Source organism: Kribbella sp. DT2, assembly GCF_049844575.1.
In the GTDB taxonomy this organism is placed as follows: domain Bacteria; phylum Actinomycetota; class Actinomycetes; order Propionibacteriales; family Kribbellaceae; genus Kribbella.
In genome coordinates this window covers 1-57,126 of the sequence record NZ_JBNCLH010000007.1, presented here as the reverse complement: position 1 = coordinate 57,126, position 57,126 = coordinate 1, and the positions used below count along the sequence as shown (strand labels likewise).

General features: G+C 68.8%; 49 protein-coding genes (1 of these 49 only partly in view). 23 read left to right on the top strand and 26 right to left on the bottom strand.

From position 1 onward, the window contains the following. Positions 1-447, bottom strand: the 5' portion of a protein-coding gene (locus ACLQ2O_RS27810; RefSeq protein ID WP_425836665.1) for a GNAT family N-acetyltransferase. Its footprint begins 21 nt before the window's first position; the window shows 447 of its 468 coding nt (coding positions 1-447); the start codon lies at positions 445-447; the stop codon falls past the left edge of the window. A 70-nt stretch (positions 448-517) separates the two neighbouring features. Between ACLQ2O_RS27810 and ACLQ2O_RS27805 the strand changes: the two genes are divergently transcribed. Then, on the top strand, positions 518-1,342 hold the full coding sequence (locus tag ACLQ2O_RS27805) for a DUF3097 domain-containing protein (protein WP_425836662.1): 825 nt from the start codon (positions 518-520) through the stop codon (positions 1,340-1,342). Here ACLQ2O_RS27805 and ACLQ2O_RS27800 read toward each other — a convergent pair. Then, positions 1,317-3,902 (bottom strand): DUF3376 domain-containing protein, encoded by a 2,586-nt coding sequence (locus ACLQ2O_RS27800; protein WP_425836660.1) that lies wholly within the window; start codon positions 3,900-3,902, stop codon positions 1,317-1,319. The two genes, ACLQ2O_RS27805 and ACLQ2O_RS27800, sit on opposite strands and share 26 nt — an antisense overlap. 119 nt (positions 3,903-4,021) lie before the next feature. After that, the gene (locus tag ACLQ2O_RS27795) at positions 4,022-5,041 is read right to left on the bottom strand and encodes a LacI family DNA-binding transcriptional regulator (RefSeq protein WP_425836657.1); all 1,020 of its coding nucleotides are present in this window, start codon (positions 5,039-5,041) and stop codon (positions 4,022-4,024) included. Positions 5,042-5,278: 237 nt separating this feature from the next. Between ACLQ2O_RS27795 and ACLQ2O_RS27790 the strand changes: the two genes are divergently transcribed. Next, the gene (locus tag ACLQ2O_RS27790) at positions 5,279-6,781 is read left to right on the top strand and encodes a SulP family inorganic anion transporter (RefSeq protein ID WP_425836655.1); all 1,503 of its coding nucleotides are present in this window, start codon (positions 5,279-5,281) and stop codon (positions 6,779-6,781) included. 3 nt (positions 6,782-6,784) lie between these two features. On the opposite strand, the gene ACLQ2O_RS27785 is transcribed toward ACLQ2O_RS27790, so the two are convergent. Continuing rightward, complete coding sequence (locus tag ACLQ2O_RS27785; protein WP_425836653.1) at positions 6,785-8,119, bottom strand: ABC transporter substrate-binding protein; 1,335 nt, start codon at positions 8,117-8,119, stop codon at positions 6,785-6,787. A gap of 237 nt (positions 8,120-8,356) precedes the next feature. Beyond that, positions 8,357-9,559, bottom strand: a complete 1,203-nt coding sequence (gene hemW, locus ACLQ2O_RS27780; protein ID WP_425836651.1) for a radical SAM family heme chaperone HemW — start codon at positions 9,557-9,559, stop codon at positions 8,357-8,359. A gap of 84 nt (positions 9,560-9,643) precedes the next feature. Between hemW and ACLQ2O_RS27775 the strand changes: the two genes are divergently transcribed. Further along, on the top strand, positions 9,644-11,653 hold the full coding sequence (locus ACLQ2O_RS27775; protein ID WP_425836648.1) for an MDR family MFS transporter: 2,010 nt from the start codon (positions 9,644-9,646) through the stop codon (positions 11,651-11,653). Between the two features lie 44 nt (positions 11,654-11,697). Here the strand turns inward: ACLQ2O_RS27775 and ACLQ2O_RS27770 are convergent, their stop codons facing one another. Further along, the gene (locus tag ACLQ2O_RS27770) at positions 11,698-13,800 is read right to left on the bottom strand and encodes a transglycosylase domain-containing protein (protein WP_425836646.1); all 2,103 of its coding nucleotides are present in this window, start codon (positions 13,798-13,800) and stop codon (positions 11,698-11,700) included. Between the two features lie 149 nt (positions 13,801-13,949). Between ACLQ2O_RS27770 and ACLQ2O_RS27765 the strand changes: the two genes are divergently transcribed. Continuing rightward, positions 13,950-14,771, top strand: coding sequence for a PHP domain-containing protein (locus ACLQ2O_RS27765; RefSeq protein WP_425836643.1), 822 nt, complete (start codon positions 13,950-13,952; stop codon positions 14,769-14,771). 52 nt (positions 14,772-14,823) lie between these two features. Continuing rightward, a complete protein-coding gene (locus ACLQ2O_RS27760; protein ID WP_425836640.1) occupies positions 14,824-15,381 on the top strand; it encodes a dihydrofolate reductase family protein in 558 nt (185 codons plus the stop codon). 71 nt (positions 15,382-15,452) lie between these two features. Here ACLQ2O_RS27760 and ACLQ2O_RS27755 read toward each other — a convergent pair whose 3' ends face one another. After that, entirely contained in the window at positions 15,453-17,288 is a 1,836-nt protein-coding gene (locus ACLQ2O_RS27755; RefSeq protein WP_425836637.1) for an AMP-dependent synthetase/ligase, read from the bottom strand. Positions 17,289-17,406: 118 nt separating this feature from the next. Beyond that, positions 17,407-17,664 (bottom strand): helix-turn-helix domain-containing protein, encoded by a 258-nt coding sequence (locus tag ACLQ2O_RS27750; RefSeq protein WP_425836634.1) that lies wholly within the window; start codon positions 17,662-17,664, stop codon positions 17,407-17,409. Between the two features lie 142 nt (positions 17,665-17,806). Between ACLQ2O_RS27750 and ACLQ2O_RS27745 the strand changes: the two genes are divergently transcribed. Beyond that, positions 17,807-18,016 carry a hypothetical protein gene (locus ACLQ2O_RS27745; RefSeq protein ID WP_425836631.1) on the top strand — a complete coding sequence of 70 codons (210 nt, stop codon included), beginning with the start codon at positions 17,807-17,809 and terminating at the stop codon, positions 18,014-18,016. A 92-nt stretch (positions 18,017-18,108) separates the two neighbouring features. On the opposite strand, the gene ACLQ2O_RS27740 is transcribed toward ACLQ2O_RS27745, so the two are convergent. Continuing rightward, positions 18,109-19,134 carry an aspartate-semialdehyde dehydrogenase gene (locus ACLQ2O_RS27740; protein ID WP_425836628.1) on the bottom strand — a complete coding sequence of 342 codons (1,026 nt, stop codon included), beginning with the start codon at positions 19,132-19,134 and terminating at the stop codon, positions 18,109-18,111. A 132-nt stretch (positions 19,135-19,266) separates the two neighbouring features. Here ACLQ2O_RS27740 and add point away from each other — a divergent pair, with 132 nt between their 5' ends. Then, positions 19,267-20,214, top strand: a complete 948-nt coding sequence (add, locus tag ACLQ2O_RS27735; protein WP_425836625.1) for an adenosine deaminase — start codon at positions 19,267-19,269, stop codon at positions 20,212-20,214. Positions 20,215-20,329: 115 nt separating this feature from the next. Here add and ACLQ2O_RS27730 read toward each other — a convergent pair whose 3' ends face one another. Both ACLQ2O_RS27730 and ACLQ2O_RS27725 read right to left on the bottom strand, forming a co-directional pair. Next, on the bottom strand, positions 20,330-20,515 hold the full coding sequence (locus ACLQ2O_RS27730; RefSeq protein WP_145808799.1) for a tautomerase family protein: 186 nt from the start codon (positions 20,513-20,515) through the stop codon (positions 20,330-20,332). A gap of 49 nt (positions 20,516-20,564) precedes the next feature. After that, positions 20,565-22,085: a sodium:solute symporter family protein gene (locus ACLQ2O_RS27725; RefSeq protein WP_425836622.1), complete on the bottom strand. Its 1,521-nt coding sequence runs from the start codon at positions 22,083-22,085 to the stop codon at positions 20,565-20,567. Positions 22,086-22,188: 103 nt separating this feature from the next. Between ACLQ2O_RS27725 and kduI the strand changes: the two genes are divergently transcribed. From kduI to ACLQ2O_RS27710, 3 genes are read left to right on the top strand one after another with little or no spacing between them, the layout of a single operon-like run. Beyond that, positions 22,189-23,019, top strand: coding sequence for a 5-dehydro-4-deoxy-D-glucuronate isomerase (gene kduI / locus ACLQ2O_RS27720; protein WP_425836619.1), 831 nt, complete (start codon positions 22,189-22,191; stop codon positions 23,017-23,019). Next, positions 23,016-23,771 (top strand): SDR family oxidoreductase, encoded by a 756-nt coding sequence (locus ACLQ2O_RS27715; protein WP_425836616.1) that lies wholly within the window; start codon positions 23,016-23,018, stop codon positions 23,769-23,771. The genes kduI and ACLQ2O_RS27715 overlap by 4 nt, the downstream gene beginning before the upstream one ends. Positions 23,772-23,814: 43 nt before the next feature. Beyond that, positions 23,815-24,579: an IclR family transcriptional regulator gene (locus tag ACLQ2O_RS27710; protein ID WP_425836614.1), complete on the top strand. Its 765-nt coding sequence runs from the start codon at positions 23,815-23,817 to the stop codon at positions 24,577-24,579. Here the strand turns inward: ACLQ2O_RS27710 and ACLQ2O_RS27705 are convergent. The 5 genes from ACLQ2O_RS27705 to lepA all read right to left on the bottom strand — a co-directional run bounded on the left by ACLQ2O_RS27705 (position 24,576) and on the right by lepA (position 30,848). After that, positions 24,576-26,066, bottom strand: coding sequence for a carboxylesterase/lipase family protein (locus ACLQ2O_RS27705; protein ID WP_425836611.1), 1,491 nt, complete (start codon positions 26,064-26,066; stop codon positions 24,576-24,578). The genes ACLQ2O_RS27710 and ACLQ2O_RS27705 overlap by 4 nt on opposite strands. Before the next feature lie 30 nt (positions 26,067-26,096). Next, positions 26,097-27,314: an MFS transporter gene (locus ACLQ2O_RS27700; protein WP_425836608.1), complete on the bottom strand. Its 1,218-nt coding sequence runs from the start codon at positions 27,312-27,314 to the stop codon at positions 26,097-26,099. Positions 27,315-27,319: 5 nt separating this feature from the next. Then, positions 27,320-27,982 (bottom strand): MOSC domain-containing protein, encoded by a 663-nt coding sequence (locus ACLQ2O_RS27695; protein ID WP_425836605.1) that lies wholly within the window; start codon positions 27,980-27,982, stop codon positions 27,320-27,322. A 64-nt stretch (positions 27,983-28,046) separates the two neighbouring features. Then, on the bottom strand, positions 28,047-28,961 hold the full coding sequence (locus tag ACLQ2O_RS27690; RefSeq protein ID WP_425836603.1) for an aminoglycoside phosphotransferase family protein: 915 nt from the start codon (positions 28,959-28,961) through the stop codon (positions 28,047-28,049). Continuing rightward, positions 28,962-30,848, bottom strand: a complete 1,887-nt coding sequence (gene lepA / locus ACLQ2O_RS27685) for a translation elongation factor 4 (RefSeq protein ID WP_425836600.1) — start codon at positions 30,846-30,848, stop codon at positions 28,962-28,964. It abuts the gene before it with no gap. A gap of 148 nt (positions 30,849-30,996) precedes the next feature. Between lepA and ACLQ2O_RS27680 the strand changes: the two genes are divergently transcribed. From ACLQ2O_RS27680 to ACLQ2O_RS27660, 5 genes are all read left to right on the top strand, one after another. Next, positions 30,997-31,533 carry an RNA polymerase sigma factor gene (locus ACLQ2O_RS27680; protein WP_425836597.1) on the top strand — a complete coding sequence of 179 codons (537 nt, stop codon included), beginning with the start codon at positions 30,997-30,999 and terminating at the stop codon, positions 31,531-31,533. Continuing rightward, positions 31,530-32,747: a hypothetical protein gene (locus tag ACLQ2O_RS27675; RefSeq protein WP_425836594.1), complete on the top strand. Its 1,218-nt coding sequence runs from the start codon at positions 31,530-31,532 to the stop codon at positions 32,745-32,747. The genes ACLQ2O_RS27680 and ACLQ2O_RS27675 overlap by 4 nt, the downstream gene beginning before the upstream one ends. A gap of 81 nt (positions 32,748-32,828) precedes the next feature. Beyond that, complete coding sequence (locus tag ACLQ2O_RS27670) at positions 32,829-33,728, top strand: phosphotransferase family protein (RefSeq protein ID WP_425836591.1); 900 nt, start codon at positions 32,829-32,831, stop codon at positions 33,726-33,728. Between the two features lie 52 nt (positions 33,729-33,780). After that, entirely contained in the window at positions 33,781-34,317 is a 537-nt protein-coding gene (locus tag ACLQ2O_RS27665) for an RNA polymerase sigma factor (RefSeq protein ID WP_425836588.1), read from the top strand. Further along, the gene (locus ACLQ2O_RS27660) at positions 34,314-35,447 is read left to right on the top strand and encodes a hypothetical protein (RefSeq protein WP_425836585.1); all 1,134 of its coding nucleotides are present in this window, start codon (positions 34,314-34,316) and stop codon (positions 35,445-35,447) included. The genes ACLQ2O_RS27665 and ACLQ2O_RS27660 overlap by 4 nt, the downstream gene beginning before the upstream one ends. Here the strand turns inward: ACLQ2O_RS27660 and ACLQ2O_RS27655 are convergent. Continuing rightward, positions 35,444-38,392: a S8 family serine peptidase gene (locus tag ACLQ2O_RS27655; protein ID WP_425836582.1), complete on the bottom strand. Its 2,949-nt coding sequence runs from the start codon at positions 38,390-38,392 to the stop codon at positions 35,444-35,446. The two genes, ACLQ2O_RS27660 and ACLQ2O_RS27655, sit on opposite strands and share 4 nt — an antisense overlap. Positions 38,393-38,650: 258 nt before the next feature. Here ACLQ2O_RS27655 and ACLQ2O_RS27650 point away from each other — a divergent pair, with 258 nt between their 5' ends. Next, on the top strand, positions 38,651-39,109 hold the full coding sequence (locus ACLQ2O_RS27650; RefSeq protein WP_425836579.1) for an SRPBCC family protein: 459 nt from the start codon (positions 38,651-38,653) through the stop codon (positions 39,107-39,109). A 159-nt stretch (positions 39,110-39,268) separates the two neighbouring features. Further along, complete coding sequence (gene rpsT, locus ACLQ2O_RS27645) at positions 39,269-39,529, top strand: 30S ribosomal protein S20 (protein WP_184793535.1); 261 nt, start codon at positions 39,269-39,271, stop codon at positions 39,527-39,529. Between the two features lie 284 nt (positions 39,530-39,813). On the opposite strand, the gene ACLQ2O_RS27640 is transcribed toward rpsT, so the two are convergent. From ACLQ2O_RS27640 to ACLQ2O_RS27615, 6 genes are all read right to left on the bottom strand, one after another. Continuing rightward, complete coding sequence (locus ACLQ2O_RS27640; protein ID WP_425836575.1) at positions 39,814-40,353, bottom strand: GNAT family N-acetyltransferase; 540 nt, start codon at positions 40,351-40,353, stop codon at positions 39,814-39,816. Between the two features lie 1,184 nt (positions 40,354-41,537). Beyond that, a complete protein-coding gene (gene holA / locus ACLQ2O_RS27635; RefSeq protein WP_425836573.1) occupies positions 41,538-42,521 on the bottom strand; it encodes a DNA polymerase III subunit delta in 984 nt (327 codons plus the stop codon). A 529-nt stretch (positions 42,522-43,050) separates the two neighbouring features. After that, on the bottom strand, positions 43,051-43,680 hold the full coding sequence (locus ACLQ2O_RS27630) for a MepB family protein (protein WP_425836570.1): 630 nt from the start codon (positions 43,678-43,680) through the stop codon (positions 43,051-43,053). Between the two features lie 334 nt (positions 43,681-44,014). After that, complete coding sequence (locus tag ACLQ2O_RS27625; RefSeq protein ID WP_425836568.1) at positions 44,015-45,619, bottom strand: ComEC/Rec2 family competence protein; 1,605 nt, start codon at positions 45,617-45,619, stop codon at positions 44,015-44,017. 221 nt (positions 45,620-45,840) lie between these two features. Beyond that, on the bottom strand, positions 45,841-46,404 hold the full coding sequence (locus ACLQ2O_RS27620) for an ImmA/IrrE family metallo-endopeptidase (RefSeq protein WP_425836565.1): 564 nt from the start codon (positions 46,402-46,404) through the stop codon (positions 45,841-45,843). Between the two features lie 3 nt (positions 46,405-46,407). Beyond that, complete coding sequence (locus ACLQ2O_RS27615; RefSeq protein WP_425836562.1) at positions 46,408-46,776, bottom strand: hypothetical protein; 369 nt, start codon at positions 46,774-46,776, stop codon at positions 46,408-46,410. Between the two features lie 98 nt (positions 46,777-46,874). Here ACLQ2O_RS27615 and ACLQ2O_RS27610 point away from each other — a divergent pair, with 98 nt between their 5' ends. The 4 genes from ACLQ2O_RS27610 to ACLQ2O_RS27595 all read left to right on the top strand — a co-directional run bounded on the left by ACLQ2O_RS27610 (position 46,875) and on the right by ACLQ2O_RS27595 (position 51,330). Next, positions 46,875-47,000, top strand: a complete 126-nt coding sequence (locus ACLQ2O_RS27610; RefSeq protein ID WP_425836560.1) for a hypothetical protein — start codon at positions 46,875-46,877, stop codon at positions 46,998-47,000. A gap of 90 nt (positions 47,001-47,090) precedes the next feature. After that, entirely contained in the window at positions 47,091-48,098 is a 1,008-nt protein-coding gene (locus tag ACLQ2O_RS27605) for an SMODS domain-containing nucleotidyltransferase (protein WP_425836557.1), read from the top strand. Further along, on the top strand, positions 48,095-49,561 hold the full coding sequence (locus ACLQ2O_RS27600) for a HesA/MoeB/ThiF family protein (RefSeq protein WP_425836554.1): 1,467 nt from the start codon (positions 48,095-48,097) through the stop codon (positions 49,559-49,561). Before ACLQ2O_RS27605 ends, ACLQ2O_RS27600 begins: the two co-directional genes overlap by 4 nt. Next, positions 49,558-51,330 carry an SAVED domain-containing protein gene (locus ACLQ2O_RS27595; protein ID WP_425836552.1) on the top strand — a complete coding sequence of 591 codons (1,773 nt, stop codon included), beginning with the start codon at positions 49,558-49,560 and terminating at the stop codon, positions 51,328-51,330. Before ACLQ2O_RS27600 ends, ACLQ2O_RS27595 begins: the two co-directional genes overlap by 4 nt. A gap of 185 nt (positions 51,331-51,515) precedes the next feature. Here the strand turns inward: ACLQ2O_RS27595 and ACLQ2O_RS27590 are convergent, their stop codons facing one another. Beyond that, the gene (locus tag ACLQ2O_RS27590) at positions 51,516-53,696 is read right to left on the bottom strand and encodes a ComEC/Rec2 family competence protein (RefSeq protein ID WP_425836549.1); all 2,181 of its coding nucleotides are present in this window, start codon (positions 53,694-53,696) and stop codon (positions 51,516-51,518) included. A 500-nt stretch (positions 53,697-54,196) separates the two neighbouring features. Between ACLQ2O_RS27590 and ACLQ2O_RS27585 the strand changes: the two genes are divergently transcribed. Continuing rightward, positions 54,197-55,141, top strand: a complete 945-nt coding sequence (locus ACLQ2O_RS27585) for a methylenetetrahydrofolate reductase (RefSeq protein WP_425836546.1) — start codon at positions 54,197-54,199, stop codon at positions 55,139-55,141. 34 nt (positions 55,142-55,175) lie between these two features. On the opposite strand, the gene ACLQ2O_RS27580 is transcribed toward ACLQ2O_RS27585, so the two are convergent. Together ACLQ2O_RS27580 and ACLQ2O_RS27575 are read right to left on the bottom strand one after the other, a co-directional pair. Then, complete coding sequence (locus tag ACLQ2O_RS27580; RefSeq protein ID WP_425836544.1) at positions 55,176-55,619, bottom strand: hypothetical protein; 444 nt, start codon at positions 55,617-55,619, stop codon at positions 55,176-55,178. Between the two features lie 64 nt (positions 55,620-55,683). Then, the gene (locus ACLQ2O_RS27575) at positions 55,684-56,220 is read right to left on the bottom strand and encodes a hypothetical protein (protein ID WP_425836541.1); all 537 of its coding nucleotides are present in this window, start codon (positions 56,218-56,220) and stop codon (positions 55,684-55,686) included. Positions 56,221-56,860: 640 nt separating this feature from the next. On the opposite strand from ACLQ2O_RS27575, the gene ACLQ2O_RS27570 reads away from it, so the two are divergent. After that, positions 56,861-57,126: hypothetical protein (locus ACLQ2O_RS27570; RefSeq protein WP_425836539.1), on the top strand; the 266-nt coding region annotated here is incomplete at its 3' end.

The following is a 57,126-nucleotide window of genomic DNA, read 5'->3' as shown; positions in this document are numbered from 1 at the left end:
CCGAAGCCGGAGTTTCGGCGGCGCGGCCGAGACCAGCGTGAACCCGACGCGCTCGTACAAGCTTCGCGCGCGGGGGTTGTGCTCCAGTACGTCGAGCTCGACGGCGGTGGCGCCAACGGAACGAGCACGGTCGACGACGTCGGCGATGAGCGCCGTACCGATGCCGCGGCCGCGAGTGCTCGCGGCGAGCTCGATGCGGGACAGGTAGACGACGCCGTCCGCGGGAGGACGCACCTCGAGCATCCCGGCCGGTTCACCGTCGACCAGGACGATCTCGACCTGGTCGGGCCGGAACCAGTCACGGTGGAACTCGCGTTGCACCGCGTCGTCCCACGGGCCCCAGGTCGCCTCGATGGCGGTACCGAGCGACTCGCGGTGCAGGGCGTAGAGGAACTCACCGTCGGCCGCGGTCGCCGGGCGGAGTTGGTAGGCGGTGAGCGAAGCCATACAACCGATCCTGCCATCCCACGGTGTGTGGCTGACGGGTGAGGGACCGTTCTGCGCCTACGGTTTGAGGGTGGCTGACAGGTATGGGAACGACGTGCTGTCCGGTGACTGGCGCAAGCCCAAGAACGGGCGGACCGTGGACATCGAGCTCGAAAAGGGCATGGTCGTCGAGGAGCCGACGTCCGGGTTCGTCGGCGCGGTCGTGCGGTGGGAGCACGGCGTCGTCGACCTGGAGGACCGGTTCGGCAAGATCCGGACCTACCCGATGGGGCCGGGGTTCTGGGTGGACGGCAAGCCGGTGAGTCTGGTCGCGCCGAAGAAGGCGGGGCCGGCGAAGAAGACCAAGACCGCGTCGGGGTCGGTCGCCGTGGACGGCGTCCGGGCCCGGGTCGCGCGGGCGAGCCGGATCTACGTCGAAGGCCGGCACGACGCCGAGCTGGTCGAGCGGGTCTGGGGTGACGACCTGAGGATCGAAGGCGTCGTCGTCGAGTACCTGGAAGGCATCGACGACCTGCCCGCGATCGTCAACCGGTACCAGCCCGGCCCGGGCCGGCGGCTCGGCGTCCTGGTCGACCACCTGGTCGAGGGCTCGAAGGAGTCGAAGATCGCCGCGCAGGTGAACAACCGGCACGTGCTGGTCGTCGGGCACCCGTTCATCGACATCTGGGAGGCGGTCAAGCCGTCGTCGGTCGGGATCGCGGAGTGGCCGAAGATCCCGTACGGCGAGGACTGGAAGAAGGGCGTGCTGAAGACCTTCGGCTGGCCGGCCACCGACCAGGCCGACGTCGCCGCGGCCTGGAAGCACATCCTGTCCAAGGTGAAGAGCTTCGCCGACCTGGACCCGGCCCTGCTCGGCCGGGTCGAGGAGCTCATCGATTTCGTGACGATGGACTGATCTCCGGAAGGCGCGCGGCGATCCATCGCCGGATCTGCCGGCGCGCCCTGCGGACGGAGAAGGACACCACGAACAGCACCGCCGCCAGCGCCAGCACCACCCCGGCGAGCAGCGCGGCAACGATCCGTACGCCGGGCGCCGCGACCACCGCGGCGACGACGAGCAGCAGAACCGCGACCCCGGCCGCGGCGATCGGCAGCCACGGCTCGAACACCAGCGGACGCCGTACCTGTTGAAGCTCCGGCTTGCGGACCAGCCGGCTCCACAACGTCTCCCGGGCCGGCCGCGTGAACCACCGGACAGCGCGCAGCAACCACGACCGCGGCTCGTTCTTGCGCGCCGCCGAAGCCTTCACCCACTCCCCGACCCGCGGACTCAGACCACCCGACACCTCGACCAGCCGATCGGCCAGCCCGCGCGTCGTCGCCTTGCCGGCCTTGGATCCGTTCAGCTCGTCGCGCATCGTCGTCAGCGCACCGAGCCCGGCGTCGACCGGGAAGTCCTCGGCCAGCTTGCGCACCTGAGCGGCCAGCTTGTCGACCGTCCACTCCTCCGCCGCGAGCACCTGCCGCTGCGTCTCCCGGATCCAGTCCGGCTCGGCGCCGAGCATCGATCCGAGGTGGGCGACGCAGTGCAGCCGACCCATCAGCCAGTCCCAGCGCCGCCACTCGGCCGCACCGAACGCGCCGAAGTGACCGACCTGCGTCCCGTACAGGATCCTGTCCTTCAGGTCGTTCGCGATCGAGCCCTCGGGCAGTTCGTCGAGCAGCGTCAGCGGGATGTCCGGCCCGAGCCGCAGGAACTGGAACGGCGCACTGCGCTGCTGCGGCGTCCGCGCCGACGTGCAGCGCGACACGATCTCGACCTCCAGCGCCGTCTCCACCATCGCCGGCCCGACGACCGCGACCAGCGCGGCGAACTCGTCGCCGAGCGCGCGCTGGATCTGCAGCGACTCGAAGATGTCGTTCAGCCCGACCGCGACCGCCTCGGCCCCACCCGCCGGCCGCAGGTCGAGGTCCGCCACCGCCAGCTCGGCCGCAAGCGCGTCCCGGACCGCCAGCACCTTCAGCAGTGCGTCGCTCGATGCCTTGAGCCACTTCTCCAGTACGTCGCGATCACCCGTCGCGTCGGTGTCGATCTGGGTCCGCAGCGACCGCAGTACCAGCCGTACGACGCGCTCGGCCGCGCCCGTCCCCCAAGGCCAGCAGTGATTCCCGTCGGCGTCCTCACGCAGCAGCGCCGTCGATCCGTCCGGGCCGGGGACCCACGGGTGGTCGGTCGCGAGGATCTCGTCGACCTCCGACTCCGACAACGCCGTCGCCGCGTCGAGCACCGTCGACCGGTCCGGCGAGGCGATCGTGACGGCCTCCCAGACTCCGCCCGCGGCTCGCCCGCGCGAGTACGCCGGCTGCAGCAGCGCGGCCGCCTTGTGCAACGCGCCCCGGTCCTCCGGGTGGCGCGCGGTCCGGTCGTACAGCCGCTGGGTGTCGGACCACGACGCGTCCGCCTCGAGCAGCAGCCGTTCGAGCTGCTCGACGTCGGACCGGAAGTCCACCTCGCGCGGGAACTGCACCGCGGACAGCGCGGCCACCTGCCAGCCCGGTTCAGTTGCCTCAGGCAACCGAGTCGCGGCCAGCCCGATCCCGGCCGACGGTACGACGTACAGGACGTACCGGCTCGCCTTGCCGGTCACCGGCCGGCGGGCGACGACGTCGAGCACCGGCCCGAACGGCGCGTTGTCGAGCACGCCACCGTCCACCAGCCACGCGCCGGAGCCGGTGTGCGCACCGGGCTGCAGCCGGGGCGGGTTGGTGGCCATGTTCGGCGTCTCCAGCACCGGCCCGAAGGCGACCGGGAAGGACGCCGACGCCCGCGCGGCCCGGGCCAGCAGCTTGGTGTCGCGCAACCCGTTCACCGGATCCAGCGAGAACGTCCGCGTCGCCCCGTCGTACAGGGCGCGCTGCTCGCTGGTGAAGCAGAACAGGTACCGATGATCCGGTACGACGAACCGCTGCCCCGCCGCGTCCTTCGCCTCGAACTGCTGCACCCCGAGCCCGGACGCCGTCACGAACAGGGTCACCGGCTCGGCCGCCGCGGACTGTCCACCACCGGCGACGCCCTTGAGCAGCTGTGTGAGCTCGGTCAGGAAGTAGTCGCCGTCGAGCACCGACGTGGACGGTTTGCCGACGGCGGGGACGAGCTTGCCGACCTCCAGCGATCCCAGACCGACCCACTTCTGCCGCAGCCACGGCCCGTTGTCGTCGCCGGGGTCGAGCGTCGACCCGTGCGAGACCGCGGTCGCGAGCAACGAGCCGTTCAGGCCGCCCGCGCTGGTCCCGGCGATCACGTCGACGACGACCTTGCGTTCCTCGCCGTCGCGGCGGCACAGGTCGCGCCAGCGTTGCGCCAGCAGGTCGTCGTACGGCTGTGAGGGCGGTGCGTCGCCGCCTGCCGACGCGCGGCGGATCAGGTCGAGCTCGTGCGTGACGCCGCCCATCCAGACCGCCAGGCTGACGCCACCGTTGAGCACCAGCGCGATCCGGATCTCGTGGTCGGACATGGTCTCCCCCCTCGTGCACTACGAGGGATACCACGGCGGGAACTACAGAAACAGAGTTCGGCAGCGGAGAGTGAACAAAGCCGGTCCGAACTGTTGCCGACCCGCCAGAACGACCCGCCTCAGGCCGAGCCGCGGACCACGAGTTCGGTGCCGTAGATCTCGGGGCCGGTCAGGTCGGCGCCGCCGATCTTGGCGAACAGGAGCTCGGTCAGGCGGGAGCCCAGCTTCTCGACCGGCTGGCGGACCGTGGTGAGCTGGGGCGTGGTCGTGGTCGCGACCACCGAGTCGTCGAACCCGACCACCGACACGTCGTCCGGGACGCGGAGCCCGCGCTGGGACAGGACGCGCAGGGTCGCGGTCGCCATCAGGTCGTTGGCGACGAAGATGCCGTCGAGGTCCGGGTACTTGTCGAGCAGCTCGACGGTCGCCTGCTCGCCGCCCTCGGCGGTGAAGTCGCCGTACACGACGGCCTCGGCGAAGCCCGCCTCCTTGGCGACCTCCTGGTACCCGGTCAGCCGGTCCAGGCCGGCGGTCATGTCGAGCGGGCCGGCGATGATGCCGATCTGCTTGCGGCCCTTGGACAGCAGGTACTCGACCGCCGTACGGGCTCCGGCGACGTTGTCGACGTCCACGCTGGCGACCGGTACGTCGACGCCGAGCGGGCGCGCGCTGAACACGATCGGCAGTGGCAACTGGGCCAGCTCCTGCAGCACGTTGTCGCGGCCGTGGTGGCTGACGATGATCGCGCCGTCGACGTGGCCGCCGCGCAGGTACCGCAGGAGGCGCTGGTCGTCGCCCTCGGCCGGCTCGATCAGCAGCACCAGCTGCGACGACGTCGGCGCCAGGGTCCGGCTCACGCCGCGCAGGATGCCGGCGAAGAAGGGGTCGGAGAACACCCGGCTGTCCGGTTCGGGCATCACCAGCGCCACGGAGTCGGTACGCCGGGTGACCAGCGCGCGGGCGGCCCGGTTCGGCACGTAGCCGAGCTGGCCGATCGCCCGCTCCACCGCCGCGACCGTGTCGGGCAGCACCTTCGGCGACCCGTTCACCACCCGGGACACGGTGGCGCGGGACACGCCCGCCAGCGCGGCGACCTGCTCCAACGTCGGAGTCCCACCGGCCTGAGGATCGAATGCCACTGGGACCTCCTTGACGCGATCTGACCTTCACACGGTAATGCCTTTCGGGCCACCGGGTCGGGAATATCCGCGCCCTGGCCGTTTCCCGGTCGTGGCATCGATTTCCAGCTCCGGTACAGTCGCCCTTCGGTACGGCGGCGACCCGTCCGCCACCGATCCGGCTCCCCTCGGCCCCGGCCGCGCGCAACGACGCACGCCCTCCCCGGCCCGACGGCGCCCGCGTTCCAGGAGACCCCGATGACTTCGCTGACGTCCGAGTCAGCTCTGCCCGTCACGTCCGTCCGGGCCGCCCTGCGGTCGCCCCGGCTGCTGAAGACGGAGGTGCTGTCCGGCCTGGTCGTCGCGCTGGCGCTGATCCCGGAGGCGATCAGCTTCTCGATCATCGCCGGCGTCGACCCGCGGGTCGGGCTGTTCGCCTCGGTCACGATGGCGATCTCGATCGCGTTCCTCGGCGGCCGGCCGGCGATGATCTCGGCCGCGACCGGCGCCGTCGCGCTGGTGATCGCGCCGGTGATGCGGGACCACGGCTTCGACTACCTGATCGCGACCGTGCTGCTGGCCGGCGTGCTCCAGGTGGTCCTCGGGCTGCTCGGGGTCGCGCGGCTGATGCGGTTCATCCCGCGGTCGGTGATGGTCGGCTTCGTGAACTCGCTGGCGATCCTGATCTTCCTGGCCCAGCTGCCGCACCTGGTCGGCGTACCGTGGCTGGTCTACCCGCTGGTGGCGATCGGTGTCGCGGTGATGGTGTTCCTGCCGCGGCTGACGACGGCGGTGCCGGCGCCGTTGGTGGCGATCCTGCTGGTCACGGCGATCGTGATGCTCGCGCACTCGGGGGTGCCGACGGTCGGCGACGAGGGCGACCTACCCGACAGCCTGCCGTCGCTGTTCTGGCCGAACGTGCCGTTCTCGCTGGAGACGCTGCGCATCATCGCGCCGTACGCGCTCGGGATGGCGCTGGTCGGGCTGCTCGAGTCGCTGATGACCGCGAAGCTGGTCGACGACGTCACCGACACCCCGTCGGCGAAGACCCGCGAGGCCTGGGGGCAGGGCGTGTCGAACGTGATCACCGGGCTGTTCGGCGGGATGGGCGGCTGCGCGATGATCGGGCAGACGATGATCAACGTGAAGGGCGGCGGCGCCCGGACCCGGCTGTCGACGTTCCTGGCCGGCGCGTTCCTGCTGGTGCTGCTGGTCGGGCTCGGCGACCTGGTCGGGCTGATCCCGATGGCGGCGCTGGTCGCGGTGATGGTGATGGTCTCGGTCGGCACCTTCGACTGGCACAGCATCCGGCCGCGGACCCTGCGCCGGATGCCGCGCAGCGAGACGACCGTGATGGTGGCGACCGTGATCGTCGTCGTCGCGACGCACAACCTGGCGATCGGCGTCGTGGTCGGCGTCCTGGTCGCGATGGTGCTGTTCGCCCGGCGGGTCGCGCACTTCACGCAGGTCGTGGAGGTGCCGACCCCCGAGCCCGATACCAAGGTGTACGCCGTCACCGGCGCGCTGTTCTTTGCCTCCAGCAACGACCTGGTGCACCAGTTCGACTACCGCGGCGATCCCGGCACGGTGATCATCGACCTGACCGACTCGCACGTCTGGGACGCCTCGACGGTCGCGACGCTGGACGCGATCACGACCAAGTACGCCCGGTACGGCAAGACCGTGCGGATCGTCGGCCTGAACGCGGCGAGCGCGGAACGGCACAGCCGCCTGGCCGGCACCTTGGGTGCCGGCCACTGACAACTAGTTGCCGGCCCGGGTGCTGGCGGCCTTGTCGGCTTCTCTCAGCGCCTGCTTCCACGCGGCGGACGGCTTCTGCTTGCCCTGATCGACGCGCTCGAGCGCCTGGGAGAACACCTGGTTGATCTCACCGTCGCGCGGGCCCTTGTGCTGCTTGAGGATCACGCTGTTCGCCCGGTTGATGAAGATCTGCCCGACCGGAGCGTTGTTGAAGTACGCGTTGACCTGCGACTTCACCTGCTCGGCGTCGTAGGCGTCGACCGTCGACGGGAACGACCCGACCTTCTTGAACACCTTGATCTGCTGCTCCGGCGCGGTCAGCCAGGCGGCCAGCTTCGCGGCCTCCTGCGGCTGCGTCGACTGGGTCGGCACGGTCAGGTACGAGCCGCCCCAGTTCCCACCCCCGCCGGGGAACACGTCGGCCACATCCCACTTGCCCTTGCCGAACGACCCCGCGTTGTCGGAGATCACCCCGAGCAGCCATCCCGGGCAGGCCATTGTGGCGAACGCGTCGGTCCGGAACGCCTTGGTCCACGCGTCGCTCCAGGTCGGCAGCTTCGCCGACAACCCGTCCTCGCTGCCCGCGACGATCTGGCTCCACGTCCGGTGCAGCAGTTCGTTGTCCTCGCCCAGGTAGCGGTCCTGGTTGGAGTAGTAGGCCTCGATCAGTTGGTTGCGCATGGCATCCCAGGTCAGGGCCGCCGAGTCGTACCAGGCCGAGCTCGGCATCTTCGCCTTGAACTTGCGCCCGTAGGAGAAGTACGACGACCAGTCGGGGAACAGCTTCGCGACCTCGGCCCGGTCAGTCGGCAGCCCGGCCTTGGCGAACAGGTCGCGCCGGTAGCAGATCGCCTCCGGCCCGATGTCGGTGCCGTACCCGATGATCTTGCCGCCCGGCGCGGTCGCCCCCGCGACCTTCCAGTCCAGCCAGCGCTTCGACAGGTCGCCGGCGCCGAAGTCGCGCAGGTCGACGAACTTGTCCGCCTTGGCCAGGTACTTGTAGATCCAGCTGACCTCCATCGCCTCGATGTCGGCCATCCCGGACCCGGAGGCCAGGTTGGCCTCCAGGTTCTTGATGTGCTCGTCGACGGTCTCGGCGTGGCGTTCGGTGATCTTGACGTTCGGGTGCGCGGCCTCGTACTCGCGGTACAGGTCGCCGTACCCGAACTCGTTGAAGGTCGCGATGGTCAGCTCGACGCGGGCGCCGTCGTCGGCGCTGTCGCGGGACGCGGTGCCGGGCTGATCGTTGTTCCCGCCGCAGGCGCCGACCAGCAGGGTGAGGCTGCAGGCGAGCACGGCGGCAGTACTGCGGGGGCGGAGGCGGGCCTTGGGCCGCATGTGAGTTGCTCCCTGTGATTCGGACGGGTTGAGAGCGCTCCCCTTTCGGAAAGTTTCCTGAGTTTCGAGCGTTTCAACCGGATGTGTCAAGGACCACACCGTCACGCTGAGATACCGGAACACCTTGGTCAGTACATACCTGACCGATTGGTCACCGTCAGCACCACGCCGATGACCGTGTGCTCCGTAACCTGGGAGTTTGGTGACTTGTCCGGACTTTTGGACCAGGATCCGGGCTCAGGGCAACAGGTCGCGGACCACCGCGTCGGCCAGCAGGCGACCACGCCGCGTGAGCACCAGACGATCGTCGACGCTGTCGACCAGGCCGTCCAGACCTGGCAGCGCGGCGCGTCCCTCGGCGTCCAGCACGCCGACCGGAAGGCCGGCCCGGAGCCGGATCTCGAGCAGGACGCGTTCGACCCGGCGGGTCTCGTCGTCGAGGATCTCCCGCGCGTACGCCGGGCTCTCGCCGGCCGCGATCCGTTCGGCGTACGCGCTCGGGTGCTTGACGTTCCACCAGCGGACGCCGCCGGCGTGGCTGTGCGCACCCGGGCCGATGCCCCACCAGGTGTCGCCGCGCCAGTAGAGCTCGTTGTGCCGGCAGCGGGCGCCGTCGGCCTTCGCCCAGTTCGACACCTCGTACCAGTTGAGCCCGGCGGCGGTGAGCAGGTCGTCGGCCAGCACGTACTTGTCGGCCAGGTCGTCGTCGTCCGGCATCGGGAGTTCACCGCGGCGGACCCGGCGGGCGAGCTGGGTGCCGTCCTCGACGATCAGGGCGTAGGCGCTGACGTGGTCGGGCTCCGCGGACAGGGCCGACTCCAGCGACGTACGCCAGTCGTCGAGCGTCTCGCCCGGCGTACCGTAGATCAGGTCGAGATTGACGTGCCGGAAACCGGCGGCGGTCGCTTCCTTCACGGCGTCCAGGGCCCGGCCCGGCGTGTGCCGGCGGTCGAGGATCCGCAGCACGTGCGAGGCGGCGCTCTGCATGCCGAAGCTGACCCGGGTGAACCCGGCCTCGAGCAGCTCCTCGAGGTACCGCTGGTCGACGGACTCGGGGTTGGCCTCGGTGGTCACCTCGGCGTCCGGCGCGAGACCGAACTCGTCCCGGACGGCCTTCAGCATCGCGCCGAGATCCTTGGCCGGCAGCAGCGTCGGCGTACCGCCGCCGAAGAACACGGTGTCGACCGGTTTGCCGTGCGGCAGCACCCGGCGCGCGAGCCGGACCTCCTGCACCGCGGTCTCGGCGTACGACGCCTGCGAAGCACCGCCGCCGAGCTCCTTGGCGGTGTAGGTGTTGAAGTCGCAGTAGCCGCAGCGGGAGGCGCAGAACGGGACGTGCAGGTAGAACCCGAACGGCCTGGTTGCGGACTCGGCGACGGCGGCATCCGGCAGCGACCCGTCCCGGGGCGCGACCTCTCCCTCAGGCAGTGTCGACGGCACACCCCCATGCTACGGACCCGGTTTGCAACTCGTTTGCGGCGGTTCTGTGGTCGCTGTGAGTGGGCGGGTCGCTACATTCAGCTCATGGACACCGAGGCACAGCCGGTCGGACGCGGCACCCGGAACGCGGTCGTGGTCGCGATCATGCTCGGAATGCTGCTCGCGGCGCTGGACCAGACGATCGTGGCGACCGCGCTGCCGACCATCACCAGCGACCTGGGCGGCGCGAACCACCTGTCCTGGGTGGTCACGACGTACCTGCTCGCCCAGACCATCATGACCGCGCTGGTCGGCAAGTTCGGTGACCTGTACGGGCGCAAACGGATGTTCCTGATCAGCGTCGTGCTGTTCCTGGCCGGCTCGTGCCTGTGCGGCCTGGCCGACTCGATGCAGTGGCTGATCGGCGCGCGGGCGCTGCAGGGTCTCGGCGCCGGCGGCCTGCTGGTCACCTCGACCGCGGTGATCGCGGACGTCGTACCGCTGAGCGAACGCGGCAAGTACCAGGGCGCCATCGGCTCGGTCTTCGGCGTCTCGACGGTCGCCGGCCCGCTGCTCGGCGGGCTGTTCGTCGACCAGCTCAGCTGGCGCTGGGCGTTCTACGTGAACATTCCGCTCGGCATCGTCGTCCTGATCGTCGCCTCCTTCACGCTGCCGTCGGTGAAGGCCGCGGTCCGGCCGAAGATCGACTACCTCGGCATCCTGCTGATCGGGCTCGCCGCGACCGGGCTGACCCTGGTCACGACCTGGGGCGGCAACGAGTACGACTGGACGTCGCCGGTGATCCTGGCGATGGCGGTCGGCGCGGTGATCGCGCTGGTGCTGTTCGTCCTGGTCGAGCAGCGGGCGGCCGAGCCGTTGCTGCCGATGCGACTGTTCCGGTCCGGGGTGTTCACGGTCTGCTCGATCCTGAGCTTCATCATCGGGTTCGCGATGCTCGGCGGGGTCACCTTCCTGCCGACGTACCTGCAGTACGTGCACGGCGCCTCCGCGACCGACTCCGGCCTGCAGATGCTCCCGCTGATGGCGGGCCTGCTGATCGCGTCGATCGGCGTCGGGCAGGTGATCAGCAAGAGCGGACGGTACCGGCCGTTCCCGATCATCGGGACGCTGCTGATCGCGGGCGGCCTCTACCTGTTGTCCCTGATGGCCAACGACACGTCGTACTGGACGACGGCCGGGTTCATGCTCGTCCTCGGGCTGGGCGTCGGCCTGTGCATGCCGGTGCCCGTGGTCGTCGTGCAGAGCACCGTCGACTACAAGGACCTCGGCGTCGCGACCTCCGGCGTCAGTTTCCTGCGCACGATGGGCAGCTCCTTCGGCGTCGCCGTCTTCGGCTCGATCTACGCCTCCGAAGTGCCCGAGAAGCTCGCCGGTGCCGTGCCCGCGGGGATCGACCCGCGGCTGGCCACGACCGTCGAGGGCGTTCGCTCCCTGCCCGCGGCGGCGCGTGAGCCCGTCACCGCCGCGTACGCCGACGCGCTGCACGTCGTCTTCCTGACCGCCGTACCGGTCGCCCTGCTCGGGTTCGTGGTCGCGTTGTTCCTGAAGCAGGTCCCCCTGCGCGACACCGCCCGGATGGCGGCCGGCGGCAACTCGGGCGTCGGCGAGAGCTTCGCCGCTCCGTCGTCGTTCGACTCCGAGCACGAGCTGCAGAAGCTCGTCGCGCTGATCGTGCAGAACCACAAGCGCAGCCCGGCCCCCGAGGTGCTCGCGGAGTCCGGCATTCCGCTGAACATCGCGCAGGCCTGGATGATCATGCGCGTCTTCCGCGGCGGCGCCGAGCACGGCTCCGCCACCCTCGTCGAGATCGCGGGCGACCTGAAGGTCCCACCGGCCGTCTTCGAACCCCTCGCCGCCCAGCTCGTCGCCGACGGCTACCTGTCGGAGGTCCTCGGCCACTACCGCTTCACGCAACCCGGCCTGGAGATGTTCCAGCGCTTCATCGGCGCCTACCGCCGCTGGCTGCTGGCCCGCCTGGACGACTGGGAGACCACCGAGGACTTCTCCCTGGCCATCGACAAGATCGCCGAACAGATGCTCGACCGGGGCCACTCGCTCACCACGGGGAAGCACGCGGCGCTGACCAACGTGTGATCCGGCCAGGTGCGGGCGACGGCGACTCGACCGCCGGCGCTCCCCTAGCGGGTTCGCTCGTTGCCTCGGCCGCGGTTGTCGTCGTCGTTGTCCGCGGGCTTCTTCTCGTTCGGCTTCTTCTGGTCGCTGCCGACGACCTTGGCGGTCGGGGGTGTGAAGCGGCGCAGCGGCAGACCGGGGAGGGCTTTCTGCATCGCGGTCTTCCACAGCGGGCCGGCGGTGCCGGAGCCGGTGGGGTCGGCGATGTCGCGGCCGTCGAGGGTGTGGCCGTACATCAGGTTCGTGTACGGCAGGTTCGCGTCCGCGACCACCGAGGCGGCGGCGAGGTTCGGGGCGTAGCCGGCGTACCAGACCGCACGGTTGTCCTGGATCGTTCCGGTCTTGCCGGCCAGGTCCCAGTTGCCGAAGTTGAGCCGGCCGCCGGTGCCGCCGGGTTCCATCACGGCGCTGAGCACCCGGTTGACGCCGTCGGCGACCTGCGGCGAGATCGCCTGCCGGCAGGTCGCGCCGGGAGTGCTGATCGGCTTGCCCGCGGTGTCCCGGATCGAGGTCACCAGGACCGGCGTGCAGTACTTGCCGCGCGCCGCGAACGTCGCGTACGCGTTCGACAGCATCAGCGGCGTCGTGTAGCCGACGCCTAGCGTGAAGGACACCACCTGGGCGAGCGGCCCGAGGCTCTGGGCGTTGTACATCCCGAGCTTGGCCGCGATCGTCGCCGGCGCGCACAGCCCGGTCCGCTGGGACAGCTGCAGGAAGTAGGTGTTCGTCGAGTACCTGGCCGCCTCGAGCATCGTCAGGTCGCCGCTCTTGGTCGAGTTCTGCGGCTGATACTCCTTGTCCCGGGTCCACCCCTTGCAGGTCCGGAACCGCGTCTGCCTCAGATCGATCTGCTGCGGCGAGTTGATCCGGTAGTTCAGCGGGATCCCCTGCGAGATCGCCGCCGCGATCGTGAACGCCTTCATCGTCGAGCCGTTCTGGAACCCGCCGTACCCGCCGGCGTACGACTTCTCGACGTTGTAGTTGTACGCCGTCTCGTACTTGCCGTTGCCGTACGGCTTGCTCTGCACCATCGCCTTCACCACGCCGGTGCCCGGCTCGACCACGGTGATCGCGGCGACGGCGGTGTCCCGCGGCTTGGTGTGCTCGTTGATCGACGCCTGCGCGGCCGCCTGGATCCGCGGGTCCAGGGACGTCTTCACCGACAGCCCGCCGGTCTTCAGGTAGTGGTCCCGCTCCTTGGTGGTCGCACCGAGCGCCGGGTTCTGGAGCAGCTTCGACACGACGTACTCGCAGTAGAACGGGTAGCGCGACCCGGCGCAGCCGTTCGGGACCTTCTGGATCCTGGTCAGGTCGACCACCGGGGTCTTGAGCGCGGCGTCGGTCTGCTGGGCGGTGATCAGGTTCAGTTCCTGCATGCGGCGCAGCACCACGTCACGCCGGTCCCGCGCGCGCTTCAGGTTGTTCGTCGGGTCGTAGCCGGTCGGGTTCTTCACCAGCCCGGCCAGCAGTGCCGCCTGGGGCAGGGTCAGCTTGGCCGCCGAGGTCCGGAAGTAGTGCTGAGCGGCAGCCTCTACGCCGTACGTGCCGTCGCCGAAGTTCGCCAGGTTCAGGTAGCGCTCCAGGATCTCGTCCTTGGAGACCTCCTCCTCGAGCGAGATCGCGTACCGCAGCTCGGTCAGCTTGCGCTCGTACGTCACCGCGGTCGCCGCCTCCCGCTCCTCGGCGGTCCGCGCCTTGTCGATCAGGCTCAGCTTCACGTACTGCTGCGTGATGCTCGACCCGCCCTGCTGCACCTCGCCCCCGGTCTGGTTGCGCACCAGCGCCCGCAGCGTGCCCTTCGCGTCGAGCGCGCCGTGGGAGTAGAACCGCGAGTCCTCGATCGCGACGATCGCCTGCCGCATCACCGGGTGGATCTGCGCGAGCGTGACCGGCACCCGGTTCTGCTCGAACAGCGTCGCGATCAGGCTCCCGTCCGCCGCGAGGATCCTGCTCCGGATCTGCAACGGCGCGGTCCGCAATTCCTGCGGGAGACTCTCGACGGTCTCCGACACCTTCTGGGTGCCCAGGTCGACCAGCCCGGTCAACGGGATCACCAACCCGGCCGCGAGCGCGCCCGACAGCACGCTCACGCCGATGAACTTGTTCAACGACCGAACGATGTTGCGACCGCCCCTGCCGGTTGCGTCCACCCTTCTACGGTAAGGCAGATCGCCGTCGCGCCGCGCGTTTCGTAAGCAACCTGTGAGGTTCCAATTTCGTTGCCCTCGGCAATCTGCGCTTCCGGGACAATGGATCCATGGAGCTGCCGGCCGATGGTCACGTCCATACCGAGCACTCCTGGGACGCCGACCAGGGCGCCATGGACGCCACCTGCGCCCGGGCCGTCGCCCTCGGCCTGCCGGTCGTCGCGTTCACCGAGCACGTCGACTTCACACCGTTCCGGGCCGGGTTCCTGGCTCCGAAGTTCCCGGACTTGGTCACCGGCGGGGTTTTGCACGCCCCGCCGCTGGACGTCGCCGGCTACTTCGAGTCCATCGGCCGCTGCCGCTCGGCGTACCCCGAGCTCCAGATCCTCACCGGCCTGGAGGTCGGCCAGCCCCACCTGCACACCGCCGAGGTCGCCTCGCTGCTCGCCCAAGGCAGCTTCGACCGAGTGATCGGCTCGCTCCACTGCCTCCCCGACCGCGACGGGACCATGGCCGAGCCGTGGGAACTCTTCCCGCACCACCCCGCTCCCGAGATCTTCCGCGAATACCTCGTGGAACTCCCCCGCATGATCGCCGCCTCGGACGCCTTCAACGTCCTGGGCCACATCGACTATCCCGTCCGCTCGTGGCCCGGCCCCTTCGACCCCGTCGACTTCGAAGACGAACTACGGGCCGCCCTCACCGCCCTCGCAGCCACCGACCGGGCCCTGGAGCTCAACACCCGCCTCCCCCTCGACCCCCTCATCCTCCGCTGGTGGCACGAGTCAGGCGGCGAGTTCCTCACCTTCGGCAGCGACGCCCACCTCCCCGAGGCCCTCGCCACGGGCTTGGCGGAAGCAGCAACCGACGCCTCAGCCCACGGCTTCGCGCCGGGCAAGTCACCCGCCGATCCCTGGCGGCGCTTCCGTTGAGCGCGGACCGCTGTCAGGCTGGCGTGCCAGCACACGCACTCGGAGGGGACGCATGGGCAAGCTCATCTACTCGATGATCACCTCGCTCGACGGGTACGCCGAGGCGGCGGAGGGGGATCTTGGGCGCGGGGCCGAGGACGAGGAGGTGCACACCTTCATCGGGGACCTCTTCCGGCCTGTTCGGACGTTCCTCTACGGGCGGCGCATGTACGAGACGATGGTTTTCTGGGAGACCGCGCACGCGGAGCCCGACGCGCCGCCGCACATCGTCCAGTACGCCCGCGACTGGCAGGCCGGGGAGAAGATCGTGTACTCGACGACGCTGGAGTCGGTCTCGAGCGATAGGACGAGGATCGAGCGGGCCTTCGACCCCGAGGCGGTCCGGACGCTGAAGGCCGAGTCCGAGCACGACCTCTCCGTCGACGGCCCGAACCTCGCCGCCCAGGCGATCGCGGCCGGGCTGGTGGACGAGTACCACCTGTTCATCACCACCAGCGTGGTCGGTGGAGGCAAGCGGTTCTTCCCGGACGGCGTACGCCTCGACCTCGACCTGGTCGAGGAACGCGCGTTCGCGAGCGGGCTGGTCTACGCGCGGTACCGCGCCCGCTAGGCACCGGAGCGAGCGCCGGCGAGCGGAGGGGCCCGCGTGGGGGAACTCCCTCCGTTCGCCGGCGAAGACGGCTAGCTGTACATCTTGTCCAGCAGGTCGCCGTACTGGGTTTCGACGTGTTTGCGCTTGAGCTTCAGGCTGGGGGTCATCTCGCCGCCTTCGACCGTGAGGTCGCGGTCGAGGATGGTGAACTTCTTGATGGTTTCCCAGCGGTTGAGGCCGGCGTTGAGCTCGTCGACGTAGCCCTGGACCATCGTGCGGGCCGCGTCGGAGCTCGCGATGTCGGCGTACGACTTGCCGGCCAGGCCGTTGGCGTCGGCCCAGGCGACGATGGCGTCGGGGTCGAGGGTGACCAGGGCGCTGACGAAGTTGCGCTGGCTGCCGTGGACGAGGAACTGGCTGGCGTACGGGCAGATCATCTTGAACCGGCCCTCGATCACCTGCGGGGCGACGTACTTGCCGCCGGAGGTCTTGAACAGGTCCTTCTTGCGGTCGGTGATGAAGAGGAACTCGTCCTCGAAGTGCCCGATGTCACCGCTGTGGAACCAGCCGTCGCCGTCGATCACCTCGGCGGTCTGGTCGGGCAGATTGTGGTAGCCGCTCATCACCAGCGGGCCCTTGATCAGGATCTCGCCGTCCTCGGCGATCTTGAACTCGGCTGCCGGGAACACCGGCCCGACGCTGCCGAGCCGGTAGTTCTCCGGCCGGTTCAGCGTCGCCCCGGCCGCGGTCTCGGACAGTCCGTAGCCCTCGAGGATCAGCAGCCCGGCCGCGTGGAACCACTCGGCGAGCTTCTTGTCGAGCGCCGCCGACCCGGACACGAAGAACCGGATCCGCCCGCCGAACCGCGCACGGATCTTCGACAGCACCAGCTTGTCGGCCAGTGAGTACTTCGCCGCCAGTACGCCGCTGGGCTCCTTGCCGGCCTGCCGCAGCTTGGACACCTCGGCCCCGACGCCGAAGGCCCAGTGAAACAGCTTGAGCTTGGCTCCCCCGTCGGCCTCCATCATCGTGACGATCCGCCCGTGCGCCTTCTCGAAGACGCGCGGCGCGGCGGCCATGAACGTCGGCTGGACGACCGCGGCGTTCTCGACGATCTTGTCGACCCGGCCGTCGATGGCGGTGGCGAAACCGATCTGGAACTGTACGGCGAGCAGCACCTGCCCGAAGACGTGCGACAGCGGCAGCCACAGGTACTGCAGGTCGTCCGGGCTGAGCACCCGGATCCCTTCGACGGCGGCACCTTCGTACGTCCACACCGAGTGCGGCAGCCGCACGCCCTTCGGCCGGCCGGTCGTGCCGGAGGTGTAGACGAGCGTGCACAGGTGCTCGGGCTTGATCTGCGCGACCCGTTCGTCGATCGCCGACGGGTGCTCGTCGAGGTACCGCGCGCCGAGCTCGTCGAGCGCGGCGACGCTGATCACCCAGTCGCCGTCCTGCGCGTCGGGTTCGCCGTCGATCAGCACGATCTTGTGCACCGACGGGATCTCGGCCTTGTGCTCCCGCAGCTTGTCGACCTGGCTGGCGTCCTCGGCGAAGACGACCTGTACGTCGGCGTCGGCCACGATGTAGGCGACGTCGGCGGCCATCGTGGTCGGGTAGATCGTGGTGGTCGCGGCGGCGGTGACGACGGCGGCCAGGTAGCACTGGACCCATTCGAGCCGGGTGTTCGCGGCGACGGCGACGCGCTGCTCGGGTTCGACGCCGAGGGCGATCAGGCCCGCGCCGCGCCGGCGTACGAGCTCGTCGGTCTGCTGCCAGGTCACGGAGGCCCAGCCGGCGTCGGCAGGGTGCCGGAACGCCTCCCGTTGCGGCGTGGCTGCCACCCGGTCGAGAAACATCTGAGCGAGGTGCTCCTTGCGGGAGCTGAGCAGCGCGAGCTGCGGACCGTCGGCAACGGGCTTCATTCTGGCCTCCCAGGGGTCAGGTAAACCGGAGAGTAATGGCTGCGGCGCACGCTGGCCATGCCGCTCGCCCAGCCACCGGCCCCAGGTCCATCACGTTTCCGCAACGCCCGTACGACGCTCAGGCGGGGGTGACGCCCAGTGCTTCGAAGACCTCGGAGGGTGCACCCCGCAGCAGCTCGGGCAGCGTGAGTTTCAGCGCGCCGCAGAGCGCGACCGCGTCGGCCACGGTGATCCGGCGGGTGCCGCCTTCGAGCGAGGACACGGTGGGCCGCGACCAGCCGATCTCGTCGGCGAGGTCCTCCTGGCGCAGCCGGAGGCGGGCGCGGGCTGCGCGCACGTTGCCCGCGATCAGGGCGTCCAGCTCCTCCGGCTTCATCTTCCGCAGTCTGCATCAGCGGAAAGCCTGGCGTCATACCCTATTTTCAAGCGACACGCAAGGTAATCAGGCGCAGTGAATCTAGTCAGGGCACTGTGTTAGTTTTTCCGTCGTCAGGTCAGAAAATCCGACGGAGTGTCTGATGGTCGAGATCGTCGAGGGACAGCGGGTGGTTTCGGGCGACTACGGCCGCGGAACGGTCGCCGCGGTGTTCGGCGGCGAGGTCCAGGTGCTGTGGGACTCCCCGCTGCTGGAGGGTACGACGACCCGCCTGTTCACCCACGACCGCGCGTTCGTCGAGCGCCTGGCCCGGCTCCGCACCGACGAGGAGGGCCGCGAGGTCCCCGCCTAGACGCACCGGGCAGTCCACATGCACGTGCATCGCCCGGTGTACAGCAGCCCCGCTCCCGGCGTACGACGGGGGCGGGGCTGTCATCGGTGCGGTCAGCGCTGCTGCAGGAGCTCCGCGATCTGGACCGCGTTCAGCGCGGCGCCCTTGCGCAGGTTGTCGTTGGAGACGAACAGAACCAGCCCCCGCCCGTCCGGCACCGACTGGTCCTGGCGGATGCGGCCCACGTACGACGGGTCCTGGCCGGCCGCGGCCAGCGGCGTCGGGATGTCAGCCAGCTCGACGCCCGGGGCGACCGCCAGCAGCTCGGTCGCGCGCTCGGGCGTGATCGGCTCGGCGAACTCGGCGTGGATGCTCAGCGAGTGCCCGGTGAAGACCGGGACGCGCACGCAGGTGCCGGCGACCGGGAGGTCGGGCAGGTGTAGGATCTTGCGACTCTCGTTGCGGAGCTTCTGCTCCTCGTCGGTCTCACCGGAGCCGTCGGCAACGATCGAGCCGGCCAGCGGGAGCACGTTGAACGCGATCGGACCGGCGTACACGTTCGGCTGCGGCAGGGTCACTCCTCGAGCCCCACGAGCCAACCGCTCGGCGCCGTCGACGAGGCCGGCCGTCTGGTCGGCCAACTCGCGTACGCCGACGCCGCCGGAGCCCGACACCGCCTGGTACGTCGAGACGACGAGCCGGGTCAGCCGCGCCGCGCGGTGCAGCGGCGCGAGGACCGGCATCGCGGCCATCGTGGTGCAGTTCGGGTTCGCGACGATGCCCTTCGGCAGCACGTCGAGGTCCTCCGGGTTGACCTCGGACACGACCAACGGGACCTCGGGGTCCATCCGCCAGCCCGACGAGTTGTCGACCACGATCGCGCCGGCCGCGGCGACCTTCGGAGCGAGCTCCTTCGAGGCCGTCTTGCCGTTGGAGAACAGCGCGAGGTCGAGCCCGGTGAAGTCCGCCGTGGCGGAGTCCTCGACGGTGACCTTCGCGTCGCCGTACGGCAGCTCGATGCCCGCGGACCGCGCGGACGCGAAGTACCGGATCTCGTCGATGGGGAAGTTTCGCTCGACCAGCAGCTCCCGCATCACGCCGCCGACCTGACCTGTCGCTCCGAAAACGCCTACTCGCATGAGGAAAAGAATAGGTGGAGGGGTTTGGGGCGGTGCGGGAATTTCAGTATGCGGAGAGGTGGGAGCGGGGAAGACTTGGAGGGGTGGCCGTCGGCCGGGAGGGTGCGGGCGGGCGGTGGCTAAGGTGTGACCGTGACTCGGCTTCCTCTGGTGGATCTGCATCGGCATCTCGAAGGTTCGATCCGGAGCAGCACGGTGCTCGACGTCGCCGAGCGGACCGGCCATGAGCTCGTACGGCGAACCGCGCCGCGGGCGGCATTGGTGGCCGACGACAAGCAAACGGGTCTGCTGCCCTACCTGGACAAGGTGGATCTGGCGATCGGCGTCCTGACCAGCCTGGACGACTGGAACCGGGCCGCGCGGGAGGCCGTGGACGACGCGTTCGACGACGGCCTGGACCTTCTCGAGCTGCGGTTCTGCCCGGGGATCATCGCGCACGAGACCGGCCTCGCGCCCGAGGCGATCATCGACGCGGCGGCGGATGCCGTGACCGAGCAGGCGAAGAAGCGGCGACTGGCGGTCGGCCTGATCGGGATCGTGGTCCGGCATCTCGGGGCCGACTCGGCCGCCGAGCAGATGGCGAGCCTGCTGGCCCGCAAAGACAGGTTCTGCGCGGTCGACCTGGCCGGCGACGAGGCGAACTTCCCGGCGACCCTGTTCGCCGACGCGTTCACCAAGGCACGGGACGCCGGGCTGCACGTGACCATCCACGCCGGCGAGGCGGCGGGGCCCGAGAGTGTCTGGGACGCCGTACGGGAGCTAGGTGCCGAGCGCATCGGGCACGGCGTACGGGCTGCTGAGGATCCTCGGTTGATGGAGTGGCTGGCCGAGCACGGAGTGACGCTGGAGGTGTCGCTCACGAGCAACACGCAGACGGGCGCGGCGCCCAGCTATCGCGAGCATCAGATCCATCGGTTGCTTGCGGCTGGGGTGCCGGTGGCGTTGTGCACGGACAATCCGCGGGCGAGCACTGTGCGGCTGTCGCAGGAGCACCGGACGGCGCTCGCCGAGGTCGGTCTGACTCCGGCGCAGCTCGCCGGTGTGGCCGAGCAGTCGGTCGCCGCCGCGTTCGTGCACTGAAGACGTTCGTGCACTGAAGAACGGCGCGGGTCCCCTGGGGCGGGAGGGGACGCCGGGCCGGTGACGGGCGGCGGCCGGCGAGGGCCGGCCGCCCGAGATCAGATGCAGCCTGGGCTCAGGAGTCGGAGACCAGGACCCCGCCGTTGGCCACGTCGGACTTCTCGATCTCGGTGAAGACGATGCGGACCGCCTCGCGCTTGGCGCCGAGGATGGCGATCGCCGAGTCGGTGACCGCGGCGACGAACTCGCGGCGCTGGTCGAGGGTGCGGCCGGACAGCAGTTCGACGGTGATGTTGGGCATCTGTGGTCTCCTCAGTTGATGTTCTGTTCAGCGGAACATTGTTCCATGGTTAGTCGGCCGCGGCGGCGGCCGCTCGCCTGGCGAGCACGTCGTCGCTGTCGTCGGGATCGGTGTCGAGCGACTCGAGCAGCGCGTCGACGGAGTCGCGGCGCTCGGGCATCAGCAGCCCGAGGCCGACGTACACGACCAGGGAAGTTGCCAGCGGCAACGCGACGACCAGGGTCGTGTCGGTCGACCCGATACCCCACTTGATCACCGCCCAGACGATCAGCCCGATCGCCCACGAGGAGATCGCCGCCCGCGAGCCGCACCGCCGGAACCACGGCAGCAACCCGAGCATCAGCGGGATCGAGATCGGTCCCATCGTCGCGGCCACCAGGTCCACGACGATCTTCAGCACCGTGCCCTGACCGTTGGTGACGATCGCGATCAGCATGCTGAGCGTGACGAAGGTGAACGTGGTGATCCGGGCGAACTTCAGGGTCCCGGCGTCGGACAGCCGGCGCAGCTTCGGCACCAGTACCGGCCCGAGGTCGCGGGTGATCACCGATGAGATCACGTTCGCGTCGGAGGCGACCATCGCCATCGTGTGCGAGAAGAACCCGGCCAGCACCAGACCGATCAGGCCGCTCGGCAGCAGCAGTTGCGCCAGTTCGACGTACGACTGCTCGGGGTTGCCCAGGTTCGGGATCAGCAACGGCGCGGCGCACATCGGGATGAACAGCACCAGCGGCCAGACCAGCCACAGGATCGACGAGAGCAGCGCGGACCGCTTGGCCTCCGAGCCCGACGGCGCGGCCATGTAGCGCTGCGCCAGGTTCCACATGCCGCCGTTGTACTCGAACGTCTTGATGAACAGGAACGCGATCAGGAAGATCGGCGTGTACGGGCCGCTCAGCGCGTCACCGTGTCCCTCGGGCAGCTGGTCCCACATCGTCCACAGCGTCGGTACGCCGTCCAGGTGCCGCAGCACGCCGACGAACATCGCGATCCCGGCCGCGGCCTGGATGACGAACTGCCCGAAGTCGGTGAGCACGTCGGCCCACAGCCCGCCGAGCGTCGCGTAGAGCATCGTGACCACACCGGTCAGCAGGATCCCCCACCGCATCGGTACGCCGGTGAAGCCGTTCAGCAGGACGGCGATCGCGACCCACTTGGACGCGATGTCGACGACCTTCAGCGCGGCACCGGAGTACGCGAGCACCTGCTGGGTCGGCAGGTTGTAGCGCTGGGCAAGGTATTCGAGGGGAGATACAACCCCGTGCTTGGAGCGCAGCCGGTTCCAGCGCGCGGCGAACAGGAACGCGCCGATGCCGACCCCGACGCCGATCGACACCGCCCACCACACGTACACGGTGATGCCGTAGGTGTAGGCGACCGCGGCGAAGGCGACGAACATGACCGCGCTGTAGCCGGACATGTGGTGCGAGATGCCGGACAGCCACCAGGGGATCCGGCCGCCGGTGGTGAAGTAGTCGACCACGGTCTTGATCTTGGTGCGGGACCAGAGCCCGATCAGCACCATCAGCACGAAGTAGCCGGCCAGCACCGTCCAGTCGAGAGCGGTCATGAGCATCCTCCAGGGGGCGGAACTTGGTATCAGGGGGCGGAACTACTACCAAGACGCCCTTTCTACTCTTGACTTGTTGTTCTGTCTAGTAGAACTTAGTTCCATGAATTCGCCTCTCCAGGTCCGTCACGCCACCCATCCCGCCCAGGTGCCCGGGTTCGGCACCCGCGCGCTGCGCGAGCAGTACCTGGTCGACGACCTGTTCACGCCCGACGCGGTCACCGCGGTGCTCACCCACCACGACCGGATCGTGCTGGCCGGCGCCCGCCCGGTCTCCGGCCCGCTCACCCTCGGCACCTGGCCGGAGCTGCGCAGCGAGTACTTCCTCGAGCGCCGCGAGGCCGGCATCGTCAACGTCGGCGGCCCCGGCACGGTGACCGTCGACGGCACCAAGTTCGAGCTGACCACCGGCGCCTGCCTGTACGCCGGGCGCGGCGCCCGCGAGGTCGTCTTCGAGGGCACCGACTCCGCGTTCTACCTGTTCAGCGCGGCCGCGCACACGGCGTACCCGACGACGCTGGTCCAGCCCGGCGAGGGCAACCGGCTCGAGCTCGGCGACCAGCAGACCGCGAACCGGCGCACGATCGATCAGTACATCCACGCCGACGGCGTCCAGAGCTGCCAGATCGTGCTCGGCGTCACCACGCTGCACGCCGGCAGCACCTGGAACACGATGCCCGCGCACACCCACGACCGCCGGACCGAGTGCTACCTGTACTTCGGTTTGCCGGCGACCGAGCGGATCGTGCACCTGCTCGGCGAGCCCGACGAGACCCGGCACCTGCTCGTCGCGGACCGTGAGGCGATCATCTCGCCGAGCTGGTCGGTCCACTCCGGCGTCGGCACCTCGTCGTACAGCTTCGTCTGGGCGATGGCCGGGGAGAACCAGGCCTTCGCCGACATGGACGGCGTCGACGTGGCGGAGCTGCGGTGACCTCCTTCTCCCTGGAGGGACGGACCGCCCTGGTGACCGGGGCGCGGCGCGGGATCGGCGCGACGATCGCCGCCGGGTACGCCGCGGCCGGCGCCGACCTGATCCTGCTCGCCCGGGACGCGGCGCTCGAGGACACCCTCGAGGCGATCAAGCAGAACGGCGGCCGCGAGGCAACGGTCGTCACCGCCGATTTCGCCGATCCCGCCGCCGTCGAGAAGGTTGCCTCCGACCTGGCCCGCGAGCGCCGGATCGACGTCCTGGTCAACAACGCGGGCACGATCCGCCGGGCGCCCGCGGCCGCGACGGCAACGCCCGACTGGCAGCACGTGATCGACGTGAACCTGAACTCCACCTGGGCGGTCACCCGCCCGGTCGGCGCGGCGATGGTCGAGCACGGCGCGGGCAAGATCATCACGATCGCCTCGCTGCTCAGCTTCCAGGGCGGCGTCACCGTGCCCGCCTACACTGCGAGCAAGCACGCGGTCGCGGGACTGACCAAGGCGCTGGCCAACGAGTGGGGAGCGGCCGGCGTCCAGGTGAACGCGATCGCGCCGGGGTACATCAGTACCGACAACACGACCGACCTGCGCGCCGACCCGGCGCGCGAGGCGGCCATCCGGGACCGCATCCCGGCCGGTCGCTGGGGCCGGCCGGAGGACCTGGTCGGGGCCGCGGTTTTCCTGGCCTCGGCGGCGTCGGACTACGTGAACGGGCACGTTCTCGCTGTGGACGGTGGCTGGCTCGCGCGATGAGGCCAGTACGGCGTACGGGATCGAGCAGGACGGAGGTGACAGGATGAGCGACATGAGTTCGCCCTCGGCCATCGACAAGACGCTGATGGTGCTCGACGCCGTCCTCGAGCACTCCCGGTTCACCGACGTGGTGACGGCCACCGGGCTGGCCAAGTCGACCGTGCACCGGATCATGGCGTCGCTGGTCGAGCACGAGTTCGTCGCCCAGGCCGAGGACGGTTCGTACCATCCCGGCCCGAAGGCGCTGCGGCTCGCCGGGCACGCGCTGACGAACGTCGACCTCGCGACGGTCGCCCGGCCGGTGCTCGCGGACCTCGTCGCGCAGACCCGCTGCACGGTGCACGTCGGCCTGCTGAACGGCGACGAGGCGATCTACGTCGCGCGCCTGGACGGCCCGAAGCCGTACCGGATGCCGTCGCGGGTGGGCAAGGCGTTCTGGCTGCACTGCACCGGGATCGGCAAGGCGCTGCTCGCCGAGAAGGACGATGAAGCGCTCAACGCGCTGATCACCCGGACCGGACTGCCGGCCCGTACGCCGCTCACGCACACGACCGCAGCCGGATTGAAGGCGGATCTGGCGCAGGTGAAGGCCCGTGGGTACGCGCTGGACGACGAGGAGAACGAGCCGGGCATCCGGTGCGTCGCGGCGGTGATCCACGACCACACCGCGGCGGCGATCGCGGCGGTGAGCATCTCGACGCTGTCGCTGGAGCAGTCGATCGCGCAGGTCGCGCTGATGGCCCCGGCCGCGATCGAGGCGGCCCGGAAGATCTCAGCGGCGCTGGGCTACCTGGAGCCCACGCCCTAACGCCGTCCTGCCCACAGCTCACGGCTGGCCGGGTGGTGATCGGTGACCACCTGGTCGGCGCCGCCGAACTCCCGCTCGACCCGGCGTTCCGGCGTGTACGTCGGCCAGCCCGGATCGCCGGTCCTGGCGAAAGCGACCCAGCTCTCGTGCATCCGGGTCGCGACCTCGGCATCGCCCTGGCCGGCCAGCATTCCGCGCCAGTCGGCATTGTCCAGGTTGTCGAACACGTACGGCAGCTCGAGCCCGTGAGCGGCACCGAGCCGGCCCTCGCGCGCCGGCGACTGCCAGGCGAACCGGTACACGTGCGCCCGGCCGTGCGCCTCGGCCAGCCGGAGCGCCGGGATCCGGTACACGGCGTCGGTCAGCAAGGCGATCATCGCGTCGTAGTCCCGCGCCGGCCCTTCGGCCCACCCTCGGTAGGCCGCGAGATCCTTCCGACCGAGCCCGAACAGTCGACCGAGCACCACCGCCATCAGCCGGGGAACCACGCCCTTGGCAGGCGTGGTGAGGAAGAACAGCCGCGCCTCCTGGGTGTTGTACCCGACCAGTACGTCGACGCCTGAGCCGGCGCCGGCCTCGATCGCCTTGATCGGCAACCGCGGGAGCACCTCGCCGTCGATCACCGGCTCGAACGGCATCAGGTTGGTCGCCACCTCACCCCAGACCCGGCGAAATGGTGCCTTGGGCAACTGTGCGGAGACCTGCGCCTGCGCCGCGACCAGCGCGGCGGAGCTGACCGAAGCGACACCTTCGCGGGTCGCCGGAACGCGCAACGCCTTCGCGAGCCGCCGGCCGACCGTCAGTGCCGCGGCCGGCGAGATCGCGTGGTGGCCCGCGCCGGACTCCAGGATCGCCCGGTGGAACAGTCCTTGGGCGGCCGGCATCGCGAGCAGTGCCCCGATGCTCATCGCGCCCGCCGACTCGCCCATCACCGTGACGTTTCCCGGGTCACCGCCGAGGCTCGCGATGCTGTCCCGCACCCAGGTCAGCGCGGCGACCTGGTCGAGCAGCCCGAGGTTCGGTACGCCGTCACCGAACCAGAGGAAGCCGTCGGCACCCAGCCGGTAGTTGATCGTCACGAACACGACACCGTCGCGCGCGAACGCCGTACCGTCGTACCCGCTGAGCGCGTTGGACCCACTGGTGAAGGAGCCGCCGTGGACGAACACCACGACCGGCGCGGAGCCCGCCGGGTCGGGCGTCCAGACGTTCGCGTGGAGGTAGTCGTCGCCGGGCACGGCGACGTTCGGCAGCAGATCGGCCAGCGGGCCGGACGCGGCCGCCTGCGGAGCAGTGGGTCCGGGCGATCGGGCGTCCCGGACGTCGGTCCACGGGCTCGCGGGGGCCGGCGAGCGGAACCGGAGCTCACCGACCGGCGGCGCGGCGTACGGGACGGCCCGGAAGACCGCGCCGTACTGCGTCGTCTCGCCACGAATCGGACCGGCGGGCGTGCTGACCACGAGATCGGTGCGCTCGGTCGATGCCATCGAACCATCGTGGCACGACCCTCGCCCCGCCTAGGTGCTCGAACCGCCCAACTGACCGACCGGCCGGCGAGCCGCCGCCCAGCGCACGACCGGGACGAACAGCACCCCGATCACGGCGAACCAGACGCCGAGAATGATCCAGCCGGGGACGCCCAGTCCGAGCGGTAGCAGCGCGAGCACAGTCGGCGCGACCATCGTGCTGATCGACATGCTGGTCCCCCACACGCCCTGGTACTGGCCCTGCGCCTGGTCCGACGCCAGGTCGAAACCGAGCAGGAACGAGCCGGACGACTGCAGCAGCTCGCCGATCACCTGGACGAACGCGCCGACCGCGAGCAGCGCGACAGCGACGACGGCTCCACCACCGGAGGCGGCCGCGAACAGCGCCATCGATGCCAGCAGCAACCATCCCGCCGTCCGGGTGGCGCGGGCCGCCGACGTCGGGTCCTGGATGCCGCGGCTGGAGCGGACCTGGAACAGCGCGACGACGATCGTGTTGATGATCAGCAGCAGCGCGACCGTCCAGCGCGGCGCCTCGGTGTGCTCGACCACCCAGAGCGGGATCGCGATGTCGAGCACGGCGTAGTGGATCGACATGCCGGCGTTCAGCGCGGCGACGGCCAGGTACCCGCGGTCGCGCAGCGCGATCCAGACCGGGCCTTCGGCGGTCTTCGGCTGCGGAGCGACTCGCGGGATGCCGAGGATGACGAACGCCGAGGCGCAGGTCAGCACCGAGTCGATGACGAACATCAGCTGGTACGCCGTACGGGTGTCGAAGTGCAGGGCGAGCGCGCCGATCGCGGCGCCGGCCATGATGCCGATGTTCGTGATCGCGCGCAGGTAGGCGCGGGCGGCGACGCGGCCGGCCGAGCCCTGCGTGACGGCGGCGATCAACGCGGCGCGGACGGCGCCGGCGCCGCGGTCGAGGATCGTGACGACGGTCGCGACGACGAGGAACTGCCAGAACGTGTCGACCAGGAGGTAGGCGAGCGACAGGACCGCGACCGCGCTGCCGAGGATGACGAACAGCCCGCGCGGGCCGCGCCGGTCGGCCAGGTGCCCGAGCGGTACGGCGGACAGCAGGCCGAACAGCCCGGCGATCGTGAGCCCGAGCCCGACCTGGGCGATCGAGAGGCCGACGATGCGGGTGAAGTAGAGCACGCTGACCGTCATCAGCAGGCCGTTGCCGACCCGGCTGAGCAGGGTCGCCAGCGCCAGCGGCCGCAAGGGTCCTGGCTCGGGGATCACGCCCTTCACTGAGTGGAGCTCGGGGTGGAGCCTGGCTTGGACACCGGCCGTGCGGCGACCCGCTCGGCGATCTCCCGGCACTCGACCATCAGGTCGACGCCCGAGTCGAGCATCCCCTGCATCTTGGCACTGTCCTGCGCCTCGAACATCACCCCGACCGTCACCTCGTGCTCGGGCCGGCTCACCACCGTCATCTCGTCACCGGCCGCGATCGTGCCCGTCCTCAGCACCTTGAAGTACAGCCCCGGCCTCTGAGCTTGGTGGAACCACTTCACCCAGCCCGGGATCCCCATCCGGTGCTGGAACGTGATGCACGGGATCCGCGGCGCCCGCACCTGCACCTCGACCTCGTCCCCGATCCGCCACACCTCGCCGATCAGCGCGTTGGTCAGGTCGATCCCTTCGGTCCGCAGGTTCTCCCCGAACAACCCCGACGGGATCTCCCGCCCGAGCTGCTCGCTCCACCACCGGGCGTCCTCCTCGGAGTACGCGTAGACGGCCTGGTCTAGCCCGCCGTGGTTCTCGACGTCGCACACCGAGTCCCCCGCCAGCCCGAGCTCCCCCACTCGAACCCGTCCACCCTGCGGCCGCTTGTCGATCGCCGTCCACCCGGTCCGCTTGGGACCAGGGATCAGCTCTTCCACCACGTTCACCGTCAACAGCCGCATACCGGCATCCTCCCCCGCCGGGCCCGGACGCTCCACCGAGTTTCCAGGGCGTGCCAGCCACGCCCTAGTCCTGGATGGCCTTCACGATCGCGATGTTGCGGGTCAGCCAGTCCTGCGGCAGGGACTCGTCGGCGCCGGCGTCCTTCAGGGTCCACAGCACGTTGAGCATCTGGCGGACGATCACCCAGTCGCGGGCGCGTTCCTCGTCCAGCCCGGCGGCATCGATCGCCGTGTAGAAGCGGGACCGGACCCGGAAGCGGATGTCGCCGGAGGCAACGACCTCGTCCCAGCGGTTCCACAGCAGCGGCGGCACCTCGTAGCAGGGGTCGCCGGACAGGGGTTTGGGGTCGATCACCAGCCAGGGTTCGCGGTCGCCGGCCAGCACGTTCTCGTAGTGCAGGTCGCTGTGGATCAGCCGGCCGTCGGTCGCGGCGTCCGCCGCGAGGTCGGTACCGAGCGAGAGCGCCTGCTCGACGTACCGGCGTGGGACCGGCGCCGACGCGGGCAGCGCACGGAGCTCCTCCATCCACCGCTTCAGCTCACCCGACAACGGCCGGTACTGCGGACCGGCCGCGACATGCAGCTTCGAGTACGCCGTACCGATGATCTCGCAGGCTTCCCGGTCGTCGACCGTCGTCAGGTCACGCGGCTGCAGCCGCTCGAGCAGCAACGCGAACCGTCGCGGATCCGCCCGCAGCAACCGCACCGCCGCCCGGCCGCCCCAGGCCTGCAGCGCGAGGTGCTCGGTCTCGGCCTCCCAGTGCGGGAACTGCACCTTCAGCACCGCGGCCTCACCGGCCCGCGTCAGCACCGGTACGACGATCGCGCATTCCCCGTGCCACGCGGAGCCGTCGACCGTCAGCTCCCACTCGCCGAGCAGGTCGTCGATCAGCCGCGGCAGCCGGTCCAGGAACGCGCGCCAGTCCGGCCCGCGGGACCCGACGACCAGGAACCCCGCGGGGATCTCGATCGCCGGCACCTACTTCTTGGCCTTCTCGGAGGGCTCGTTCGTCTTCAGCGCCGCGATGAAGGCCTCCTGCGGGACCTCGACCCGGCCGACCATCTTCATCCGCTTCTTGCCTTCCTTCTGCTTCTCCAGCAGCTTGCGCTTACGGGTGATGTCACCGCCGTAGCACTTGGCGAGCACGTCCTTGCGGATCGCCCGGATCGACTCCCGGGCGATGATCCGGGACCCGATCGCGGCCTGGATCGGGACCTCGAACTGCTGGCGGGGAATCAGCTCCTTGAGCTTGCCGGCCAGCGAGACGCCGTACGCGTAGGCGTTGTCGCGGTGCACGATCGCGGAGAACGCGTCGACGGTCTCTCCCTGCAGCAGGATGTCGACCTTGACCAGGTCGGCCGCCAGCTCGCCGGTGGGCTCGTAGTCCAGCGACGCGTAGCCCTTGGTCTTCGACTTCAGCTGGTCGAAGAAGTCGAAGATGATCTCGGCCAGCGGCAGCGTGTAGCGCAGCTCGACGCGGTCCTCCGACAGGTACTCCATCCCGAGCAGGCTGCCCCGCTTGGTCTGGCACAGGTCCATGATCGTGCCGATGAAGTCCTTCGGGCTCAGGATCGTCGCCCGCACCATCGGCTCGTAGATGTCCGCGATCTTGCCCTCGGGGAACTCGCTCGGGTTGGTGACGACGTGCTCCTTGCCGTCCTCCATGTCGACCCGGTAGACGACGTTCGGCGCGGTCGAGATCAGGTCCAGGTCGAACTCGCGCTCGAGCCGCTCGCGGACGATCTCCATGTGCAGCAGGCCGAGGAAGCCGCAGCGGAACCCGAAGCCGAGCGCGCCCGAGCTCTCCGGCTCGTAGCTCAACGCCGCATCGTTGAGCTGCAGCCGCTCGAGGGCGTCACGCAGCGTCGGGTAGTCGTCACCGTCGATCGGGAACAGACCGGAGTACACCATCGGCTGCGGGTGCTTGTAGCCCCCGAGCGCCTCGGTCGCACCGCGGATGGCAGCCGTGACGGTGTCACCGACCCGGGACTGACGGACGTCCTTCACGCCGGTGATCAGGTAGCCGACCTCGCCGACACCGATGCTCGGCGACTTCACCGGATCGGGCGAGATCACCCCGACCTCGAGCATCTCGTGCACCGCGCCCGACGACATCATCTTGATCTTGTCGCGGTGGCTCAGCTCGCCGTCGACCACCCGGACGTAGGTGACCACGCCGCGGTAGGTGTCGTACACGGAGTCGAAGATCAGCGCCCGCGGCGGCGCGTCCTTGACGCCCTTGGGCGGCTCGACCTGCGCGACGATCTCGCTGAGCAGCTCCTCGACGCCCTGGCCGGTCTTGGCCGAGACCCGCAGGACGTCGGACTCCTTGCAGCCGATGATGTGCGCCAGCTCGGCGGCGTACTTCTCCGGCATCGCGCCCGGCAGGTCGATCTTGTTCAGCACCGGGATGATGTGCAGGTCCGCGTTCAGCGCCAGGTACAGGTTGGCCAGCGTCTGCGCCTCGATCCCCTGCGCCGCGTCGACCAGCAGCACCGCGCCCTCGCACGCCTCCAGCGACCGCGACACCTCGTAGGTGAAGTCGACGTGGCCGGGGGTGTCGATCATGTTCAAGATGTACGTCGTACCGTCGTCGGCGAGCAGGCCACCAGGGCTGTCCGGCTTCGGCGCGTACGGCAGGCGGACCGCCTGCGACTTGATCGTGATGCCGCGCTCGCGCTCGATGTCCATCCGGTCCAGGTACTGCGCCCGCATCTGCCGGCCGTCGACGACACCGGTGATCTGCAGCATCCGGTCGGCCAGCGTCGACTTGCCGTGGTCGATGTGGGCGATGATGCAGAAGTTCCGGATCAGCGACGGGTCGGTGCGACCCGGCTGCGGAACGGTCGTGGGTCCAACGGGCACGGAGGGATCCAGTTCGTCTGAGGATTTCGTCTGAGGATGGAGACAGGACAACGCCTCCATCTTCCCATGACACGCCAGCCGTTTCCGCATCGAAGCGTCCGGCCGTGCAACAAACGGTGTGGACCGGTGTCTCTCTACCGTGACCAACATGACGCTGGGCCTGGGCCGATCCCCCGCTCACCCACCACCAGTCGCGGAGCGTGAGGCAGCGATCACCCTCCTCTACCGGGAGCAGTGGGCCGGGATGGTCCGGCTCGCGCTGCTGATGCTGGGCGACCGCGCCTCGGCCGAGGACGCCGTACAGGAGTCGTTCGCGGCCGTGTACCGGCGCTGGGACAAGATCAAGGACGGCACCCGGGTCGAGGCGTACCTGCGGTCGGCGGTGCTGAACACCAGCCGCTCGGTGCTGCGCCGCCGCAAGCTCGCCGTACTGCACCGGCAGCCCGTCGATCCGCCCGTCTGGTCCGCCGAGAGCCAGGCGATGCTCGGCGAGGACCGGCGCGAGGTGCTGGCCGCGCTGGCGACCCTGCCGACCCGGCGGCGAGAGGTGCTGGTGATGCGTTTCTACCTGCACCTGTCCGACGCCGAGATCGCCCGGACGCTCGGCATCACCGAGGTCTCCGTCCGTTCCACCACCTCCCGGGCGCTGAAGTCCCTGGGCTCGAAGCTGCAGGAGGACCGATGAATCTCGACCAGCGTCTGACCGATGCCCTCGACGCCGCCGCCCGGACCGTCCCGGGCGACGCCGTACCGCCGCCGGCTCCTGTTCAGCCTGTACGGCGTACGCGGCCGGTCCTCGTGATCGCCCTCGCGGCGGCGGCCGTGGTCGCGGCGGTCGCCGTACCGGTGGTCGTCTCCAGGAACAGCGCTCAGGTCAGCGCGGGCACCTGCGCCACGCCGCCGGCCGTCGAGCCGTTGACCTTCCCGCAGCAGAACGGGACCAAGCCGGCGACCCCGGAACTGGACAAGCTGCCCTTCGGTGAAGCTCCACGGGTCCCCTTCACGATGGCGCCGAACCGCGAAGGGTCGGGCGGCTACCTGGAGGACCTGGGGGTTCGCGTCCCGGTCGAGAAGGGCTTCACGTATTTCAGCCTGGGCCGGGTCGACTGCGGCTGGATCGTCGCTCGGTCGCGCTACGGCCCCGGCGGCGAGCTGGTGATGGGGCGGCTGGACACGTCGGGGGCGTACAGCTCGTTCGGTCTGGTCCTCGGCGACGGGATGAGCGTGTCCCCGGACCGCTCCGAGGTCGCTTTCGTCGCGCCCACCGAGGGCGGTCAGGCCCGGGTCACCGTCCGGAAGGTTGCCACCGGCAAGGAGACGGCATCGTGGCCGACCGACCCGGAGGCCGAGGTGCTGGGCTGGAACGGAGACGGGATCTGGTTCATGCCGCGGGGTGAACGCAGCCAGACCCGGGTCTGGAAGCCGGGCTCGGAGCCCTTGCCGGTGGACACCGAGGGGCGCCGGCTGACGGCGTACCGGACGACCGATCGGATCCTGCTCAGTGAACCGGCGCAGGCCGGCGAGGACGGTCAAGGACCGGGACCCTGCGTGCGGGTGGCCGAGCTGGACGGCACACGGCTGAAGACTCTGCGGGAGCAGTGCGGCAGCAGCGGCGCGGCGCTGTCTCCGGACGGGAAGATCCTGGTGGCCGAGGGAGCCGCGGTCGGGGCAGTGGTGGTGGACACCGGGGCCAGGACGCGCCTGAACCTGTCGCCGCGGCTGTTCCACGCCGCCTATCCGGGCATCTGGGAGGACGACATCCATCTCCTCGGCCAGATGGGACTGGGAACGGACCGCGACGTGCTGCTGAGGTGCGACGTCGTCAGCGGAATGTGCGAGCGCATCAAGGACGGCCCTCGGCAGACCTCCCCGGCCGGACCCGACCTCGGGCGTCCCTGAGGTCTCCACCGGCCGGATCGTTGTCCGGCCGGTGGAAAACCGGCCGCCAGTGGCTGGACCGACCATCTACCCTCAGTAGGCATGGCGCACGCACTGGGGACCCGCTTGGCCTACGAACAGGCTCCTGCCCGCGTGCGCGCCTGGGTGGAGCGCTCGCTCGGCGCCTCGGTCGTCACGGCGTCCACGCAGCTGGGTGGCTTCTCGCCGGGCGTCGCGGCCCGGTTGGTGACGGCGTCGGGACGGCGGGCGTTCGTCAAGGCGGTCGGCCCCGAGCTCAACCCGGGGACCCCCGCCCTGATCCGCAACGAGATCACCGCCATGCAGGCGATCGGCCCGCTGCCGCAGACACCCGGCCTGTACGGCGTGTACGACGACGGCGACTGGGTCGGGATCCTGCTGGAGGACATCTCCGGCTACGTGCCGCCGCACCCCTGGCACCAGCACGACGCCTCCCGGGTGCTCGACGCGCTGGCCGAGCTGTCCGAGTCGCTGGACCCGGCGCCCTGGGCCGAGGCACCGGTCGCTGCTGAGCGCAGCCAGGGGTTCCTGAGCCGGTGGGAGAAGGTGATCGCCGACGGCGTCGCCGTACCGGACTGGGCGGCCGGGCGCGAGCAGGAGCTCGCCGAGCTGGCCCGGACCGGGCGGGACGAGCTGTCGAAGGGCAGCGCCCTCGCGCACTGGGACCTGCGGGCCGACAACCTCCTGCTCACCGAGGACCGAGTCGTCTTCGTCGACTGGGCCCACGCCTCGATCGCACCGGTCTGGACGGACACGGTCATCCTCTGCGGCGACATGTACGAGTCGGTGGATCTGCCGGACCTGCCGGACGAGCCGGGGGTGAACGGTCTGATCGCCGGGCTCTGCGCTGGCTACCTGTGGGGCAGCACGCAGCCACCACAGCCGAGCATCCCGACCATGCGGGCCTGGCAGTACGCGACCGCCCAGGTGCACTTCGACTGGTTGCGCGAACGACTCGGCTGACGTCATGCAGCGTTCTGGCCCGCCGGGCGTCTAGACGGGTGTGACGAATCCAATGGTGAGTATCGGCGCCGCCGTACCGGTGCCCGACGACGCACCGGCCGCCGTGACCCGGCTGTACCGGGAGCACTGGGTCGGTCTGGTCCGACTGGCGGTGCTGATGGTCGACGACCGTCAGTCGGCCGAGGACCTGGTCCAGGAGGCCTTCGCCGAGCTGTACCGGCGCTGGCCGCTGGACGACTCCGGAAAGGCCCTCGGCTACCTCCGTACGACGGTGCTCAATCGCAGCCGCTCCACCCTGCGCAGGCGCCGCGTTGCCCGGCTCTACATCCCCCCGCTCGACAGACCCGGCGCCTCCGCCGAGCACGAGGTGGTGCTCGGCGAAGAGCGCCGCGAGGTCCAACGGGCCCTGCGCAAGCTGCCGACCAGGACCCGCGAGGTCCTCGTCCTGCGCTACTACCTCGATCTCCCGCACGCCGATATCGCCCAGACCCTCGGGATCAGCGAGTCGACCGCCCGCGCCACCGCGTCGCGAGGCCTCGCCCTCCTGACCCAGCACCTGAAGACTGAGCACTCGAAGGACGCGCGATGAACGACACCGAGACGCGCCTGCGCGACTACCTGCAGGCCAAGGCCAACACCGTCTCTGACGACGCCGAGTCCCCCGGGCTGATCACGCCCCGAACCCGTTCGCGCGTCTGGACCCCGCTGCTCGCCGCGGCAGTCGTCGCCGTACTGATCGCGTCGGCGGTCCTGGTGGCGCACCTGATCAATCCCCCGGTCCAACCGGCCCGGCCGGCGACGAGCCTGAACGTGCCGTACCTGCTGCGGCCGCTGGAGGGTGATCGCACGCTGCACGACGGCGACCAGGTCGTCGGGGTGCCGAAAGACGTCAGCGATGTGGTCGGCCGGGTGTCAGGCGGCTGGCTGATCAGCTACGACTCGGCGACGAACACGCACATCGCCGTCGTGGCCGCCGACGGTACGAGGCGTCCGATCGGATCGGCCACCGGCAACGCCCACCACGCCGTACTGTCCCCGGACCGCACGCAGGTCGCGGTGGTCGAGGGAACCAAGCTGCAGGTGTACGACGTGGCGTCAGGTCGTTCTCTCGCCACGAGGGCGTTGCCGTACGAGGCTGCTCTGCACGGCTGGAACCAGGCCGGGATCTGGGTGTCGAAGCTCAGCGACCAGGCCGTCAGCCAGATGTCGGTCTGGCAACCGAGGACCGGGCAGCTGACGCCTGCGACGCTGCCCGGAACCACCTCCTTCGTCGACGTCGCCCAGCAGGCCGGCGGAATCCTCATGGCCACCTCGGTCGGCAAGCAGCACTGCCTGACCTACGCGCAGCTGCCCGGAGGCCGGCTCACCACTGGTCGTCCGTACTGCGAGCAGGAACCGCTGCACCCGGTGGTCTCCCCTGATGGTGCGACCTTCGCCCTGCCGGACTCCGTAGTGGACCTCCGGACAGGCAAGCGGACCCCGTTCCAGCTGGCTCAGGCCCACGTCTCCGAGGCCCCGAGCTTCGAGGACGCGGACCACGTCCTGGTCGTCCAGGCGCTCCGCGACGACGGCCGTCCGGCCAGCCCGATGGTGTCGATCGGAACACCTGCGCAGGAGCTGCCGCACGACACGGTGTTCCGGTGCACTGTCGAGTCCGGGGCCTGCGAGAAGGTCCTCACGGCCCCGGATCTCAAGTCAGTCAGGCTGATCAAGCCTTAGGCATCGACGCGAACCACTGTCGAGCCGGAGCCGTCGGCTCCGTCGGAGTAGGTCAGCAGACCCAGGTAGCGAGTCCCGGCGGTCAGGCCGGACCAGGCGGCGGTAACAGTCGCCTGGCCGGCCGCCTGGACCGCCTGACTCGCAGGAGTCGCGGTGAGGTTGCCTGCCGGGGTCTGCAGCTCCCAGTGGTTGAGCTTGACGCCCTGCTCGTCAGCACCGGCGAACAGGTCGACGTACACGTCGTACGAGCCACCCGCCGGAGCAGGCAGGTTCACCTCTTCCTCGGCCGAGCCGCCCGTGCTGCTGCCGAGCACTGCCGTCGTACCGGCTTTGTAGACGAACACGTCGAGGTCGGTGCCTGCCGGGTAGTCGGCGTCGAAGGTGGAGAACCGGGCGTACTTGGTCCCGGCCGGCACGTTCACGGTGAACTTGGCGACGTGCTCGTTGGCCGCCGGGTTCGCGGTCGGGAACGACACCCCACCCGGGTTCTTCAGCGCCGCCTCGTTGACCCCCGCCGCGGCCAGCCCGGCCGCTGTGGTCTGCAGCGTCCCGGCGTACCCGGAGGTGAGCGGGACCGGCACGGACCCGGTGGCGCCGGTGCCGGTGACCTGGACCGGCGCCTTGACGGTCAGCGGCCGGATCGCCAGCGTGCTGCTCACCACGTGCCGCGTGGACCGCAGGTTGAGCTTGCCGAACGAGTACTGCTCCAGCGGAGCGCCGTTGTGCTCGAAGGTCACCCGGTACGACGCGCTCGCGCCCGGCAGCAGGACCAGCAGCTTCGGCGTCACGGTGACCTTGAAGCCGGCCAGGCCCTCCACCTTCGGGAAGTACACCTCGGGCAGCTTGCCGACGTTCTTCACGGTCCGCTTGACGGTCTGCTTGCCGGCCAGGTCGCCGATCGCGATCGTCGGGTAGTTCAGGTCACTCGGGTCGGTCTTGCCCTTCGCGCACAGCTCGTGCGTCGCGCCGACCTGCCCGGACCCACAGACGAACCGCGCCCAGTCGTCGTACGACGAGTCGTAGACCAGGCCCGGGTCCATCGCCTCCTTCGGCTGCATCAGCCCGGCGCCGTACCCGAACGGGGTGCCCGGCGAGCCGGCGTCGTTCTGGATCGGCTTGCCGGCGGCGTCGAGCGAGGTCGTGGTGGTCAGCAGCGCCGACTTGATCGCCATCGGCGACCAGGTCGGGTACCGGCTCTTCAGTACGGCGGCGGCGCCCGCGACGTGCGGCGCGGCCATCGACGTACCGCTCATGAAGGCGTACTCGCCCCCGGCCGCCGCGAACGGCGTCGTCGCGGCGAGCACGTTCGTGCCGGGCGCCATCACGTCCGGCTTGAGCAGGTCGCCGTTGCCCGCCAGGGACGGGCCGCGGCTGGACGAGCTGGCGACCTTCGGCGCGTTCACGCGAACGGTCTTGGCGGCCGCGATCGTGGCCGTTGGGTTCGCGGTCGCGGCGTACGCCTTGATCTCGGGGGCGACGACGTTGTCCAGGTGAACCGTCGGGACCGAGTGCAGGTCGGAGTCGAGCGTGTTCGCGGTCGGGTTGACCAAAATCATGCCGACACCGCCCGCCGCCTTCACCTGGCGGCTCTTGTCGACCCGGTCGCTGACGCCGCGGTCGCAGACGACGATCTTGCCGGTCGCCTTGGCCGGGTCGAGCGTGCCGGGCATGCAGAGCACGAGGTTGGCCTGGTTGGCCCCGGCGAGGCCGGCGTCCTTGGCCAGCACGAGCGGCTCGCTCGGCGTACCGTTGGCGATGCCGGCGCCGGTGTAGGACTTGCCGTTGCCGAGGGTGACCGTGGTCTGGACGTCGCGGTCATGGGTGCCGTTGGCAACGGTCGTCACCCACGGGTAGTTCTTGCCGACCGTGCTCTCGCCGGGACCGGTGTTGCCCGCGCTGGTCGAGACGAAGACCCCGGCCTTCGCGGCCCGCAGGAACGCCAGGCCGGTCGCGTTGACGAACGTCGAGCCGGAGCCGGAGATCGAGTAGTTGATCACGTCGACGCCGTCGGCGACGGCCGCGTCGATCCCGGCCACGATGTCGGCGTCGGTCCCGCTGCCGCCACCGGCCGCGTCGACGGCCCACAGCACCTTGTAGATCGCCAGCCGCGCGTGCGGGGCGATGCCGGAGCCCTTGCCGTAGTCCCGGTCGAGCACCTTCATGTCGACGCCGTAGTTGCCGGCCGCCGTACTGGCTGTGTGGGTGCCGTGGCCGCCGTAGTCGCGCGGCGAACGGTACTCCTCCGGGATCGGGCGGTCGCCGATGCCGGCGTCGAAGTAGCGGGCGCCGATCACCTTGTTGTTGCAGGTCACCGGAGCCTCCGTGCCGACCTGGCAGGTGCCCTTCCACTTCTTCTTGACCAGCGCGTCGGACGCCTTGGTGGTCTTGATCGGCGCGAAGCTCGGCCGCTCCGGGGTGAACCCGGAGTCGATCACACCGACGATCACGCCGTCGCCGGCCTTGTCGACGCCACCGGCCTGCTGCCAGGCGCCGCCCTTGCCGGACAGGCCCAGGTAGCGCGGGGTGTCAACGGTGTCCGCGTGCTGCATCTCGCTCGGCTCGACACTCTTCACACCGGACGCCTTGGCCAGCTTCACCGCGTCGTCGTGCGACATGCGCGCCGAGAACCCGGCGTACGTGTAGTCGTAGTCGTACAGCTTCTGCACACCCGGCACCTGGTCGAGCACCTGGGTCCGCTCGCCGGCGAGGTGCTGGACGTAGCTGACGACCTGCGTCGCCTCGCGCAGCAGCTTGCCGCCGGGCAGCACCCGGGTCGCGGCCAGGCCGGCGATGTCGCCGTCGTACTCGGTGACCGGAGAGTCGTCGAGCTGGACGATGTACGCCCCGGTCGCGGACTCCTTCACCTGCGGGTCGGCGGTGGTGGCGGTCGGGGTGGACGCCGTCGCGTGGTTCACGACGGTGGCGACCAGAGCGGTCGCGCTCACGGCGGCGACGGTGAGCACCGTCAGACGCCGACGGGCAGAAGCGGGCACTGAGTTCCTCCAGAGCTGGCGGAGCTGGCTGGTCGGCTTGCGGGGTTCAGTTGCGGTTGGCGGCCGTCCCCAACGGCGCCACGAGGGCCCCGAGTATGCCGTTGCCCCGCCGCGATGTCACGCTCGGTCCATCCCGTGTCACAGGTTCGGCCCGGGGCTGCTCCTGCTGTTTTCCCCGTCGTTGCTTCCACTTCTTCCCTCGGAGACCTGATGCCGGACCTCAGCGAGTCAATCGCCGTTTCCGCCCCCGCCGCCGACCTCTACGCCCTGATCTCCGACCTGCCCCGGATGGGCGAGTGGTCGCCGGAGTGCACCCGCGTCACCTGGCGCGGCCGTCCGCCGTACGCCGCAGGCTCCCGCTTCATCGGCCACAACCGCATCGGCGCCATTCGCTGGATCAGCCAGGGTGTGGTGACCGAGGCGGAGCCCGGGCGGCGCTTCACCTTCCACATCTACTTCGGCCCGCTGCCCGTCGCCGACTGGTCCTACGAGCTCGCCGCTACTCCCGACGGCGCCTGCACCGTCACCGAGTCCTGGACCGACCGCCGCCCCCGAGCTCTGCGCCACGCCCTCTCAGCGGTCTACGGCCAACGCGTTCCGCTCAACCAGCAGGGCATCCACACCACCCTCGCCAACCTCAAGACAGCCGCCGAGTCCGGCGTACGCTGATCTCCTGGGGCGCGAGGCCCACCTGCGGGGAGCCCGCCCAGTTTGGTGGACCCCCAACTTGTTGCTAATCTGTCTCTTCGCGTGTGTGCGTCGGTTTACCGCCCTGCACCCGCCACCTTTCCTGTACTGACCGCAAACTCCTGATCGAGGCTCTGCTCCGTGGCGAACATCAAGTCCCAGATCAAGCGCAACCGCCAGAACGAGGCTGCGCGGCTTCGCAACAAGTCTGTGAAGTCGACCCTCAAGACGGCTGTTCGCCGCTTCCGCGAGGCCGCCGACGCCGGCGACTCCGCGAAGGCCCAGGAGCAGGCCCAGGTTGCTGGCCGCCTGCTCGACAAGGCTGCCAGCAAGGGCGTCATCCACGCCAACCAGGCCGCCAACCGGAAGTCGTCCATCTTCAAGAAGGCCGCTTCCCTCTGATCGCACCCAACGATCGGCCCTCCACCCAGTGGACCGGGCCGATCGTTTTTGCGTACCCAAAACCAGTGCTCTGATCCGCACTCGCCGATAAGCCAGCTCTGACCTGCAGCTCGCCAGCGCGTATCCGGGCTGGCCGTCGGTCCGCGACCCCGCGTTGACCCGCGGCTCGCGCCGGTCCCGACTCGCGCGACTCGCCACCGATCCCGAGTCGCCCGCACGCCCCCGCGACGGTTGTTTCGAAGCCACCGCCGGCGAGCCTCACGCGCCCGCGGACCCCCGCTCCCTCAGACCTGCTCGAGCCCCCGGGTCATCCAGATCGAGTCCCCACGCTCGGCATCCGCGGTCACTCGCCCGCTCCGCTCGAACCCGAGTTTCTCCAGCACCCGGAACGACTCCGCGTTCCACTCCCGCACGGTCGCCCACAACCGCCGCCGCCCCGTCCGCGCAGCAGCCTCGACGACCACCCGCGCAGCCTCGGTCGCATACCCGTGCCCATGGGCCCGCCGAGCCAACTCGTACGCAATCTCAGGCTCATCGAACGACGCCTGCCCCACGGTCAGCCCGCAGTACCCGACGAACTCCCCCGTGTCCCGAACCTCGATCGGCAACAACCCCAACCCCGGCGCCGCCGAGAGCGGATTCTCAACAAGCCACCCCCGAATCTCCTCAACCGTAGGCCGCCCCTCGGCATCAACCCGCCGCAACGCCCGCGGATCCCGCTCGAGCCACAACCCCCGGTACTCCTCAGCATCCGAAGGCACCCACCGCCGCAACCGCAACCGCTCGGTCCCCAACTCCCCCGGCAGATCCCCATACGTAGCCACCCACCCAACCTAACCCGGCCCCAATCCGCGTCGCACTCACCGCTCGATGTGCGCTCGCCCCGCGGCGTCGCCGCACCGGCCCGCCAGGTACCACCAGCCCCGACACACGTTGGCGGCGGAAGACCCCGCGCCGCACCCGCCGTCCAGCCCCTACGCGCGCTCGGATCTCGGCACTCGGCAGGCGCTCGCCGCTCAAGTGCGCTCAGCGCTCCGCGTCGTTGTGGACGACCAGGCACCACCAGCCTGAAGACGTCGGCGGAAGCTCGCGGCGGGACAAGACCCCCATTCCGAGCGCCGCTCAGCGCCACACTCGCCACTCCGCGCATGCTCGTCCTCGGCAGGTGCTCGCCCGCTCCGCGTCGTCGTCCGCCGACCAGGCAACCACCAGCCAGCCTGAAACCTCGGCGGCAACTCACGGCCGGGACAAGACCTCCCAATCCGCCGACGTCCATCACCACCACGTGCCCCGGCGCGAGATCGCCCAGCCCGCCGCGCCGCTCAGCGCCACACTCGCCACTCCGCGCGTGCCCGGAGCCGGCGTTCCGGTGGGCGATGCCGAGGCAACCTCGGCATGCTCTCACCGCTCGACACGCGCTCGGTGCTCCTCGTACACAGCCCGGTACGCCGAGACCTGGTGGACGGCGCCGTGCACGAGGTCCATCGCGCCACCCGTCCCCGCCGGCTAGGCAGCGACGACCCGGCCGTGCGCGCATTGAGTTGCACCCGAGATGAAAGCTCGGCCTGACCAAGGCGCTATCGGCGCGGTCGTTCGCACAGGCGCTCGCCTGGAGTTCCAGCGGTAGTTCCGCCTCCCATCCGTCGCCACACGAGCTGACCGCTCGACATCGCCAGCCCAGCAGGTGTCGGCGACGCGTTTCTCGCACCCACGACGACGGCCCCCTAGCCGAGCACGTGCTCCTGCCAATGCGCATCCGCCGCGACGCATGCGCTCACCGGATGTCGTCGTACCCTCGGCCAGCTATCGCCAGCCTGATACGCGTTGGAGGCAGGTCGCGGGCCCGTGAACAGCTCCCTCTCGCCCGGGTGAGCGCCCTCCTCCTCCCGCAGGAACGCGATCTCCGGCACGGGTTCCTGCGGGTCGGAACGGAGCAGATGGACCGCTTCCGTTCGTCACTGGCGCTCGTAGCTGATCGCGCCGTTCGGAAGTTGTCCGCGTCGTACGGTCAGCGTCTGCCGTGGGCTCGGCTGACGGTGATGACCATGCGTTCCAGGGCGTAGCCGGCGTCGCCGGAGGCCCCTTTCACGTCGGCGTCTGCTTGGGCTACTGCCTTGATCGCTGTCGCGAGGCCGCCGGGGGTCCAGCCGCGGGATTGCTGGCGAAGCGTTTTGAGCTTCCACGGCGGCACGCCGACCTCGCGAGCCAGGTCTGCTTCCCGAAGGCCGGGTGGCGCGCTGGAAAACTTCGCCAGCCCGCGTAGGCCGCCGGCCATCGCACTCGTGACCAGGACTGCAGCGACCCCACAGTCGATGGCCCAGCGCAGCTGCTCGAGTGCTGGTTCCGTACGCCCTGCGATGGCCGCGTCGGCGACGGCAAAGCTGGTGACCTCAGCGCGGCCGCCGAAGTACTGGCTGATCAGGTCGGTCGAGATCGCCCGGCCGTCCGAGTCCGAGACCAGCTGCGAGCAGGCTCCGGACAACGCCCGCAGGTCGTGCCCGACGGCGTCGACCAGTGCGGCCGCGGCGTGCTCGTCGATCGATCCGCCGAACGACCGGATCTCCCCGAGGACGAACTGCGGCAGCTCCCACGTCTTCGGCGCTGTCGCGACGACCTCGTTCACCGAGGCCTTGCGCAGCTTGTCGAGTACGCCCTTGCCCTTCTGGCCACCTGAGTGCACCAGCACGACCAGTACGTCGTCAGCAGGCGCGCCCGCATACTCCAGCAGGTAGGTGACCATCTCGGCCGGCAGATTCTCCAGCATCCGCAGGACAAGCACGCGCTCCGTCGCGAACAACGACGGCCCGGTCAGCTCCGCGAACACCCCGACATCGAGCTCCCCCGCGCCGGCGTCGGTGACCTCGACATCGGTTTTCCCTTTGGACACAGCCGCAATCGCGGACCGCACCGCCCGATCCGCCAAAAACGTCTCCGAGCCGGTGACGAGCAACACGTCACCCAACTTCGGCGCACCACTTTTCCGAGCAGCCATAACGCGCTCAGCATCCCACGCCGTACCGACATTCTTCGCGCCCACCCCGCCACAAGGTGTCGCCGAAGGCACGCGGCCGCGCGCAACGCCAGCTGGCACAGACCTTCATCGCGCCGGGCGGCCCGCGCGCCCTACAGGGATGGGAAACCGCACAGCACGTCCTTTACCGCTGGACCGAGCGCGGGGACCGGCCCACGCATCGTCAGCGCCGACTCAGGCACTACGTCGACGCCGACAACACACTCCTCAACCCCCAGCACCCGCTCGCCCAACTCGTGACTACCCCGAAGCGGTCACCCTGGCCTGCATCCTCGACAACCTCCACTGGATCGCCGAAGCCACCCGCAACACCACAGGCCTTCAGCGCTTCCACACCGAGGTCCGGCGCCGCCTGAACATCGACTACGAGCCCTGCGACGAATGGGATCCACTCCGCATCTGGCGACTACGCGACGCTCAACGCTCGCCCCGCAGCACCTCCAATGAATGTCGGCGGCGTCAGCCACGCTGGACGAGTCATCCCGAATGATCAGTGGTCGTAGGTGATCAGCGATCGCGTGCTGGGCTGACCGGGTCTCGTGGTTGTGCCAGCGCCATCCTGCGGGCGATGGAGCTCTTGAGCGCGGACCAGGTCGACAGGCCCGTCCTGGTGCAGGTGCAGGAAGAAGTCCAGCTGCCACGCCTGCGCACTGCTGGCCTGGCGGTTGGTGGTGGTCACCCAGGGCGGGTAGACGCGGAAGGCTCGTTTCCCACCGGAGCCGCTTGCTGATACGACACCGTGTTGGCGGAGCGCGTCCATGGGAAGGACGAACTGGCCGAAGTGGTGATGGTCGCGGGTGCTGATAATAAAGAGGTCGACGGGGTCCGTGGCGTCGAAGGGCTGGATAGGCCCGGCCGGGGACCTCTTCCAGACGGTGACGAATTGGTCGACCTTGGTGGGGGTCGTCTTGGCTGCGCGGAACCGGATGGAGAGGCCGTTAAGAATGAACTCGTGGGCGGCGTAAGCGGCACCCTCGGCTTCGGGCACTGGCTGCGAGCAGGTGAACCCGCAGGGGTCGTAGACGAGCGCCTTCGCCGCAACGAGATCTCCGTGGGCCGGGGCGGTGTCCAACCACGGTTTGGGGTGGAGATCGGATGAGTACTCGCGGTCCGTCGTCATTCGTCCACCCTGTCACGGGTGCTTGGTCGCAGTCGGCTCGACTTGGAGGACGTCGCTCTCGTCGAGGCAATCCGAATGCTTATGGCGGGCCCGGGAACGCAGACAGGGCATCCAAGATCGTTGTGTGACGAACAACCTGGACATCCTGCTGACAGCACTTTCAGTGAAGATCGACGACGAGATCGGAGAGGCCCGAATGGCTGGGCCGTCCACCACGGTTGACGGACTCCGAACTGGTCACGCTTGCCGTTGCCCGGGCGATGCTCGGTTTCATCTCGGAGTCGCGGTGGCTGCAGTTCGTGGGCTGCCGCCTGGGTCCGACCTGGAGAGGTGGTCATGGTTGTCGGCCCTGGGTGGCCGTGGCCAGGGCGTCGCCGTCGGTGGTGACGGCAATGGCTCCGGCGGTGTCGGTACGGCGGATGGCTGCGCCTCCCCGGGTGAGCAGGTCGAGAGTTCTCGGGGCGGGGTGGCCGTAGTCGTTGGCGACGCCGACGGAGATGACTGCCAGGCGGGGGTCGGCGGTGGCGAAGAAAGCTGGGTCCTGACGGGCTGAGCCGTGGTGCGGGATCTTGAGGATGTCGGCGCGGAGGTCGGGGTGGGCGGCGAGGACGGCTCGCTGGGCTTCGGGTTCGAGGTCGCCGGTCAGCAGGATGCGCAGGCCGGCGGTCTCCACGAGCATGACGATGCTGGCGTTGTTCTCGGGTGAGCTTTCGTTGTCGGTGGTGGTGGACGGGTTGTCGGGCAGGGACGGGACTTGGGCAGGCCAGAGAGTTGTCCAGGTGAGTGCGCCGACGGTTCGGCGTTCGAGGTAGGTGACCGGGCGGATGGGGATCCGGTGGGCTGTCGCCAGGGCTTGGACTCGGCGATGTTCGGCGGGTGGGGAGAAGTACGGCGTCACCTCGAGCTCGCCGACCTGGCGATCGTTGAGGGCACCGGCGAGGCCGCCGGCGTGGTCGGCGTGGAAGTGGGTGAGCACCAGGACGGGGATGCGCGTGATGCCGAGGTCTTGCAGGCAGCGATCCATGGGGGTTGGGTCGGGGCCGGTGTCGACCACGACGGCGGAGTCCGGGCCGGCGCGCAGGACAAGACCGTCACCTTGACCGACCGCACAGGCAACGAGGAACCAGTTGGCGGGTGGCCAGCCCAGGCGTGGAGTGGGACGAAGGACAACGAAGACGAGGATCGCCAAGCAGAGCAGGACTGCCAGTGGACGGGTGAGGACTCGATACAGGCCGAAAGTCAGCGCGACACAGAGCAGGGTGAGGATCGTGACGCCGGCAACCGTCGCAGGCCAAGGGCTGACGGCGCCTGGAAGATCTGCTCCGGTCTCGGCGACCAGGATGATCCAGCGGGCGGGCCAGCTCGCGAGCCAACCGGCCAGGCGGGCTAGATCTGAGCTCAGCAAGGCGATCCCGGCCGCGCCGAAGCCGAGGATGGTGGCTGGGCCGACTGCGGGGGCGGCGAGCAAGTTGGCGGCGACGGCGACAAGTGAGACCTGGCCGGAGAGCCAGGCGACTACCGGCGTACAGGCTAGTTGGGCTGCGAGTGGGCAGGAGATGGCTTCGGCCAGGCGGAGTGGCATCCAGTGGGCGAGGGCATCGCGCCAGCCTGGGCCGAGCAGGACGATTCCGGCGGTCGCGAGGACGGAGAGGGCGAAGCCGGCTGAGCGTGCGAGTGACGTGTCCAGTAGGAGCAGGGCGATTACCGCGACGGAGAGGCTTCGGACTGCTCGGCGTCGGGTGCCGCCGGTGGTCATGGCGGCGAGAGCGACCAGGCCCATCGCGGCAGCTCGGAGGACGCTTGGCTGGGGGCGGGCGAGGATGACGAACGCGACGACCATCAGCAGGCCGACGACCGTGAGACCGCGGGCGCGGACGCCGAGGAGCCTTGCCAGCGGGAGAACGAAGGCCAGGAGCAGGGTGAGATTGGTACCGGACACTGTTCCTCAAAGAGGTGGGTCGCGAATCCCAGCGTTCTCCTGGCCAGGGGTTTCGATGACATTTGTGGTCTTGCTGCCAAGTCACGGAATCGACAGTATTCCGGGGTCTGAGGCGGGCTTCTCGCCGGATCAACGTTACAAGCTGAGGGATATCGCGTCTCGCGGCCAGGACTCTCCGCTACGCATGCTGCTCGCTGTGGCGAGTGCGCTGGCGAGGGACGTCAGCTCGTGGTCCTGGCCCACTTGGCCCGCGCGCGTTCCATGACTTTGCGGGCTCCGCTGTGGTTCATTCTCCAGCGGGCGACGGCGAGGCTGACGTCATAGTCAGCGGCCGCCTCCTCGTCGGTGGCGTTCGCTCGGGCGAGCCGGAAGGCACCGTCGGTAGGGATCAGCATCTCGCCGGATAGCCAGTCGGCCTCTGCCTCTTGATCACCGCCGAGCCCACATTTCCTCTCGTCGGAGAGCGAGACGCCGAATTGGTGCTCAAGGACGACGTGGGCGAGTTCGTGACACACGGTGGTGCGTCTGCGGGACAGGGGCTGGGCGTCGTTCTCCAGGATGACCACGCCTGTTCTGTGCGGGATCAGAGCCCCGGACAGGGCGCTCCCGTTCGCCTTGAGGAAGTAGTTGACTGCAGCACCGTCGAGATCACTGAGCTGGACGACCGGGATTCCGTACTCGGAGGCGAAGGCGTAGGGGTCGAAAGGCGAGTGCGCATCGAGACCGATCTCCGACCGCAACTCCAGTGCGAGGCTCTTCGCCTCGGTCTTGAATCCTCGACGCACGAGTCATCCCTGTGCCCGCGCACGTTCAACGGTCGCGCCGATCACTTGTTGCAGGTACTTGATGTCGGTCTCAGTGAGGTCCTTGCGTGCGCGCAGAAGCGGGGCAAGCTGAGCCATGAGGTCGGGTTCGCGGGTGTCGTCCACATCGTCTTGTCCCTCGCGCTCAAAGAAGTCCTCGGCGGGGAGTCGGAGCCAGGCGACGATGGTGGCGAACCCGTCAGTGTCCGGCTTGAGGCCGTTGCCGAGCCTGGACAGCAGCGAAGGGCTCACGCCGATCTCACCGGCCAGCCCTCGCCAGGAGAGTTGCCGCTCTTGACGGGCAGCGTCCAAAGCGGAGTGCAGCGCGCCAGTGTTGATCGTGATCTTGGCCATGCTCCAAGTGTGTCACATCTGCAACAGCCCGTTACCTCTGAGACACGTGTGTTAGAATTGAAACATGGCATCGGATGTAGAACACGGAGGTGAGAAGCATGGCAGGCAAGCGAGGTCGCAGTGCCGTCACTGGGCGGTTTGTGAAGCAGTCCACGGTGAAACGTCACCCGAAGACCACGATCAACGAAAGCACCGGCAAGCGCGGCAAGAGCAAAAAGAAGTAGGCCGCTGACCACCGTGCCGCCTCGCGATGTCGGTGGTCTGAGGCAGGCTCAGAGCAACCCCAAGGCAGTCACAACAGATCGGAGGGCCCGATGGCTCACCTGAAGCAGCAGTTCAAGGACGCGCTGAGCTCCGTCGAGCCCGGCGATGACAAGGCCAACGCACCAGAGGCGCATCGACTGGTGCGTGATGCGCTCGAGGCCGACGCGAAGCTCACCGAGTACGGCGTGAGCCCGGTGCTGATCGGCTCCTACAAGCGGAACGTGTCGATCAAGCGGGTCAAGGATGTCGATGTGTTCGTGCGGCTCCCGGATGTCCCGAGCGATGTTACCTCGAACGACATCCTCGACCGGTTCTTCACCGTGCTGCACACCGAGTTCGGCACCGACTCCGATGGACACCGGCGGACGAAGCGTCAGGACCGTAGCCTGCAGATCTCGTTCCCCGAGTACGACCTGTACGTCGATGCTGTGCCTGCCCGCCCGTACTGGGACGGCGAGACGTGGGAGATTCCGCAGAAGGGCAACGTGGACAAGTGGGTGCGCACCAACCCTGAGGCGCTCACTTCCCTGTCGAGCGAGATGAACACGACCCATGACAGCTACTACGTTCCGACGGTCAAGCTGCTCCGTCAGACCCGCCGCTCCCTCCTGGGCTTGAAGAAGCCGGGTGGCTTCTTCATCGAGGTGGCGACCTATCAGGCGTTCGTCTCTGGGCTGGTTTCGGGGAACGACCACGCGGAGTACTACGTGTCTGCTCTCGAAGAGGTTGCCAAGATCATCGACAGCTTCGTCAGCTTCGGTATCGATGTGAACGACCCAACGCTGCCCGGGCGCACCATTAGCATTCGCGCGACCGATGACGAGCTGGCTACAGCCAGGACCCGCTTTGCTGACGCGGCAGAAGCGGCACGTGGCGCGCTCGATGAGGAGGACGAGGGCACGGCAGCGCTGGCGTTTCAGAAGCTGCTGGGCAAGAACGGTGACGACAAGACCGTGTTCCCGATGCCACCGGGGTTCAACGACGACGGGACGAAGCGCAAGTCGGCGATCTCAGCCGGCGCGCGGGTGGTCCCGGCGGGCACGAGGACCTTCGGGTGACCTCCACCGAGTACGACGCCTACGTCGCCTACTCACGCCAGCACTTCGAGGAAGGCCTGATCCGCGCCAGCTTTACCGAGAGTGATGCTGGTTGGCAGGGTCCGGTCTTTCATTCCGGTGAAACGACCGACGTCCTGATCAAGCTGCGCTCCCGGTACCCGTTCCAGCCGCCCCGCGTCACCCCGGTCACCCCCGATGCAGTCGCTTGGTCATGGCACCGAGAGCTGGACGGTTCGCTCTGCCTGGTCGCCCAGGACGATCATGATGGCCTGTGGTGGACCGACGCTCCTGCATTCCTTGAACACGTCACGGCCTGGTTCGAGCAAGCGGACTCCGGCTGGCCCGACGACCGACCCGACCTCGACCTCGACCGATACTTCAAGCCGTCTGAGGATGAGCGCCTGTATCTCTACGACGACCTCAGCCGGTATCGCAACAGATTCGTGCGGTTTCGCCCAGCGAAGAACAACACGATGCGGATCGGGAGCGGGACACGCCCAGCGAAGACCTCGAAACACAGCAGAGATCGTTTCGGCTACGTCGCTGACCTAGGCGCTGTAGACCTCCCGCCACGATCATGGGACGACGTCGCTGCTCGTATCGACCCGGGTGTGAATTTAGATCGCAGGATTCGCGATCATCTGATCACGATCATGGTGCTCATCTATCGGCGCGACTCCGTCGACGGCGCGATTGTGCTCGAGGTGTGCCCCAGCGTCAATGGAGGCTTCGCAGTCCGACGTCTCCGTTCGGGCGCTGACACCACCGCCGCCAAGACGGCTCGCGCGGGTGTGCTCGCCCCCGAACTCCGCGGATGTCGAGTTGCGATCGTCGGAGTCGGAGCGCTCGGCTCGTTCATCGCCGACATGCTCGTGCGTTCCGGCGTCCGTCATCTCACGCTCATTGACCCTGACGTCGTCATGCCAGGAAACCTCGTGCGCCACCTTGCCGGCCCCGAAACGGTGGGACAACCGAAGGTCAAAGCGATCAAGCAGCACTTGATCACGCGCCATGAGATTGCGGCCTGCGACATCGTGACGATCGACAGAGCACTCACGTCCCGTGACGGGGCCATTGAGCTTCTGAACAGTCACGACCTCGTGGTAGACGCCACCGCCGACTTCGCCACCACTGCACTCCTCCACGTCGTTGCTCAGACATTGGCGAAGCGGATCGTCTCGGCGGTGATCCAGAACGACGGCGCGACCTTCCGCATCGATCTGCTGCCGTCACTCGACGGGACTGACCCACTGCCTCAGTCATCCTCCACTACAAACAGTGCGGGACGAGAAGTCTTCGAGGCCGGATGCGGCAGCCCGATCTCGCCGACACCACCTCACGTGGCGATCGAGGCCGCAGCAGCAACGGTCCGACACGCCGTCGGGCTACTCGTCGGACGCCCCGTCGACTCCGCCGGAGAAGTGCGGGACCTTCCAATCAGCACAGCAAGGACTCGCCAATGACTCGACCATCTTCGGGCATCGACATGCGGGCGGAGGCGTACGAGACCATCGCATCCGAGACCGCGAAACTTCTGCCCGTGGAAGCCGGTGGGATCCTCCTCGGCTATCGAGAAGACAGCAATGTGGTGGTAACCCACGCCCTGGTCGTCGACAGCCGCCAGGCGACAACGGACAAGTATGTTCGCGATGACGTCCGCGCGAACGCCGTCCTCACAGAGTTCCTGGCAAAGCGAGCAGTCAACGACCCGATCGGCTACGTTGGCGAATGGCACAGCCATCCCGCTCCCTCCGGCCCCAGCCCGATCGACGTCGCTGCCATGCGCGCGACCGCCAAAGTCAGCGACGGCCCAATTGCGCTGCTCGTCTACGCCCCTACTGGCGCTGGTGTGTTCTTCGGTCTCATCGCCCGACGCCAGCGGTTTGGACTCACCACGGCGCGGAAGGCAACGGTCTCCGTTCCGCCGCTAAGGTTCGAACCGCTAGGCCCGCTGCCAGCCGGCGCTGTCCGAGGTGACGGCCCCGTATTCATCTCTTACCGCCAGTGGGACGGGACGTCACAGGCTGAGTCACTGGAGAATTTGCTTCGGGCCGCGGGCCTCGTGGTGTGGAGGGACCGCACCGACCTGCGGCCAGGCACGACCACCGACCGTCTCGAACAGGCTCTAACCGCCGGGCTCTCGGCAGGCGTTCTCATCGTGACATCTGACATTGCCGGCAGCGACATCGTTCGCGAACGCGAACTGCCCCGGCTGCTCCAGCTCGACGACGATCCTGCTTTCAGCCTGTGCATCGCCAACGCGGTCGCCCGAGAAGGAAGCGACTCGAAGTGCGACTACGACGCCCCGGACCGGCTCTTAAGGCTCGCGCCAGCACGCACTCTGGCCGACAAGAAGCAGGCCAACATGCTTGATTCGACCGGTGAGGTCGAGATCGTGCGCGACCTCCTCATGCACCGCATCGAGCAGCGCAAACCCGCGATTCGCCAAGAAGATCGGGACCTCACGATTCGTGTGCAGAGCCGTCCGGCACCGTTCGCGATCGACGCCGATGAGGAAGACCTGCACGTCCGCCTCAAACCTCCCAGCGACGGACGGCTCCCCTCCCCCGAAGGACTCGAATACCTGCGACGGACTCTCCCGCTGACCAGCGACGCCGTGTATGCGGCAGGTGCGCGGCGCGTGCGAGTGTCGGGCGGGGCCCACCTGTCAATTGGACTCGCGCTAGGAGCTGCACTACCGGAGACGAAGTTCGGCAACCTCGTGGTTCTCGATGTCAAGGACAATGCCTGGGAGTCCACCGCGCCCGAGGACGATCCGCACACCACCGAGCTGCAGACAGAGGAGGTCCATCTCGACAGTGTTCACGCTGCCGAGGGGACCGAAAGCGTTGCGATCTTCGTGACCCTGACCGCCGAAGCGGATCGCAGCGCGTTTGACCAGCTTGTAAAGCAATCCGGCGAGGGCTTCGTCGCGGCCGAGGTGGTCTCGGTCACGGGCTCAACGTGCATCGACCCACGGGAGGCAGCTCGTCTCAGCGTGGCCGTGGCACAGCGAATCAAGAAGCTGTCCGCAAGCCGCGGGCGGGCAGAGGTGCATCTCGCCTTTCACGGCCCCTTCACGATGGCCGTGCTCGTAGGGCGATACCTGAACACCCTCCGAACCGTCGTCTATGAATGGGATGGCGATACGAACGGCGGCCCGCACTACCGACCGGTCATCGTCCTTGAACCGGGCACAACAGCCGGACCGATCACTGCCGTGCTCGCATGATCAGTTGCTCTGATGCTCCGTCGCCGCCGCCTGCGTCGCAACGGAGAGGCACTGCCGCTGTACGGATTCAATGAGGCCGAGATCCGCGCCGGCGATCGGGCATCCTTGACGGTCGCTCAACCCGACTACACAAGGGCACGGCGGGAGGCGAAGTGCCGAACTTCGGTTCAAGGTGTCCGGCTGGCTCATGGGGCCGACTTCTGAGTCGCGACGGCCAGGCCTGCCCCGCGGCGGAGCACCGCCACCGATCCACCGGTATCGGTACGGGCCACCCGTGTTCCGGCTCGCTGCAGCAACTCCAGGGTCCGGGGCGCGGGATGACCGTAGTCGTTGTCGGCTCCGGCCGAGATCACCGCCAGACGCGCTCCCGTCGCTGCGACGAACGCCGGGTCCTGCCGCGACGACCCGTGATGGGCGACCTTCACGACGTCGGCCCGCAGATCGACACCCGACGCGACCACCGCCCGCTGGGCCTCCGGTTCCAGATCACCGGTGAGCAGGATTCGCAGGCCGTTGGTCTCGACCATCATGGCGATACTCGCGTTGTTCTCCGGCGATCCGTCACCACCGGAGCCGGAACCACCGAGCGGTGGGACCCGGGCCGGCCAGATCACCGTCCAAGCGAGCTCGCCGGCCGTCCGCCGCTCCCGGTAGGTGACCGTCCGGACCGGCACCGAGCCGGCCGCGGCCAGCGCCCGCACCCGATCGACTTCCGCGGCCGGCGCGAGGTAAGGCCCGACCTCGATCTTGTCCACCACCCTGCCGCGCAGCACTCCCGCGACTCCACCTGCATGATCAGCATGAAAGTGGCTCAGGATCAGCACCGGCACATGCTCGACGCCCAGCTCGTGAAGGCAGCGGTCCATCGCCACCGGATCAGGTCCGGCATCGATCACGACCGCCGAGGCCGGCCCGGCCCGCAGGACCAGGCCATCACCTTGCCCCACATCACAAGCGACCAGGACCCAATCATCGGGCGGCCATCCGATCGAGCCGACCGGCCGAAGCAAGGCGACCACCAACAGGATCAGGCACAAGAGCACCGCGACCGGTCGCGCAAGCAACCGATGCAGCCCTAGCGTCAGGCCGAGGCAGAGCAGAGTCAGTACGGCGATGCCGAGAACCGTCGCCGGCCAGGCACTCGCCGCCCCGGGCAGGTCGGCGCCCTCGGTCGCGATCAGGATGATCCATCGCGCCGGCCAGGCGGCCGCCCATCCCGCCAGCCGGGCCAGATCGGCACTGAGCAAGGCGATGCCGGCCGCGCCGAAGCCGAGCACCGTGGCCGGTCCGACCGCTGGCCCAGCGAGGAGGTTGGCCCCGACCGCGACCAGTGAGACCTGTCCGGACAGCCAGGCCACTATCGGCGTACAGGCCAGTTGCGCGGCCAACGGGCAGGCGATGGCCTCCGCGAGCCAGCGAGGCATCCATCTCGACATCGTGTCTCGCCACGCGGGAGCCAGTACGACGATGCCGGCCGTCGCCAATACCGAGAGCGCGAACCCGGCGGACCGGGCCAGCGAAACGTCCAGCAGCAACAAGGCCAGCACCGCGGCGGACAGACTTCGCACTCCTCGCTTGGTACCGCCAGAGGTCATCGCAGCCAGCGCGACAAGGCCCATCGCAGCAGCCCGCAGCACACTCGGTTGAGGACGAGCGAGAACCACGAACACCACAACCATGGCCAGCCCGACAACGGTCAGGCCACGAGCGCGAACGCCCAGCAACCGAGCCAGCGGAATGACGAACGCCAACAGCAAGGTCAGATTCGTCCCCGAAACAGCCGAAAGGTGTGCGAGACCGGTCGTCTTGAAGTCCTCAACCAGCTCTGGCGGCACCCCTGACTCATCCCCCATCACGAGGGCCGGCACCAGACCGCGCACCGCCTCCGGCTCCCCGGCAACTGATTGCCTCAGCCCAGCACGAACTCGCTCGGCGGCGCGCAACCACCAAGCTGGCTCATCGAGCACCCGCGGTGCGACTCGCGACGACAACATCGCCGCGACGTCACCGCCCTTGTCGACCGACTGGAGTCGCCCGGTCGCCTCCACCTGCTGCCCGAACCTCACCTCCTTCCAGCCCACAGACCCAATCACGACCACCGGCGTACGAACCCGCGTCGCCACTCCCCTGCCAACCACCTCCTCCACCGAAGCCCGCACCACCACATACGGCGGGCGCCGACCCCCAGCAGTACTGCGGACAGCCGGATCGCTCACCACCTTCAGCCGAACCGTCACCGCCGCCCCCGACTCGGCCAACCCCATCACCGGTCCCGCCTGCAACCGCTCCATCTGCAGCCCGGCCGCCACTGCCATCCCGACCACAACAACGCCGACCCCGACCGCGGTCGTCACGACCGGAGACATCTGCACCAGGCCCCGTGCCCCGGACTCCACCGGCTGTCCCCGCCGCACAGGACGACCTAGTCGGATCCATCCGCGCAACCGAAGCGTCAGCAGGCCGAGGCTCATCAGAAGCACCACCGCCGCTGCCACCCCCACAGCGGTCGATGCACTCGTGCCCAGCAGCAGGATGGCGGTCAGCCAACCAACCGCCGCCGGCGCGAGCAGTCGCAGGTCAGCCGTGCGGTCCTTCTCACCTTCCTCAGCATCAGACCCCGACATGGGGCTTCAGCGATCGGCGTGGCGACGAATCCATAGCGGTCCCTTCAAGCGATCGGCCGGAGGCGTCCAACCGCCGCTGACTTCTTCGGGATGGCTGCACACAAGGGAAAGTACGAGCTTTTCCGCCATCCACCGGAACGATTTGTCAGCCTGTGGACAACCGACTTGATCGTCGTGGTCGATCTGAATCTCATTGCTCAGGCGCGTTCGGGCCCGGGCTGCGATGGGCTACCCTTTCGGGCGTGTCCGAGCATCCGTCCACCAACAGGCCACCCCTTCGGACGCTGTTCGAGACGCCCGGCGCCGAGCCACTTTTATTCGGCATCACCCCGCCGCGCCAGAGCGCGACCACCGAGCAGGCCGCCACCATCGCGCGCGTCACCATGGATCGGCTCGCCGACATCGATGTGGACGGCCTCATCCTGTACGACATCGACGACGAGAGCGACCGGAACCAGGCGGAGCGCCCTTTCCCGTATCTGCCGACCATGGACCCCACCCAGTTCGAGGCTACGCATCTGGCGGCCCTGCCATACCCGATCGTCATCTACCGCTCAGTCGGCAAGTACACCGAACCCGTCCTGCGATCGTGGCTGGAAGCTGCGGACGCGAACCGGGTCTCAGCCGTGTTCGTCGGTGCATCGTCGAAGCAGAAGGCCATGCGGACCAGCTTGACTCGCAGCCAGGAGCTGCAACACGAGGTACGCCCGGACATGATGCTCGGTGGGGTGGCCATCAGCGAGCGCCACACCGCCACCGGCGATGAACACCACCGCCTGATCGCCAAGCAGACCCGCGGATGTTCGTTCTTCGTGTCCCAGGTCGTGTACGACGTGGCGGCCACGAAGAACATGCTGTCCGACTACTTCTACGCGTGCACGGAGGCCCGCATCGATCCGCGGCCGGTCGTTCTCACGCTGTCCGTGTGCGGTTCGCTGAAGACGCTGGCGTTCCTTGAATGGCTCGGCGTCGACGTACCTCGATGGCTACAAAACAGTCTCGCGCACGCTACCGACCCGCTCACCGAATCGTACGACCAGTGCATGGCGAGCGCCGTCGATCTCGCCGCATTCTGTCGGCGTCTCGGCATGCCGTTCGGCTTCAACATCGAAAGCGTCTCGAATCGCAAGGCGGAGATCGAAGCTTCGGTCGCTATCGCTCATGAATTGAGGGGTGTTCTTCGATAGTTCCGCAGATTCGTCCATGCGCCTTCCCGGCCGGCTAGGACGCCTTCACCCGGGGTGGTCTAGCCCTTGCGATGAAGTCGGCGAACAGCTCGGGGTCGGAGAACGGCATGACCGCCAAGTGCAGATCTTCGGCGGAATCGATCAGCGAAACATGCCGCGCGTCCTGCTGGCGAGTGTGATTCTCGATCAGATGAATCTGCACGACCTTGGCGGTATACCGAATGGCGTTCGCGATATCATCAGCAGGGATCGCGAGCGGACTCGCGACCTTCTCACTGGACCGATCCACGTAGAAGCCCGCCTGCTTCTCGAGGTTGCGCTGCTTGGCCGTGGCCATGAACGTCTCCAAATCCGGACGCTCGTAGTACTCCATCCGCCGTTCCAGGCTCCAGAACCCGGCAAGGCCCGAGGCGAACTGCTCAGCCACCTGCAGCTTCTCCGCGTGGGGCCGACGCCCAGAGCTCAGTCCCTCCGGCATGCTCGCATCTCCAGCGGGACGCGGTTCGACACCATATAGGGCCAGCGGGGGCCGACCACTCGTACTACCCCTCGCCGTCGGATGATTCGCGATGCCGGCGGAGGAACTCTGCAGCGGTATCTAAGGCGTTCTGATAGTGGTTCTCCAAGTTCGCGGAGATCGTCGCGTCTACCAAGGCTGGGGCGGCATCGGGATTGGCATACCGGACCAGCTTTTCACCATGCTCGGTGCGCAGGTCAGAATACTTGTCCGCGCGGCCGCTCCCCCATAGGAACTCATAGAACTTCGCCGCCAGCGGTGGCTCGCCATCGGGGCCTTTACCCTGCAGCGCTGGCGTGATGTAGATGTCTTCAATCTCCCGGCCGGTTCCGTCCCACCCAGGTTCCCCCTCCTTACGAGGCTTCGGCATATGCCCGGCCTCTGGGATCAGATCGGCATCGTTGACGACGACCAACCCGACGGGCCGATGGTCGAAGGCAGCGACGTAGCAGCGCTGCCAGACAACGCTGCTCCCGAGCGGGGACGGCCACAGATTCGGAACTTCGAAGATCTGCATCGCGCCCTTGAAAGTCTCGACCGAGCCCAGGAGTTCACTGTTCATGAACACAGTCTCATCGCACTGGCTGGCGACGTCGAGGTGCGATCACGCGGGAACTGCTCCGCCGGGCCGGTAGGTCAGCTGATCAGCGCGCGCCATCGCGCGTAGGCGTCCTCCGCCTCGGCGCCAAGCACGCTGCGTATGGGCAATCGCCCAGGACTTCGTCCAGTGCTCGAAGCCGCTTGCAGTCCCTGCCCTTAAAACCTTCGCGGACCGCGAAAGGATCGGTGATCAGGGAGGCGAGGAACGCTGCGTGGTACACGTACACGTACACGGTCCCAATCGCGGTTGTCCACTCGGTACGCCGCCCCCTTCAGCATCAATGCGCCCAGCGGCAACGGAATCGGGACACCAACCGTGCGGTCCCCATGGTGACCTCGACCAGCACCGCCCGCTCGAGTACTTGCCGACCGCCGTCGGTCTTGATCGTTGACTTGGGCGGGATGGTGCTTGCCTTCCATCCAGGTGGTCCGGAGCCGAGACGTCGACCGCGGGCCTGATCGATCGCCGCTGGCCCCGACCACCGCCTTTGGCGTCGCGGATGTATGCCCGGGCCGATCTCCTGAAGGAATCTCCCGCGGCGCGGATCGGGGCGCTCGCTCGATGGGCTGCCAGAGGTCCAGCAGCCTGAGAGACTACGGCCATGCTTCTCGGTGGTGTGCAGATTCCCGCGGAGGTTATCACCGCGTGGGAAGAGCGAAACCTGGTGATCTTCACCGGCGCCGGGATATCTATGGACCCGCCCTCTGACCTCCCGAGCTTCCTCGGTTTGGCGGCACAGGTTGCGCATACCGTTCAGTCGCCGTTGAATCCTGCCGACGAGGAGTGGAGGACTGAGGAGCCACGAACTTTCCGGACAGTGACCCAACTAAGATTGGGTTGTCTGGAGAGGGAAGATGTTGCCGCGTC

What these genes read in the sequence shown, in the direction of transcription:
- ACLQ2O_RS27800 (WP_425836660.1), bottom strand. Translation starts at nt 3,902, where the DNA reads ATGTCCGACCACGAGATCCGGATCGCGCTGGTGCTCAACGGTGGCGTC.
- ACLQ2O_RS27790 (WP_425836655.1), top strand. Translation starts at nt 5,279, where the DNA reads ATGACTTCGCTGACGTCCGAGTCAGCTCTGCCCGTCACGTCCGTCCGG.
- ACLQ2O_RS27785 (WP_425836653.1), bottom strand. Translation starts at nt 8,119, where the DNA reads ATGCGGCCCAAGGCCCGCCTCCGCCCCCGCAGTACTGCCGCCGTGCTC.
- ACLQ2O_RS27775 (WP_425836648.1), top strand. Translation starts at nt 9,644, where the DNA reads ATGGACACCGAGGCACAGCCGGTCGGACGCGGCACCCGGAACGCGGTC.
- ACLQ2O_RS27765 (WP_425836643.1), top strand. Translation starts at nt 13,950, where the DNA reads ATGGAGCTGCCGGCCGATGGTCACGTCCATACCGAGCACTCCTGGGAC.
- ACLQ2O_RS27760 (WP_425836640.1), top strand. Translation starts at nt 14,824, where the DNA reads ATGGGCAAGCTCATCTACTCGATGATCACCTCGCTCGACGGGTACGCC.
- ACLQ2O_RS27755 (WP_425836637.1), bottom strand. Translation starts at nt 17,288, where the DNA reads ATGAAGCCCGTTGCCGACGGTCCGCAGCTCGCGCTGCTCAGCTCCCGC.
- ACLQ2O_RS27750 (WP_425836634.1), bottom strand. Translation starts at nt 17,664, where the DNA reads ATGAAGCCGGAGGAGCTGGACGCCCTGATCGCGGGCAACGTGCGCGCA.
- ACLQ2O_RS27745 (WP_425836631.1), top strand. Translation starts at nt 17,807, where the DNA reads ATGGTCGAGATCGTCGAGGGACAGCGGGTGGTTTCGGGCGACTACGGC.
- ACLQ2O_RS27740 (WP_425836628.1), bottom strand. Translation starts at nt 19,134, where the DNA reads ATGCGAGTAGGCGTTTTCGGAGCGACAGGTCAGGTCGGCGGCGTGATG.
- ACLQ2O_RS27730 (WP_145808799.1), bottom strand. Translation starts at nt 20,515, where the DNA reads ATGCCCAACATCACCGTCGAACTGCTGTCCGGCCGCACCCTCGACCAG.
- ACLQ2O_RS27725 (WP_425836622.1), bottom strand. Translation starts at nt 22,085, where the DNA reads ATGACCGCTCTCGACTGGACGGTGCTGGCCGGCTACTTCGTGCTGATG.
- kduI (WP_425836619.1), top strand. Translation starts at nt 22,189, where the DNA reads ATGAATTCGCCTCTCCAGGTCCGTCACGCCACCCATCCCGCCCAGGTG.
- ACLQ2O_RS27710 (WP_425836614.1), top strand. Translation starts at nt 23,815, where the DNA reads ATGAGCGACATGAGTTCGCCCTCGGCCATCGACAAGACGCTGATGGTG.
- ACLQ2O_RS27705 (WP_425836611.1), bottom strand. Translation starts at nt 26,066, where the DNA reads ATGGCATCGACCGAGCGCACCGATCTCGTGGTCAGCACGCCCGCCGGT.
- ACLQ2O_RS27695 (WP_425836605.1), bottom strand. Translation starts at nt 27,982, where the DNA reads ATGCGGCTGTTGACGGTGAACGTGGTGGAAGAGCTGATCCCTGGTCCC.
- ACLQ2O_RS27680 (WP_425836597.1), top strand. Translation starts at nt 30,997, where the DNA reads ATGACGCTGGGCCTGGGCCGATCCCCCGCTCACCCACCACCAGTCGCG.
- ACLQ2O_RS27675 (WP_425836594.1), top strand. Translation starts at nt 31,530, where the DNA reads ATGAATCTCGACCAGCGTCTGACCGATGCCCTCGACGCCGCCGCCCGG.
- ACLQ2O_RS27670 (WP_425836591.1), top strand. Translation starts at nt 32,829, where the DNA reads ATGGCGCACGCACTGGGGACCCGCTTGGCCTACGAACAGGCTCCTGCC.
- ACLQ2O_RS27665 (WP_425836588.1), top strand. Translation starts at nt 33,781, where the DNA reads ATGGTGAGTATCGGCGCCGCCGTACCGGTGCCCGACGACGCACCGGCC.
- ACLQ2O_RS27660 (WP_425836585.1), top strand. Translation starts at nt 34,314, where the DNA reads ATGAACGACACCGAGACGCGCCTGCGCGACTACCTGCAGGCCAAGGCC.
- ACLQ2O_RS27650 (WP_425836579.1), top strand. Translation starts at nt 38,651, where the DNA reads ATGCCGGACCTCAGCGAGTCAATCGCCGTTTCCGCCCCCGCCGCCGAC.
- holA (WP_425836573.1), bottom strand. Translation starts at nt 42,521, where the DNA reads ATGGCTGCTCGGAAAAGTGGTGCGCCGAAGTTGGGTGACGTGTTGCTC.
- ACLQ2O_RS27630 (WP_425836570.1), bottom strand. Translation starts at nt 43,680, where the DNA reads ATGACGACGGACCGCGAGTACTCATCCGATCTCCACCCCAAACCGTGG.
- ACLQ2O_RS27615 (WP_425836562.1), bottom strand. Translation starts at nt 46,776, where the DNA reads ATGGCCAAGATCACGATCAACACTGGCGCGCTGCACTCCGCTTTGGAC.
- ACLQ2O_RS27610 (WP_425836560.1), top strand. Translation starts at nt 46,875, where the DNA reads ATGGCAGGCAAGCGAGGTCGCAGTGCCGTCACTGGGCGGTTTGTGAAG.
- ACLQ2O_RS27605 (WP_425836557.1), top strand. Translation starts at nt 47,091, where the DNA reads ATGGCTCACCTGAAGCAGCAGTTCAAGGACGCGCTGAGCTCCGTCGAG.
- ACLQ2O_RS27595 (WP_425836552.1), top strand. Translation starts at nt 49,558, where the DNA reads ATGACTCGACCATCTTCGGGCATCGACATGCGGGCGGAGGCGTACGAG.
- ACLQ2O_RS27590 (WP_425836549.1), bottom strand. Translation starts at nt 53,696, where the DNA reads ATGTCTCCGGTCGTGACGACCGCGGTCGGGGTCGGCGTTGTTGTGGTC.
- ACLQ2O_RS27580 (WP_425836544.1), bottom strand. Translation starts at nt 55,619, where the DNA reads ATGCCGGAGGGACTGAGCTCTGGGCGTCGGCCCCACGCGGAGAAGCTG.
- ACLQ2O_RS27575 (WP_425836541.1), bottom strand. Translation starts at nt 56,220, where the DNA reads ATGAACAGTGAACTCCTGGGCTCGGTCGAGACTTTCAAGGGCGCGATG.